Genomic DNA, 48031 nt, shown 5'->3' on the forward strand with positions numbered 1-48031 from the left:
ACGCGTCGATGCAGATTGCGTTGCGCGAGACCTTCGACGAGCGTCCCGACGCCTGACCCGGCCACGGCCGCGCCAGCAAGCGGCACGCCCCGCACGCCTGTTTGAGCCGCCCATTGTGTGACGGGATGTGAGCAATTGTGTGCGGGGGTGGCGGCGGAGTGCCGCGCGACGGATAATCGAACCTTGTTCATTCGTTCGCGCGCCGCGCGCCTGACCCCACGTCATGAGCGATAACAAATCAGAGCATCCCGCAGACCATCCCGAGGTCCCTGACGGCGCAAGCCGCCCAGCCGATGCCGGGCCTGCCGGCACTCCCTCGTCTTCTCCGTCCGCCGCTTCTGCTGGTCCCGCTGGTTCTTCCTCTGCACCGCCGTCCGCTTTTTCGTCCGCTTCTTCGACCGCTTCTTCGACCGCTTCTCCGTCTGCGTCCACTTCGCCCTCCGGGGAAGCCGCGCAACGGGCTTCGACCGATGCGCCCGAAAGCGCTTCGACTGTCACGCCGGGCATGGGCGCCGGGGCGCCGGCTGGCGCGACCGCGCCGGACGAGTTGCCGAAGCACGCGCCCGTCGGGGGCGCCCCGAATATTCCGATCGGCAAAATGGCCGAGGCCGGCAAGTCCGCGCCCGCTGTCCCTGGCGAACCGGCCAGCGCCAGCGAGGCGGCGGCGTCCGCCGCGCCGCAACGCCCCGGTGCCGCGCCCGCAGGCTTCGGCCAGGCGCCCGACTTCACGGCGCATCATCCGCCGCCGCCCGGCGCCATTCCGCCGGAGCCGCCGCGCTATCTACGCCCGAGCGATTCGGCGTGGGCGGTCTTCGGGCGCATTGTCGCGGCGCGTGCGCGGCAACTGTTCGACCGCGCCGGTCAGCGCATCACGCAGCGCACGTTGCGCATTGGCGTCTCGGCGCGCATTTTCCACCCGGAACCGGGCGGACAAGGGCTGCGCGGCAAGACGCTGCAATACCTGGAGGAGTCGATTGCCCACTGGGTGATGTCGCGCGACGTCATCGTGTTCATGATCCCGACGGTCGGCCACCAGGGCATGCTGCACCCGAGCAATATCCGCCTGCGCGATTACGCGAAGCATCTCGATGGCCTGTTGCTCCAGGGCGGCGCGGACGTCTCGCCGCAAACTTATGCCGAGATTTCGCCGCGCCCCGAATGGCCGGGCGATCGCGTGCGCGACATGTACGAACTCGAACTGCTGCATGAATTCGTCGAATCGGGCAAGCCGGTGCTGGGCGTGTGCCGCGGCTGCCAGCTCATCAACGTGGCATTCGGCGGCACGCTTTATCAGGACATCGCTTCGGACGTGCCGACGGCCGACGTGCACGTGAGCGAGCATTACGACCAGCATCGCCATGCGATCACGTTCCCGGAAGGCTCGACGTTCGCGAGCATGTTTCCCGGGCGGCGCGAGGCGATCGTCAACTCGATTCACCATCAGGCCGTGAGGAACCTTGGGCGCGACCTGACCGTCGAGGCGGTTTCGGCGAGCGACGGGCTCATCGAGGCGGTGCGTTACCGGCGCTCGCCGTTCGTCGTCGGCGTGCAGTGGCACCCCGAGTTCCACCGCGCGGGCGGCCCCGAACTGCTCGATTGCACGCCGCTGCTGGACACCTTCCTGCGATCCGCGCGCGAGACGCGTTTTTGATTGCGGACCACGGGTAAAGCGCAACGCGTCGCAGCGCATTGCAGAAACCCATCCCGGCCGCGCGCAAATCTGCGCGCGGTTTTCGTTTCCGTCTCCTTCCGCAGGGCCTACGTGCCTTGCGTTCTTTCCGTTCTTGATCGGCGTGCTTCCTACGTAAGACTCGTCCTAATCTTTCGAATCCACTGCTTATCCAAATTTAAACGTCGTTTTTGAGATTTCACGGCGGCGATAATGAAGGGTTACTGAGAATCCTGAATGGAATAGGCAGGTATGAAGCACTCAATCACGTTGCGTCGTGCGATGCTCAGCGCCGCGGCACTCATGGTGCTCCAGCAGGGCACGGCGGCATGGGCTGGCATGCCGGCCGCCGCCATGGATGCGGCCGGCATGTCCGGCGCGGCTGGGGAGCGTGTGCCGCTGGCGGGCAGCCGCCCGTCGCTTGACAGCCTGACGCCGCAGCCGGCAGGCGCGTTACCCGCTTCGGGCACCGTGGCCAGCGCGGACGAGCAGGCCAGCGCCGGCGCCGCGCAAGGCGACGTCGCGACGCTCATGCAACTGATTCACGACTCCCAACTCGTCGAACTGCGTACGACCTATAACGCGAGCTATGGCGCGAGTCTTTTTTTCTACCCGCCAGAGATGACGTACTACGTCGTGCTGTTTCAGGACAAGCACTTCTGGCGCGTGATCCGTTCGCAGGACGAAACACGTTCCGAGGCGATCTACGCAGACTTCGCGCGGCAAACGGAGCAGCTTTCGCAAATCGAAATACGCCGTACGGAACTCGAAGCGCAAAAGACGTTCATCGAACGTGTGATTGCGATGTCGGAAGAACGCGCGCGCCGCCTCCAGGCCGACCTTACCATCGCTCGCACGCAGCAGGCGCGAGTCGACGACTATCAGCGTCAGGCGCAGGGCGACGCTGCCGCGCTCAACGCTCAGAAGGCGCAGGCACAGGCGCAACTGCGCGAACTGCAGAGGCAGGTGGACGCGCTGCAGCGTGCGACGGAGGCGGGCCTGCCCGGGGCGGGGCGTTAAGCGTCGCGGGGCGGCTTCTCGCCGCCTGCGCAACGCCCTGCTGCAAATACGCAAGAGCCCGGCAAATGCCGGGCTCTCTTTTATGGTGCGACGGGGGTGGGGCCTGCGCGTTACTTTGCGAATCGGTCCGGCACCTCGGTGATGCGACGTTGCGAAACGTGATTGACCCATTCCGTGCTGTCGGCCGGCATGGCAGGCGAATTCGATGCCCGTGCCGGGGCGTAGGTTTTCGCGTAGGAAAGAATGGACGCGTATTCGTCGGCGGGATTCGCGCCGGTTTGCCGCGGCGAATAGCCTTGCGCTTCCGAGTAGGCGCCCAGCGCGCGATGCGACGTCACCGGACCCGCTTCGCGGTACGGCGCGAATGTGCGGACGTCGCGATGCACAGTCGTGCCGCGATCCGCCACGCGCTGACCGCTACCGCGCTTGGCCGCGCGCTCGCTGCCGTTGCCGTGCGCTTCGCGCTGGACCAGTCTCGCCGCCGACGCAGGCTGTGCGTGTGCACGCGCGCTGAAATCGGGTTTCGCCTGCGCTGATACCACGGCCTGCGACGGCTTGCGGGTATCGACGATGGTCTTTTGCGGTGCTTGAGCGGGTGCTGCCAAAGGCGCTTGCACCGGCTTTGCCACCGTGCGCGACGACACCACGGCAGGCGCGGACGCCGGGGTGCTGAGCCGTGCCGTGGCGCCGGTGGCGACGTTTTCGTGCTGCGCGCGCGCGTTAGCGAGGCGCTGCGAGTTGTCTTGACCCGCGTCTTGACCCGCGTTCGCATTGGGGCGTGAGGGTGCGCTGGCGGCTGCGCCAGGCGTATCGTGCGGCGCGTGACTCGCGAGGATCCATGCGAGCAGCGCGGCGCCGCCAATCGCGACCGCGCCGCCCGTGAGCTTGCGTTGCGCGAATGGCGGGAGTTGCGTTGGCGATGCGTCGGGCGTGTTGCGCGCGTGTGCGGCGCGCCCGGCTGACAGCCTGGCGGCCGATTCCCGCGCAACGGTCTCCATGGAGGCAGCGGGCGCGACAGGCGCGGCAACGGGCCTGGGCGGCTGCGGGGCAGGGAGGTGATCTTTGCCCCAGCCCACTGCCGCGCGAAACGCTTCCGCGCTCAGGCAGACCGTGCGCATGATGGCGGCATAGAGCGCACGCAGTTCGGTGCGCAGGCTGAAATGGGGGGGCGTGAGCGCCCATTCCCGGCCAAACGACGCGGGCAAACGGGCAAGCGGCCGAATGTGGGGCAACGCGAGCGCACCTTCGACCTGAACGAACGGAAATGTTGACATCGATCTCTCGCAACTCCGGCTTGGCGACGGCGCGCCGGGTGGCAATGTCATCGGCGGCGGATGGGTCGCCTGCGGCGCATGTAATTAAAAGGGATGGCAGCGATCATGACCGTCCCCATTTCGCCGTTCTATCAGAAATGTCCGAAAAGCTTGGGCGCTTTGCGCTGCGTCGGGGCGGCCGTCACTCGCCGTCGAGCCGATACACGTAACGCAGCGCGGTGATGTCGATGCCGCCCATGCGGTCGGGCTCCGAGCCCGAATAGGTCCAGCCCTGGCGTTCGTAGAACGCAATCGCGGGCGTGTTGCCGTCGAGCACGTACAGATAAAGCTGTGTCTCTCCCTGCGCGCGCGCCCAGTCCTGCGCCGCACGCATGAGTCGCTTGCCGACGCCAATACCCTGATGCGCCGGCAGCGCATGGAGATTGTCGAGCAGCACGCCCCAAGGGGAGCCCGGCTGGCGCTCGACGCATACGAACCCCACGGCCGCACCCGGCCCAAGCTCCGCGATCAGAACGAGACGCCGTTCGCCGCCCGGGGCCTCCATGCGCGCACGCCAGTAGGCCGAGCGTTCGGCGTCGACTTCGCTATCGAGAAACGCGGCGGGCAGCAGCGCGCGATACGTGGCCTGCCAGCTTGCGGCGTGCATGGCGGCGAGCAAGGGCGCATCGGCGGCGGTGGCCGGGCGCAGCGTGAGAGCGGGAATTTCGGTCATGCGGATGGAGGACGTTTGGGCGTCCCGATCAAGGCGCGCGTCGGGGGCCGCGCGCCGAGCCCTGCTGCGAAGTATTGTGCCCCATTCGAGGTCGCCCGCGGCGGCCGCGCCGAGTGTGAAAGCACGGCGAATTAATAAAGTAATAAATATGAAAGAAACTGCCGATACTGGCGCTTTTTGCTAGCCTCTTTTAAGGAAATGTCCGAATATCTGTCTCCCGGCGCGTACCGCAAAATAAAATGCCCGTGCGTGCGCGTCCGCGCGACCCTCGCTTCACCGCGGGTGATTGTTTTTCACTGTCCCGCGAGCCGAACCGGCTTTCCGGACAGTCTCTTCAAGAGAGTGTCATGTCTACCGCGTCCCACGCATCCCCGAGCGAATCAAAATTCCGGACCGTTTTCCGCGTCGTCAGCGGCAACTTCCTGGAAATGTACGATTTCATGGTCTACGGCTACTACGCTTCGGCGATCGCCCGGACCTACTTCCCGAGTAACAACCCGTTCGCTTCGCTGATGCTCACGCTGTCCGTGTTCGGCGCGGGCTTCCTCATGCGGCCGGTCGGCGCCATCATCCTCGGCGCGTACATCGACCATCACGGCCGCCGCAAGGGCCTCATGCTCACGCTCGGCCTGATGGCGTTCGGCACGCTCGCGGTCGCCGTCGTGCCGGGCTACGCGACCATCGGCATACTCGCGCCGGTGCTCGTGCTGATCGGGCGCCTGCTGCAAGGCTTCTCGGCGGGCGTGGAGCTGGGCGGCGTCTCGGTCTATCTCTCCGAGATCGCGACCAAGGGCAACAAGGGCTTCTACGTTTCGTGGCAGTCGGGCAGCCAGCAGGTCGCCGTGGTGTTCGCCGCGCTGCTGGGCGTGGTGCTGCATCGCCTGCTGCCCGTCGAGCACATGACGAACTGGGGCTGGCGCGTGCCGTTCCTCATCGGCTGCCTGATCGTGCCGTTCCTCTTCATCATTCGCCGCTCGCTCCAGGAAACGGAGGAGTTCGCGAAGAAGAAGCATCGGCCGTCGATGGGCGAAATCATGGCGTCGATGGCGCAGAACTGGGTCATCGTGATCGCCGGTATGGGCATGGTCATCATGACCACCGTGTCGTTCTATCTCATCACCGCGTATACGCCGACCTTCGGCAAGGAAGTGCTCCGGTTGAGCGAACTCGACACGCTGATCGTGACCGTCTGCATCGGCTTGTCGAATCTGTTCTGGCTGCCGGTTTCCGGCGCGGTCTCCGACCGTGTGGGCCGCCGCCCGATGTTGATCACCTTCACCGTGCTCACGATCCTCACCGCGTATCCGACTGTGCAGTGGCTCGTGGCCGAGCCGTCGTTCGGCCGCCTGCTCACGGTCGAACTCTGGCTGTCGTTCCTCTACGCCTGCTACAACGGCGCGATGGTCGTGGCCCTCACCGAAGTCATGCCCGCAGACGTGCGCACCGCCGGTTTCTCGCTCGCCTACAGCCTCGCGACGACGATTGGCGGTTTCACGCCGGCGATCTCGACGTTCCTCATCCACGTGAGCGGCAACAAGGCTGCGCCGGGCGCGTGGATGGGCGTGGCGGGCGTGTGCGGCCTCATCGCGACGCTAGTGCTGTATCGCACGCCGGAAGCGCGTAATCAGTACAAGGCGGCTTGATCGATCGATCCGCTAATCGCTGGCAGAAGGAACGGGGCGCTCAGTTGAACTGGGGCGCCCCGTTTTTTTCTTTGTGCCGCTCACGCGTCGCGCAGTTCGCGCGCGACCGTTTCCACGACTTGCGCCCATGCGTGCGGGCGCGGTTGACGCACGAGCCGCGCGCGCGGATACCAGGGGCTTTCGTCGGTGCCCGCGAACCAGCGCCAGTCCGCGGCGAACGGCAGCATGACCCAGAGCTTCGCGCCAAGCGCGCCCGCGAGGTGGGCGATCGAGGTATCGATCGACACGACGCCATCCAGGCGCTCGATCACGGCTGCGGTATCCGCGAAATCCTGGAGCTTGCCGCCCAGGCGGTGGATCGAGCGCGCGCGCGGATGCGCGTCGAGCGCCGCATGTTCAGCGGCGCTGAGGTCGGGTTGCAGCACGATCCAGTCGATACCGTCGAGCGCGAAGAGCGGTTCGAGCGCGGCCAGCGCAATTGCGCGGTTCTCGTGCTTCTGGATGCGTCCGGACCACGCGAGCCCGATCTTGCGGCGCGCCTGGCCGCCCAGCGAACCGCGCCATTTGCGCCCATAGGCCGCGCTGGCCTGGAGGTAGGGCGTGCGCGCGGGCAGCGTGTCGAAGGTCGTGCCGAGCGCGAGCGGCAGCGAGAGAAGGGGGCAATGCAGGTCGGCGACGGGGCGCGGGGCGCCTTGCTCGACGAGCGTGACGTGCCAGGCTTGCGCCGCAGGCGCTAGGAGCGGCACGAGCGCGCGCTGCACTTCGAGCACGACGCGCGCGTTGCCCGAGTGCGCCGCGGCTGCGGCAACGAGCGGCACGAAGCGCACGAACTGGAGCGTGTCGCCGAAACCCTGCTCGGCTTCGATCAGCAGCGTGCGGCCGTTCAGCGGTTCGCCGTGCCAGCGCGGCAGCGGGCCTTGCGTCGGGTGCGGCGCAACGGCTGCAAGCGGCGCGTAGCCCGCGCCACGCGGCGCGTTGGCGTGGGCTTCGTCGCGCGCAGCCGGATCGAGCCGCCATTCGTACTCGGGCAGTCCGCGCCGGAAGTCGCCGAGCGTGAGCCACGTGAGCGCGCGATTCAGATGCGCGGCGGCCAGATCGGGGCGCACGCGCAGCGCTTCGTCGAAGGCGCGCAGCGCGGCCGCATGCCGTCCGAGCGCGTGATGCGCCGCGCCGAGCGCGAGCCACGCGAGCGCGAACTTCGGATCGAGGCCGATCGCGCGCTCGTAGGGTCCGATCGCTTCGTCGTGACGGCCGAGCGCGGCAAGCGCGTTGCCGAGTCCGAAAAGGGCCGGCGCAAAGTGCGGCTGCAGCGCGAGGGCCGTTTGAAAAGCGGCCACGGCCTCCTGATGATGGCCGGTCGCATCGAGCGTATTCGCGAAGTTGAAATGCGCGGCGACGAAGCGCGGCTGCGCGCGCAGCGCCTTCTGGAAATGCTCGACCGCGCTCGCGCTGTCGCCCAGTGCGTTGAGCGACATGCCGAGGTTGTTGTGCGCGCCCGCGTGGCCCGGGCGGATCCTGAGCGCGCGGCGAAACGAGTCGGCGGCTTCGGCATGGCGGCCGAGCGCGTGCAGCGCGTTGCCGAGATTGTTGTGCGACGAGGCATCGCCGGGCTGCAGGCGCACGGCCTGGCTGAACGCGTACATCGCGTCTTCGTGGCGGCCGATCGCCGCGTAGGCGTTGCCGAGGTTGTAATGCGCGAGCGCAAAGGCGGGCGCGAGCGTGAGCGCGTTGCGAAAGCGCTCGATCGCGCCTTCCAGCTCGCCGAGCGCCTTGAGCGCGTTGCCGAGGTTCAGTTGGAGCGCGGCGTCGTCGGGGCGCAACGCGACCGCGCGGCGCACGAGGTCCGCGGCTTCGGCGTGCTGGCCTCGCTGATGCCGCAGCACGCCGAGCAGATGCAGCGCATCGACGTGCACGGGATCGGCGGCGAGCGTCGCGCGGTAGTCGCGCTCGGCGTCGTCCAGCCGACCGTCGCGATGTGCGGCGTACGCGCGGACAAAAAGCTGTTCCATGACTGAAGAAGCAAAACGATCAAGACACAAAGGCGGCATTTTCCCACACTCGCGGACCCGCTCCCGAGTTGACCTGGAATCCGTTGCTGAACTAACATATGAACATCTATTCATATGTAGCGTATCGATCATGACCCCGGTTTCCGATGACGAGCGTGTCGTACCGCTCGCCGACCTCTTCCGTTTGCTCGGTGACGCGACGCGCCTGCGCATCGTGCTCGCGTGTGTTCAGGACAGAATCGCGGTGGGCGCGATTGCCGACGCGCTCGGTTTGTCGCCTTCGCTCGTGAGCCACCATCTGCGGCTGCTGCGCGCCGCGCGCATCGTGCGCGCCGAGCGCGAGGGCAAGCAGGTGTTCTATGCCGCCGCGGACGCCCATATCAGCGCGATGATCGCCGCCATGCTCGAGCACGTGGCCGAGCCCCCGGCGCAATGGCAGGAGGGGGCATGAGCGGCGCCGATCACCACCACGACCACGCGCACGACCACGCCGACGCCCATGCGTCCCACGGCCACGCGCACGCACACGGCCACCATCACCATCACCATCATCATGCGCCGGCCGCGGGGCATGGCCGTGCGTTCGCGATCGCGGTCGCGCTGAACGTATTCATCGTCGTCGTGCAAACGGTGTACGGCGTGCTCGCCCACTCAACAGCGCTGCTCGCCGACGCCGGCCACAATCTCTCCGACGTGCTCGGTCTGCTGCTCGCCTGGGGCGCCGCATGGCTCGCGACGCGCCGTCCCTCCGCGCGTTTCACGTTCGGATTCGGCAGCTCGTCGATCCTCGCCTCGCTCGCCAACGCGGCGCTTCTCCTGCTCGCGTGCGGCGCGATCCTCGCGCAAGCGCTTGGGCGCCTGTTTCATCCGACGCCGGTCGCGGGCTTCGACGTGTTCGTCGTGGCGACCATCGGCATGGTGGTCAACGGTTTTTCAGCGTGGCTTTTCATGCGCGGGCAAAAGGACGACCTGAACATTCGCGGCGCCTTCCTGCACATGGCCGCCGACGCCGGCGTGTCCGCGGCCGTGGCCGTGAGCGGTCTGCTGATTCTCGCGACCGGCCGGAGCTGGATCGATCCGCTCATGTCCATCGCGGTCGTGCTCGTGATCCTGTACGGCACCTGGGGGCTGTTGCGCGAGTCGGTGCGCCTCGCGCTCGCCGCAGTGCCCGCGAACGTCGACATCGTGCGCGTGCGCAGCTTCCTTTCGCAGCAGGAAGGCGTAGTCGACGTGCATGATCTGCACGTCTGGGCGCTTTCGACCACGGGCTGTGCGCTTAGCGCGCATCTCGTGATGCCGGCGGGGCACCCGGGCGACGCCGCGCTCGATCGTATGGTCGAGTCGCTCGAAGTGCGCTTCGGCATGCGGCACGTCACGCTGCAGGTGGATCTCGGCACGAGCGAGCATCGCTGCGCGCTGGATATGCCGGACGGCGCGCATCGGCACGCACACTGATGCGCGGCAATTTGCGCCGCGACCTGGCGAGCCATTCGCGCGGCTTTTGATGCGCTGCCGCGCGACCGCTTAAAGCGCCAGCGATACACTACGTATCGTGTCGAGCGCATGGAGGTTTTGCATGGCCGTGGCTTCTTCTCTCGCGCCCGTTCTCATCGTGGGCGCGGGACCCACCGGGCTCGCTGCCGCGATGAGTCTTGCGCGCGCGCATATCCCCGTGCGGCTGATCGATCGCGCGCCGCAGCCGGGCCGCCACTCGCGGGCAATCGGCATCCAGGCGCGCACGCTCGAACTGTTCGAGCAGCATCGCATCGTCGAGCCGTTTCTCGAACTCGGCCACCGCGCGCATATCGCGAATCTCTATTCGAACGGCCAGCGTCGCGCGCGGCTCGACTTCGATCCGCTCTTCACGCGTTATCCGTATCTGCTCTTCATCGAACAGACCGTCACCGAGCGCATTCTCACGGCGCATCTCGCAACGCTCGGCGTGGAGATCGAGCGCGGCTGCGAGTTGCTGGAGTACACGCAGGGCTCGGCTGGCGCGAGCGCGGAAGTGCGCCGCCCCGACGGGCGTCTGGAATCGCTGCGCTGCGCTTACGTGATCGCCGCCGACGGCGCGCATAGCACCGTGCGTCATCGCCTCGACATGAAGTTCGACGGCGAGACGATGACGCAATCGTTCCTGCTCGCCGACCTGAGCGCGACCACGCCCTGGCCCGACGACGAGTTTCATATTTTCGCTTCGGGCGATGGCCTCGCCGCGCTCTTTCCGTTCGGCCACGGCCGCTATCGCCTGATCGCCGATCACAAGGCCATGTTGCCCGCCGCACCCGAAGGCACGACTCCCGTGCCGACGCTGGAAGAATGCCGCGACATCGTTCTGCAGCGCATGCATCACCCGGTATCGGTTTCGGACATGAGCTGGGCTTCGTACTTCAGCGTGAACAGCCGCATGGTGCGGCAACTGCGAGTGGAGCGCACGTTCTTTGCCGGCGACGCCGCGCACGTGCACAGCCCAGCAGGCGCGCAGGGCATGAACACGGGCATTCAGGAAGCCTTCAATCTGGGCTGGAAGATCGCGCGCGTGCATGCGCGCGGCGCGCCCGAGCGCCTGCTCGACACCTATCACGCGGAGCGTTATCCGATCGAGCGTCTGGTGCTGCAGCAGACGAGCTTCATGACGCAACTGGTGGAGGCCGATCACGGTCCGCTCAAGCTGCTGCGCGAGCGCGTGATGCCGGCGCTCGTCGCGCTCGGGCCGCTGCGCGATGCGGCGCGCCAGGCGGTGAGCGAGCTGTCGATCCAGTATCGCCGCAGCCCGCTCACGCTCGAACGTGTGCTGGACGGCGGCCCGCGCGCGGGCGAGCGCGCCCCGGACGCATTGGTGCGCGTGGTGGACGGTCCGCTAGGCAAGGCGCCGGGAAAGGGGCGCATTTTCGATCTGCACGATCCGGCGTGTTTTTCGCTGTTTCTGCTGGTGGAAGGCGATACCGATCCCGCTGGCGCCGCTGCAAGGAATCACGCTGAAGTGAGCGCCACGCTCGGGCGATTCGCCGAAGCCGTCGAGCGGCTCTTTCCGCAGGCGCTAAGGGTCTGGTGGATCGCCGATCTCGTCAACGGCGAGACGCCGCTGGCGGGCGAGGGCGCGGCCTCGCTGAGCGAATCGTACGGGCGCACGCGGCCCGGTTTCTATCTGGTGCGGCCCGATGGCTATATCGGCGCGCGGGGTCGTCCCGCATCGGACCTCAATGCGCTGCTGCGCCACTGCGAGACGTGGTACGCGGCAGCGGGATTCGCGCAGGCGCCGCCGGCCTGAGCCGTGCGGCGCCGTGCATTTCGTATGACGGGCCGGCCTGGGGCGCCTCAAGCCGCCGCAGGCAGCAACGTCTCTCGATGCTTCGTGAGCGACGCGAGCACGATCTCCGTGAAGCCCGCCTGCTCGCCTTCGCCATCGAGCGCCGCGAGCAGCGTGCGGCGCATGCGCGGCTCCCAGAACTTGCGGATGTGCTCCGCGATGCCCGTGAGCGCTTCTTCGCGATCGGGTAGCGAGTCGAAGAACATGCCTATCTGGTTCGCCATTTCGATCAAGTGGTCAGCTTTCATCGCCTTATTTCCCAGAGGTTGTAAGCGGTTCGCGCTTGCTCAGCAGTTCGAGCTGGGTCGTGTTGAAGCGCGAATATTCGCGCTGCCACTCCGAAGGCTGCTGCACGTGGCTGACCTGCACGGCCGTCACCTTGTACTCGGGGCAGTTCGTGGCCCAGTCGGACGCGTCCGTGGTGATGACGTTCGCGCCCGATTCGGGGAAGTGGAACGTCGTGTAGACCACGCCCGGCTGCATGCGCGTGCTGACCTTCGCGCGCAGCACCGTGTGCCCCGCGCGCGATTCGATGCCCACCCAGTCGCCGTCGCGAATGCCGCGGTCTTCGGCGTCCACCGGATGAATCTCCAGGCGGTCCTCTTCGTGCCAGCGCGAGTTCTCGGTGCGGCGCGTTTGCGCGCCCACGTTGTACTGCGAGAGGATGCGGCCCGTCGTGAGCAGCAGCGGGAAACGGCGCGTGACCTTTTCCGGCGAGGCGATGAACTTCGTGATCACGAACTTGCCCTTGCCGCGCACGAATTCGTCGATGTGCATGATCGGTGTGCCGTCGGGCGCTTCGTCGTTGCACGGCCACTGGATGCTGCCCATCTCGTCGATCCTCCTGTACGAGACGCCGTGGAACGTGGGCGTGAGGCGCGCGATCTCGTCCATGATCTGCGACGGATGCGTGTAGTCCATCTCGTAGCCGAGCGCGCGAGAAAGCAGGATCGTCACTTCCCAGTCCGAATAGCCGGCGATCGGCGGCATGACCTTGCGCACGCGCGAGATGCGGCGCTCGGCGTTGGTGAACGTGCCGTCCTTTTCGAGGAACGACGAGCCCGGCAGCAGGACGTGCGCATACTTCGCCGTTTCGTTCAGGAAGATGTCCTGCACGACGATGCATTCCATCGACGACAACGCGGCCGCCACGTGCTGCGTGTTCGGGTCGGACTGGACGATGTCCTCGCCCTGGCAGTAGAGGCCCATGAAGGTGCCGTCGAGCGCCGCTTCGAACATGTTGGGAATGCGCAGGCCCGGCTCGCTTTGCAGCGCGACGCTCCAGGCGTCTTCGAAGAGCGCGCGCGTCGTGGCGTCGCCCACGTGGCGGTAGCCCGGCAGTTCGTGCGGGAAGGAGCCCATGTCGCACGAACCCTGCACGTTGTTCTGGCCGCGCAGCGGATTCACGCCCACGCCTTCGCGGCCGATGTTGCCCGTGGCCATCGCGAGATTCGCGATGCCCATCACCATCGTCGAGCCTTGCGCGTGTTCCGTGACGCCGAGACCGTAGTAGATCGCGGAATTGCCCTGGCGCGCGTAGAGACGCGCGGCGGCGCGGACCTGCTCGGGCGGCACGCCGGTCACTTCGGCCATCGCTTCGGGCGAGTTTTCCGGCAGCGAGACGAAATCGCGCCATTGCTCGAAGGCGCGCGTTTCGCAGCGTTCGGCCACGAACGCTTCGCTCACGAGCCCTTCGGTAACGATCACGTGCGCGAGCGAGTTGATCATCGCGACGTTGGTGCCCGGGCGCAGTTGCAGATGATGCTCGGCTTTCACGTGCGCGGTGTCGACGATATCGATGGCGCGCGGATCGACCACGATCAGTTGCGCGCCCTGGCGCACGCGGCGCTTCAGGCGCGAGCCGAACACAGGGTGGCCGTCGGTCGGATTCGCGCCGATCACCATGATGACGTCGGCGTGATCGACGGAAGCGAAGGTTTGCGTGCCCGCCGATTCGCCGAGCGTCGTCTTGAGCCCGTAGCCGGTGGGCGAGTGGCATACGCGTGCGCAGGTGTCGACGTTGTTGTTGCCGAACGCGGCGCGCACGAGCTTCTGCACGAGATACGTTTCTTCGTTCGTGCAGCGCGACGACGTGATGCCGCCAATCGAATCGCGCCCGTGCTTCGCCTGGATGCGGCGGAACTCGCTCGCGGCATAGGCAATCGCTTCTTCCCAGCTCACTTCGCGCCAGGGGTCCGTGATCTTCGCGCGGATCATCGGCTTCTTGATGCGGTCCTTGTGCGTGGCGTAGCCCCACGCGAAGCGGCCCTTCACGCAGGCGTGGCCTTCGTTTGCCTGGCCGTTCTTGTGCGGGACCATGCGCACGACTTCGTTGCCCTTCATCTCGGCCTTGAACGAGCAGCCCACGCCGCAATACGCGCAGGTCGTCACGACCGAGTGCTCGGCCTGGCCCAGCATCACGACAGTCTTTTCCTGCAGCGTCGCGGTCGGGCACGCGGCCACGCAGGCGCCGCACGAGACGCACTCGGAGTCCATGAACGCTTCGCTCGCGCCCGCGGCGACGCGCGATTCGAAACCGCGCCCGGCGATGGTCAGCGCGAACGTGCCTTGCGTCTCTTCACACGCGCGCACACAGCGATTGCAAACGATGCACTTGGAAGGGTCGTAGGTGAAGTACGGATTCGACTCGTCCTTCTTGTCCTTCAGGTGATTTGCGCCGTCAAAGCCGTAGCGCACTTCGCGCAGGCCCGTGACGCCCGCCATGTCCTGCAGTTCGCAGTCGCCGTTGGCGGGGCAGGTGAGGCAGTCGAGCGGGTGATCGGAGATGTACAGCTCCATCACGTTGCGGCGCAGCTTTTGCAACTGATTGCTTTGCGTGCGCACCTTCATGCCCGCTTCGACGGGCGTCGTGCACGAAGCGGGATAGCCGCGGCGGCCTTCGATTTCGACGAGACACAGGCGGCATGAGCCGAACGGTTCGAGCGAATCGGTGGCGCAGAGCTTGGGCACGTTGATGCCGGCCTCGATGGATGCGCGCATCACCGACGTGCCGGCCGGGACCGTGACGGACTGGCCGTCGATTTCGAGTGTGACGTCGATATCGGCGTGGACGAGCGGCGTGCCGTAATCGGTGTCGTCGAGGGGCGAGCGCTGCTTCATCGCAGCGGACTTGCAGGCGCAATTGCCGGAACCGCAACCACCGGCTTGGGACATGAGCGTGTCGGACATGGTGGTTCCTCGTTCAGGCGTTCGCCGCGGGCTGCGCGACAGATTCGAGACCGAAATCTTCAGGGAAATGGTTGAGTGCGGAGATCACAGGGTAGGGCGTCATGCCGCCCATCGCGCAGAGCGAGCCGGACACCATCGTCTCGCACAGGTCGCGCAGCAGCGTGACCTGCTTTTCCGACGTGTCGCCCTTGCGGATCTTCGCGATCACCTCGACGCCGCGCGTCGAGCCGATGCGGCAGGGCGTGCACTTGCCGCACGATTCGAGCGTGCAGAACTCCATGGCGTACTGCGCGAGTTCGGCGAGATTGGACGTGTCGTCGTGCACGACGAGGCCGCCGTGGCCCACGACCGCGCCCACTGCAGCATACGCTTCGTAGTCCATGGGAATGTCCCACTGGCTTTCGGGCAGATAGGTGCCGAGCGGTCCGCCCACCTGCACGGCGCGCGCCGGACGGCCGCTCGCGGTGCCGCCGCCGTAATCGACCATCAGCTCGCGCAGCGTCACGCCGAACGCAAGCTCTACGAGGCCGCCGCGCGCGATGTTGCCCGCGAGCTGGAACGGCAGCGTGCCGCGCGAGCGGCCCATGCCGAAGTCCTTGTAGAACGCCGCGCCCTTCGCGAAGATGATCGGCACCGTGGCGAGCGTGATGACGTTGTTGATGACCGTGGGCTTGCCGTAGAGACCGGAGAGCGCGGGCAGCGGCGGCTTCGCGCGCACGATGCCGCGCTTGCCTTCGAGCGATTCGAGCAGCGCCGTTTCCTCGCCGCACACATAAGCGCCCGCGCCCTTGGCCACGAACAGCTCGAAGCGCTTGCCGCTGCCTAGCACGTCGTCGCCGAGCCAGCCTGCTGCGCGTGCGCGGCGAATGGCTTCTTCGAGCGCTTCGATCGAATGCGGATATTCGCTGCGCACATAAATATGGCCGACGGTGGCGCCCACCGCGATGCCCGCGATCGTCATGCCTTCGATCAGCACGTACGGATCGCTTTCCATGACGAGGCGGTCGGAGAAGGTGCCCGAATCGCCTTCGTCGGCATTGCAGACGATGTACTTCTGGTCGGCTTGCGCATTCGCGACCGTGCGCCACTTGATGCCGGCCGGGAACGCCGCGCCGCCACGGCCGCGCAGGCCCGACTCGACGAGCGCTTCGCAGATCGCGGCGCCGGTCATCGTCAACGCATTGCGCAAACCTTCGAGGCCGCCGTGGGCGACGTAATCGTCGGTCGACAGCGGATCCGTGATGCCGATGCGCGCGAACGTGAGGCGCTGTTGCTTGCGCAGATACGGAATCTGCTCGACGAGCCCGACGCCGCGCGCATGCTGGCCGCCTTGCAGGAAGCCGGCATCGAATAGCGCGCCGACTTCTTCGGCTTCGACGTTCGCATAGCCGACGCGGCCATCGGCCGTTTCGACTTCGACGAGCGGTTCGAGATAGAGCAGGCCGCGCGAGCCGTTGCGCACGAGTTCGATGCTCGCGCCGCGCGCCGCGGCTTCGCGTTCGATGGCTTGGGCGACGGCATCCGCGCCGAGCGCGAGGGCCGAGGAGTCACGGGGAACGTAGACGCGTGTCATGCGGCCTCCTCGGTGCGTACGGTGGCGAGCGCGGCGGCGTAGAGCTTGTCGAACTTTTGCGGGGTCACTTTTGCGTGCAACGTGCCGTTAATCATCATGGCGGGCGAGAGCGCGCATTGGCCAAGGCAATAGACGGACTCCAGCGCGAGCGGACCTTCATGCGTATGCGCGTGTTCGGCGTCGTGGCCGTGCTGACCGAACCGGCAGCCGGTATGCGCCTCGACGTGCTGCGCGAGCGCCTCGCTGCCCATGCTGCGGCACGCCTCGGCGCGGCACAGTTGGACCGTGACCGGCGCGGGCGGCGCGGTGCGGAAGTGATGGTAGTAGGTGATCACGCCGTGGACTTCGGCGCGCGAAAGATTGAGCGCCTTCGAGAGCGGCACGACCGTGGCCGGCGGTACGAAACCGACTTCGTCCTGGATCGCATGCAGGATCGCAAGCAGCGTGCGGCCTGGTTGCGCGTGACGCTGGACGAGGTCGCCCGGCGCGCTAACGGTTGTCTCTTCCATCATGGGGCATCTCCTGGGCATATATGCACTTGTTATTCATAAAGTGTGCATCTATGCTGCGGTTGTCTTGTTGTCTGACCGAACAATAGGCCCATGGAAAGGCGGACGCAATAGGAAGGAAAATTTCATAATGATCAAGGTCGAGTGCCACGCGCAGCTAGTCGTGCGCGACGCGGAAGGCCGCGAGGCAAGCCTGACGGACGTTGTGCCGTTGCTTGCGCTTGTCGCCGAAGAAGGAAGCATTGCGCAGGCTGCGCAGCGTAAGGGTTTGTCCTATCGCCATGCGTGGGGCGTTTTGCGTGAAGTGGAGGAGCGCCTGGGCGGCGCGTTGATCGCGAAGGCACGCGGCCGCGGCTCCGTGCTCTCTGAACTGGGCGAGGCTGTGCTGCGCTCGCAGCGCCTGTGCGGGGAACGGCTGCAGGGCAACCTGGAGGCGCTGGCGAGCGAGCTGGCGAGCGACCTGAACCGCTGGCTCGCGCCCGCCGCCCAGGATTTGCGCATTCATGCTTCGCACGGTTACGCGGTGGCGGCGCTCGTGACGGCGCTCGTCGCCGACCAGGTGCCCGTGGAGATCAAGTACCGCGATAGCGTCGATGCGATTACGGCGCTCGCGCGCGGCGAATGCGATCTCGCGGGCTTTCATTTGCCGCGCGGCGACTTCCGCGCCGCCTGTGCCAACGCTTACCGTAGCTGGCTCGACCCGCAACGGCACGTGCTCATCCATCTCACGCAACGCAAACAGGGGCTCTTCGTCGGGCGCGGCAACCCGAAGCACGTCACGGGCCTCGCCGACCTCGCGCGCGGCGATATCCGCTTTGTGAACCGGCAGCCCGGCTCGGGAACGCGCATGCTGATCGATCTGCTGCTCACGCGCATCGGCGTCGATCCTGAGCGCGTGAACGGCTACGCATCGTCGGAACTTACGCATTCGGCGATCGCGGCATTCGTGGCGAGCGGCATGGCCGACGTGGGGTTCGGCGTCGAACCGGCGGCGCACCATTTCGGGCTCGATTTCATCGAAATCGCGGACGAAGACTACTACTTCGCGTGCGATCGCGGTCATCTCGCGCATGGGCCGCTGGCGACGGTCCTGTCGTTGCTGCGCGGCGCCGGGTTCCGGGCTTCGGTGGCGCAGCTCGAAGGCTACGATCCGGCGGCGTGCGGCGACGTCGTGGAACTGGAGGCAGCGTGGGGCGGACCGCGCGAGGGCGAGCCGTCCGCGTTGTAATAGAAGGCAATGCGTTCGCCGGGCTGCAGCCCCAACTACGCTGCAGACTGACGCGCTTTTTGTGATACTTTCAGTTTCTATTCGCTCTCACGTTTCAGATGCGCGCCCGTCGCGCCGATCGACCATGAAATTTGCCCTCAAAATAGGTGCTGCGGCCGCTACGGCTGCAGTGTTGCTGGCTACGTTCAATCTTGCCTTTGCGCAGAATTCCCCCGGTTTGCCGGGCGGCATCCTCGACGATCAGTTCAAGTTCAACGAACATCCGCAAATGCAGTTCGCCGCTTCGGCGCCGTCAGGCAAGTATCAACATGGCAAGCCGACGGCCGCACGCAAGCGTGGCGATCTGGGCGACCCGAATGGCTGTAACTTGCAGTGTCCGCAGGACAATTGATGAGGTAGGGCGGCGGGATTAGTGGCGCTGCTGCCTGCGGGATAAAAACTCGCGAGAGCCGAACCGGCTGTCGCGAGTTTTTTTGTGTGTGCGTAGGGTGCGGAAAAGCAAAAAGCCCCGACGGCCTTGCGGCGCCGGGGCTTGAGTCCGCTCGTCGTGGACGAGGGAAGATGTCTGGTGGAGCCGGCGGGAATCGAACCCGCGTCCAGAAGCAGTCCATAACCAGTTCTACATGCGTAGTTCTGTCATTTGATTTAACCGGAGCGACGCGGACGAACACGCTGCGCTACGGCGATTCACTAGATTTTCGACCTTGGCGTCGTGACGCCACCAAGGCTTAACTGACGTAAATGACCTCTGGCGGTATTGCTACCGGTCTTGCGACACTAGCCCGTCAGTGAGCCAGGCAGAGGACGGCGGCCCTTAGGCTGCCAGTGCGAACGTTTCGTCGTTTGCAGTTACGTTTTTCCCATTGATTAACGAGGTGACGGGTCCTCGGCATGCCCTGATTACTTCATAACCCCTGTCGAAACCAGGTCGGCCCCAGAGGAAGGAACAATTATCACATAGTTCGCCATATGAGGCGAACCTCGCCCGGTTCAAGGGCGCGCGGCGCCTGCTCGCGGACAAAAGCCGCTTCTGCCTCGCCTCAGACCGGCTTGCCGATATGCCGAAGCAGGGCAAACAGCGCCGCCGTCGTGTCCGCGAGATATTGCGCATTCCACTGCGAAGGCGGCGCGTCGTTGCCGCAGTAGCCGTAGGCGGCGGCGATCGTCGCCATGCCCGCGGCGGCGCCCGCCTGCACGTCCCGCAGATCGTCGCCGACATACACCACGCGTTGCGGCGCCACGCCCAGCGCCTGCGCGGCGTGCAGCAACGGCGCCGGATGCGGCTTGGAATACGGCGTGGTATCGCCGCTCACTACGCAGCTCGCGCGCGTGTCGAGATGCATCAGCTTCACGAGCGGCTCGGTGAGGCGCGCGACCTTGTTCGTCACGATGCCCCAGCGCACGCCGCGCGCGTCGAGGTCGTCGAGCACCGCGTCGATCCCGGCGAAGAGCACCGTTTCCACGCGCAGATTCGCCGCGTAGTTGGCGAGAAACTCCTCGCGCATGGAGGCGAACTCGCGATCGTCGGGGCCAATTCCGAATGCGCCGCCAATCAGGCCGCGCGCGCCTGCCGAAGCGAGCGGGCGCAGCTTCTCCAGCGGCGCGGGCGCGAGGCCGCGCGCGTGGCGCATCTGGTTGACTGCGGCGGCGAGGTCGGGGGCCGTATCGGCGAGCGTTCCGTCGAAGTCGAACAGTACGGCGTCGCAGGCGGCAAGCGCTGCGCCGCTGTCCGCGGTAGAAGGGGCGTTTATCTGTGAATTCATGTCGGGAAACGGTGGCGCGGCGCGCCGTCAGGCAGGAAACAGGCAGGAAATGCCGCCGGAGCAGGGGACCCGGCGGCGACGATCGCGCGAAACGCCGTCAGGCTTCGCGCCGGCAGGCGATCATGTAATTGACGCTGGAATCGTTCGAAAGCGCGAAATGCCGCGTGAGCGGGTTGTACGTAATGCCCTTGATTTCGGCGACGCTCATTCCGGCATCGCGCACGAACGCCGCAAGTTCAGACGGGCGGATGAAGCGCGCGTAGTCGTGCGTGCCCTTGGGCAGCATCTGCGCAATATATTCCGCGCCGATCACGGCGAGAAGATACGACTTCACGTTGCGATTGAGCGTGGAAAAGAACACCCAGCCGCCCGGCTTCACGAGCGTGGCGCAGGCCTTCACGACCTCGGCGGGCTCCGGCACGTGCTCGAGCATTTCCATGCAGGTCACAACGTCGAACGACGCGGGTTCGCGTGCGGCGATCGCTTCGGCGGCGATCAGTTCGTAGTCCACCGTCACGCCGCTCTCCAGGCTGTGCAGATCGGCTACGCCGAGCGCCTCGCGCGAAAGGTCGATGCCCTTCACGTTCGCGCCAAGTCCCGCCATCGATTCCGAGAGGATGCCACCCCCGCAGCCGATGTCGAGCACCCGCCTGGACGACAGATGCGCATGGCTGTCTATCCAGCTCAGGCGAATGGGGTTGAGTTCGTGCAGCGGCTTGAATTCAGCGTTCGGGTCCCACCAGCGATGAGCGAGATCGCTGAATTTCTGCAGCTCGTGGGGATCGGCATTCGTCATGTCGTGGCAGCCTGAAGCGCGGTGCGGGTCGGAAAGAATAAACCCCGAGTATATAGGCGGGTGCACAGGGCGGCAAAATGCCACGCAGCGCCGTCAACCTTTCCGGGACCTTGAAACCGCGCGAAGACAGGCGAAATGAAAGAGGGGAGAAGGATCGTGCGCGGGATAAAAAAAGCCCCGCCGAAGCGGGGCTTTTGAGACTTGCGGTCGAAAGCTCGCGATTACTGCTTTTGCGTGCCGACGACTTCGACTTCCACGCGACGGTCCGGTGCGAGGCAGGCGATGAGAGCCTTGCGGTTCTTCTGGTTGCAGCCCGTCGTAACCGGGTTGCGCTTGCCCTTGCCTTCCGTGTAGATACGCTCTGCCGGAACGCCCTTGCTGACCAGGTACGACTTGACGGCTTGCGCGCGGCGCAGCGACAGACGGTCGTTGTAGGCAACCGAGCCGATACGGTCGGTGTAGCCCGTCGCGACGACGACTTCGAGGTTCAGAGCCTGGATCTTGCTTGCCAGATCGTCCAGCTTTTCCTTGCCAGCCGGCTTCAGGATAGCCTTGTCGAAGTCGAACAGGGCGTCAGCCTGGTACGTGATCTTCTGGCTGGTGATGGCCGGAGCGACCGGAGCGACCGGCGGCGTCGGTGCCTGGGCGACCAGGGCGCCATCGCACTTGGCGTTGGCGGTGGCCGGCGTCCAGAATGCATCGCGCCAGCAAAGCTCGTTCGTGCCGTTCATCCACACGTATTCGCCGGTACCATTCACCCAGTTGTCATTGACGGCTTGTCGCGACGCCGGCACCGATTGTGCCTGAGCGGATGCAGCCACAACTGCGGTAGCTGCAATGAACGCGAGCTTTGAAAGTTTATTCATATTTCTCCTCTCGAAATTGAGATTACCGCAGGTTTACTGCGAGCCATATGACGAAGACAAGTCATACATTGCTCGAAGTATAACATTGGCAAGTTGTGGGGAACGCTTTGCGTTGTGTAGACTTCGAGCAGTGTCTAACTTTGTGCGTTGGCATTTTGCCATATCGTTCCCGTCCTACGATAAAAAAAATCCGCCCCTTTCACTGCGGCTGGCCGAACGTGGTACGCCCGCAACAAAAAAGTTCCCGTTATTTTACCTGGTAGTGCGCCTGGGTAGGCGGTCTGCAACACATTGTCATCCAAATCGTTGGCGATGCATCTAATTCCGGTTCGCACTGCGGCATTTGCGCCACGCTCAAGCGGCTTTTGAGCGCTTCGGCGTCACCCCTCTAATAGGTATACGCAGGCGCCGGGCGAGACTGTCGTGCATGGTAGAATCGCGTGATGCGCTGCGTCCGCGGCGTCCATGCGACAGATGGGCGTTTCACGGTGACACCGGCGACCTCTACCCGCTCCGTTGGGCGAGGCGCTAGCACACCGCGTGCCCAATTAAGACATCGATAATGGATCAATTCGCCAAAGAGACTCTGCCAATCTCCCTCGAGGAGGAAATGCGCCGCTCGTATCTCGATTACGCGATGAGCGTAATCGTCGGGCGAGCACTTCCGGATGTTCGTGACGGCCTCAAGCCTGTCCACCGGCGCGTGCTCTACGCGATGCACGAGCTGAACAACGACTGGAACCGCGCTTACAAGAAGTCGGCGCGTATCGTCGGCGACGTCATCGGTAAGTACCACCCTCACGGCGACACGGCCGTCTACGACACCATCGTGCGGATGGCGCAGAACTTCTCGCTGCGCTACATGCTGGTCGACGGTCAGGGCAACTTCGGCTCCATCGACGGCGACAACGCCGCCGCCATGCGATACACCGAAATCCGCATGGCGAAGATCGGCCACGAACTGCTGGCCGACATCGACAAGGAAACGGTCGACTTCGGGCCGAACTACGACGGCAGCGAAAGCGAGCCGCAAATTCTGCCCGCGCGCATTCCGAACCTGCTGATCAACGGGTCGTCGGGTATCGCGGTCGGCATGGCCACGAACATTCCGCCGCACAATCTCAACGAAGTTGTCGACGCTTGCCAGCACCTTCTGAAGAGCCCCGAAGCAACGATCGACGAGCTGATCGAGATCATCCCCGCGCCCGATTTCCCGACCGCCGGCATTATTTATGGCGTCGCCGGCGTGCGCGACGGCTATCGCACCGGCCGCGGCCGCGTCGTGATGCGCGCGGCCACGCACTTCGAGGAAATCGATCGCGGTCAGCGCATGGCGATCATCGTCGACGAACTGCCGTATCAGGTGAACAAGCGTTCGCTGCTCGAACGTATTGCCGAACTGGTCAACGAGAAGAAGCTCGAAGGCATTTCCGATATTCGCGACGAGTCCGACAAGAGCGGCATGCGTGTCGTGATCGAACTCAAGCGCGGTGAAGTGCCCGAGGTCATCCTCAACAATCTTTACAAGGCGACGCAGCTTCAGGACACCTTCGGCATGAACATGGTCGCGCTGGTGGACAACCAGCCGAAGCTGCTGAACCTGAAGGAAATGCTCGAGCATTTCCTCTCGCATCGCCGCGAAGTGCTCACGCGCCGCACGGTGTACGAACTGCGCAAGGCGCGCGAACGCGGCCACGTGCTCGAAGGTCTCGCCGTTGCGCTCGCGAACATCGACGATTTCATCGAACTCATCAAGGCCGCGCCCACGCCGCCTATCGCGAAGCAGGAGTTGATGAACCGCTCGTGGGATTCGTCGCTCGTGCGCGAGATGCTCACGCGCGCGGAGCAGGACAACGCGGCGGCGGGCGGGCGCGAAGCTTACCGTCCGGAAGGGCTGAACCCGCAATATGGTATGCAGGCCGACGGCCTCTACCGTCTGTCCGACACGCAGGCGCAGGAAATCCTGCAAATGCGCCTCCAGCGCCTGACGGGCCTGGAGCAAGACAAGATCATCGGCGAGTACCGCGAAGTCATGGCGCAGATCGCCGACCTGCTCGACATTCTTGCGCGCCCCGAGCGCGTAACGACCATGATCTCCGACGAACTCACGTCGATCAAGAGCGAATTCGGCGATGCCCGCCGCTCGAAGATCGAAATGAACGCGACGGAGCTGAACACCGAAGATCTGATCACGCCGCAGGACATGGTCGTGACCATGTCGCACGCCGGTTATGTGAAATCGCAGCCGTTGTCGGAATATCGCGCCCAGAAGCGGGGAGGTCGCGGCAAACAGGCGACTTCGATGAAGGACGACGACTGGATCGACACGCTCTTCATCGCCAATACGCACGACCACATCCTGTGCTTCTCGAATCGCGGCCGCGTGTACTGGGTGAAGGTGTATGAAGTGCCGCAGGGCTCGCGCAATTCGCGCGGCCGCCCGATCGTCAATATGTTCCCGCTGCAGGACGGCGAGAAGATCACGGTGGTGCTGCCGGTCAAGGAATTCTCGGCCGACAAGTTCGTTTTCATGGCCACTGCCCTGGGCACGGTCAAGAAGACGCCGCTCGAAGCCTTTAGCCGTCCGCTGCGCAAGGGTATTATTGCGGTCGGCCTCGACGACGGCGACTACCTGATCGGCGCCGCGATCACCGACGGCGAGCACGACGTGATGCTGTTCTCGGACGCCGGCAAGGCCGTGCGCTTCGACGAAAACGACGTTCGCCCGATGGGCCGCGAAGCGCGCGGCGTACGCGGCATGCAGCTCGAGGACAACCAGCAGGTCATCGCGCTCCTCGTGGCGGGCGACGAGCAGCAGTCGGTGCTCACCGCGACCGAGAACGGCTACGGCAAGCGCACGCCTATTACGGAGTACACGCGCCACGGCCGCGGCACGAAGGGCATGATCGCGATCCAGACTTCGGAGCGCAACGGCAAGGTGGTTGCGGCCACACTCGTCGACTCCGAAGCGCAGATCATGCTGATCACCACTACGGGCGTTTTGATTCGCACGCGCGTGTCGGAAATTCGCGAAATGGGCCGTGCAACGCAAGGTGTTACACTCATCAGCCTTGACGAAGGTACGAAGCTCTCCGGGCTGCAGCAGGTTGCCGAAGCGGACGCAGAGGCGGACGCCGAAGGTGAGGGCGAACCGGCCGAAGGCGAAGAGTGAGGCGTCATCCGGGCCCGCAGAAGTGCGTTTAATCAATGCGCTTACGCGGGCTTTAAGGTGGGTTTCAGCGAACCTTGTTAGTGTCAGCTAAATGAATGGTGTGCCGGGCGGACCGGCCGGCGGGCGCATCACGCAATGCAGCGCCCCGCAGTCCGCGCGGCAGCGCAAACCGATTAATTTCTCAAAGGGAGTAATGATGCAAAAACGATTCAAGCAGGTGATGTTGCTGGCCGCTCTCGTGCCGACGTTTGCGATGGCGCAGGCGCTCCAGAACCAGGCGCCCGCCCAGGCACCGGCAGCGGCCGCAGCACCCGTCGATCCGGCCAAGCAAGCCGCGATCAAGGACCTGCTCGACGCGATCGACGCACAGAAGCTCGTCGGCGCAATCGGCAACAGCGCCCAGATGCAAGCCAAGCAGCTCGTCCCGGCAATCCTGTCGGACGCGCTCTCGGAAAACAAGACGATGACGGACAAGCAGAAGCAAGCCGCCGTTCCGTCGCTGCAGAAGAACGCCGTGCCGAAGCTGGTTGACTCGGCGGGTCAGGTCTTCGCGACCGACTCGTTCAAGCAGGACGCCATGCAAGCTCAGTACGACGCCTACGCGAAGTACTACAGCACGCAGGAAATCAAGGACCTGACCACGTTCTACCGCAGCCCGACTGGCCGCAAGTTCATTCAGGTTCAAGACCAGGTTGGCCGCGACGTCGTGAACAGCCTGATGCAGAAGTACATGCCGCAGTCGATCAAGGCAACGCGCGACCAGGCAGACAGGGAAGTCGCTTCGGTGAAGGGCAAGTAAGCGAGTAATGGAGCCCGCGGGCTCGACGTAGCCTCCGGTCCGCAACCATGACTTACCGGTAGCGGGGCCGCATAGGCTGCGTAGGCCGGAAACCCTCCGCCGCGCCGCGCGTGGCGGGTTCCCGGCGACAATGCGATAATGGCCGTTTGCGCGATAAGCGCAAGCGGCCATTTTCTTTTTCTGGCGTGTTTCCGGCGGTTTTTGCCGCTTTTTGCCGCAGCGCCTGCCTCGGGGATCTTTTTACGATGCGCGTCTACAACTTTTCAGCCGGGCCGGCAGCGTTGCCAGAAGAAGTCCTGCGTCAGGCCGCCGACGAAATGCTCGACTGGCACGGCAGCGGCATGGGCGTGATGGAAATGAGCCATCGCGGTCCGGAATTCATGCAGATCCACGCCGAGGCGCTGCTCGATCTGCGCGAGCTGATGCGGGTGCCCGCAAGCCACCAGATCCTGTTCCTGCAGGGCGGCGGCATCGGCGAGAACGCGATCGTGCCGCTCAACCTGTTCGGCTCGAAGCCGCGCGCCGACTTCGTCATTACCGGGTCGTGGTCGCAGAAGTCGCAGAAGGAAGCGCTCAAGTATGGCGAAGCGCATATCGCCGCGACGGGCCACACCGAAGCCGGTTTCACGCATTCGCCGCCCAGGAGCGAATGGAAGCTCTCCGACGATCCCGCCTACGTGCACCTGTGCACGAATGAGACGATCGACGGCGTCGAGACCTTCGAGATCCCCGACCTCGGCGACACTCCGCTCGTGGCCGACGCTTCCTCGCACATCCTGTCGCGCCCGATGGACATCGCCAAGTACGGCGTGCTCTACGGCGGCGCGCAGAAGAACATCGGCATGGCGGGCGTAACCGTCGTGATCGTGCGCGAGGATCTGCTCGACCGCGCGATGCCGGTTTGCCCTTCGGCGTTCGAATGGAAGACCGTGGCCGCGAACAATTCGATGTTCAACACGCCGCCCACTTACGCCATCTACATCGCGGGGCTCGTATTCAAGTGGCTCAAGCGCCAGGGCGGTCTTGAAGTCATCGAGGCGCGCAATGTGGAAAAAGCGAAGCTGCTCTACGACACGATCGATGCGAGCAGCTTCTACAACAACCAGGTCGAGCGCCGCGCGCGCTCGCGGATGAACGTGCCGTTCTTCCTCGCCGACGAAACACGTAACGCGGATTTCCTCGCCGGCGCCAAAGCGCGCGGGCTGTTGCAGCTGAAGGGCCACAAGTCCGTCGGCGGCATGCGGGCATCGATTTACAACGCGGTGCCGCTCGAAGCAGTGAAGGCGCTGGTCGAGTACATGAAGGAATTCGAGGCGAAGCACGCCTGAATCACGCCTGGCGTGCATCCTTTCCAATTGCCGGTTTCACGCATGGACGACGAACTCAACTCCCAACTCAAGCCGCTGCGCGAACGCATCGATGCGATCGACGCGCAACTCATTGCCCTCCTGAACCAGCGCGCGTCAGTCGCGCTCGAAGTAGGCGAGGTCAAGAAGCATTTCAACGCGCCAGTGTTTCGCCCGGAGCGCGAGCTTCAGGTGATCGAACGCCTGCAGAACATGAGCGACGGTCCGCTCGGCAACGATCACATCAGCGCGATCTGGCGCGAGATCATGGCCGCGAGCCGTTCGCTCGAAAAGACGATCTCGGCTGCGTTTCTCGGCCCCGTCGGCACGTATAGCGAACAGGCGATGTACCAGTACTTCGGTCAGTCGATCGAAGGGCTGCCGTGTCCGTCGATCGACGAGGTGTTCCGCGCGGTCGAAGCGGGCGCCGCCGAATTCGGCGTGGTGCCGGTCGAGAACTCGACCGAGGGCGCCGTTTCGCGCACGCTCGACCTGTTCCTCGAAACGCAGCTCGTCATCGGCGGCGAAATCGCGTTGCCGATTCAGCATAACCTGATGACACAAAGCGGCGCCCTGAACGGCGTGACGCGCGTGTGCGCACATCCGCAGGCGCTCGCGCAGTGCCAGCATTGGCTGACCGCGAACGCGCCGCAACTCGAGCGTCAGCCCGTATCGAGCAATGCGGAGGCCGCGCGCCTCGCCGCCGCCGATCCGACGATTGCCGCGATTGCCGGCGATCGCGCCGCCACGCATTACGGTCTTCTGATCGCGAATGCGCTGATTCAGGACGATCCGCACAACCGCACGCGCTTCGTCATGATCGGCAAGCAGCCGGCGGGCGCGACGGGCCGCGACCAGACCTCGATGATCGTATCGGTGAAGAACGAGCCCGGCGCGGTGTACAAGCTGCTCGAACCGCTCGCGCGCCACAGCGTGTCGATGACGCGTTTCGAGTCGCGTCCGGCGCGCCTCGGCAGCACGTGGGAGTACTACTTCTACATCGACTTCGAAGGTCATCGCGACGAACCCGCCGTGGCCGCCGCGCTCGACGAACTCAGCAAGAAGGCCGCGTTTCTGAAGGTCCTCGGCTCGTATCCGCGCGCGCGTTAATGCGCGGAAGGTGCGGGCGGCGCGCCGCTGCCCGGCGCCGGCGGCCGCCCGCCGCACGAGGACGCCGGGCGCGCCTTTCTCCAACGGTGCCCATGAGCGCGCCTCGCGCGCGCAACCTTTACTTTTTTCGGTGACGTCGTGAGTGCGTTTTCGTTTAACAAACTGGTGATTTTCGGCGTGGGTCTGATCGGCGGGTCGCTCGCGCTCGCGTTGCGCGAGCGCGCATCGTCAGAACGCGAAGGCGCGCAGATCATCGGCGTGGGCCGCAGCGCAAAGTCGGTGTCGCGCGCGCTCGAACTCGGCGTGATCGACGCCGCCGCGACGCTCGACGACGAAGCCGCGCTCGCCGCCGCGCTCGATGGCGCCGATATCGTGCTGATCGCGGCGCCCGTCGCGCAAACCCAGGCGCTGCTCGAACGCATCGCGCCGCACCTGGGCCGCGAGACGATCGTCACCGACGCGGGCAGCACCAAGAGCGACGTGATCGCCGCGGCCCGCGCCGCGCTCGGTGCGCGCATCGCCCAGTTCGTGCCGGGGCATCCCATCGCCGGACGCGAGTCGAGCGGCGTCGATGCCGCATTGCCCGATCTGTACGTGGGCCGCAACGTCGTGCTGTGCCCGCTCGACGAAAACGCGCCGGCAGCGGTCGAGCGTATTGCCGCGATGTGGCGCGCCACGGGCGCCGTGATCGGCGAGATGCCGGCCGCACAGCACGATCGCGTGTTCGCCTCGGTGAGTCATCTTCCGCATGTGCTGTCGTTTGCACTCGTCGATCAGATTCTCGCTTCGAGCGACGCCGAACTGAAGTTTTCGTTCGCCGCGGGCGGTTTCCGCGACTTCACGCGCATTGCCGCGTCGAGCCCCGAAATGTGGCGCGACGTGTGCCTCGCGAACCGCGCCGCGCTGCTCGCCGAACTCGACGGCTACACTGAAGTGCTGGCGAAGCTGCGCGCCGCCATCGACGCCGGCGACGGCGCCGCGCTCGAAACCGTGTTCGCGCGTTCGCGCGCGGCGCGCGAGGCGTGGCAGGAGCGTGGCGGCAAGGGTGCGACGGCGGCCATCCAGCCCCCGTCAGGCAAATAAGCAGGCGAACAAGCAAACAAGCAGGCAGGACCCGGCCCGACGGCGCGGGCGCCGCAAAAACAGGCTGCAACCCAAGGCATTCTCAGGACACGCTCATGGAACACCTCGATCTCGGACCGTTCACCCGTGCGTCCGGCACGATCCGTCTGCCCGGCTCGAAGAGCATTTCGAACCGCGTGCTGCTGCTCGCGGCGCTGGCCGAGGGCGAAACGACCATCACGAACCTGCTCGATTCCGACGACACGCGCGTGATGCTCGATGCGCTCGAAAAGCTCGGCGTGAAGCTGAAGCGCGAGGACGACATCTGCGTCGTGCAGGGCACGCGCGGCGCGTTCCAGGCGGTGCGCGCGGATCTCTTTCTCGGCAACGCGGGCACGGCGGTGCGTCCGCTCACGGCCGCGCTCGCGGTGAACGGCGGCGATTACCGCATTCACGGCGTGCCGCGCATGCACGAGCGGCCCATCGGCGACCTCGTGGACGGCCTGCGCCAGATCGGCGCGAAGATCGACTACGAAGAGAATGAGGGCTTTCCGCCGCTGCGCATCCGTCCCGCGCCGATTTCGGTCGAGGCGCCCATCCGCGTGCGCGGCGACGTGTCGAGCCAGTTCCTTACCGCGCTGCTCATGACGCTGCCGCTCGTGCGCGCCAAGGACGGCGTGACGATCGTCGAGGTGGACGGCGAGCTGATCTCGAAGCCCTACATCGAGATCACGATCAAGCTGATGGAGCGCTTCGGCGTAAAGGTCGAGCGCCACGGCTGGCATCGCTTCGAGATTCCCGCGGGCGTGCGCTACCAGTCGCCCGGCAAGATCATGGTGGAGGGCGATGCGTCGTCGGCGTCGTACTTTCTCGCCGCGGGCGCGATCGGCGGCGGCCCGCTGCGCGTGGAAGGCGTGGGGCGCTCCAGCATCCAGGGCGACGTTGCGTTTGCCGCCGCGCTCATGCGCATGGGCGCGAACGTCACGGTCGCCGACGACTGGATCGAGGTGCGCGGCATCGGCAACGACCATGGCAAGCTCGACCCCATCGACATGGACTTCAACCTCATTCCCGACGCGGCCATGACGATCGCAGTGGCCGCGTTGTTCGCCGACGGCGCGACCACGCTGCGCAACATCGCGAGCTGGCGCGTGAAGGAAACCGACCGCATCGCCGCGATGGCCACGGAACTGCGCAAGGTGGGCGCGAACGTCGAGGAGGGCCCCGATTACCTGATCGTGCGGCCACCGGCAAAGCTCACGCCGAACGCAGCCATCGACACCTACGACGACCACCGCATGGCCATGTGCTTCTCGCTCGTGAGCCTCGGCGGCGTGCCGGTGCGCATCAACGACCCGAAGTGCGTCGGCAAGACGTTTCCCGATTATTTCGAGCGCTTCCTGGCGCTCGCGCAACCTTGATTCACACGAAGCCGAGTACCTTTGCCGCATGAAATCGACCCGTCCCTTTTACCCGACGCCCGTCATCACGATCGACGGCCCGACCGCCTCCGGCAAAGGCACGGTGGCTGCCCTCGTCGCCGCGCATCTCGGCTTTCACCTGCTCGACAGCGGCGCGCTCTATCGGCTCGCGGCGCTGGCAAGCGTACGCTACGCCGTTGCCCCCGACGACGCGGAGAACCTTGCGAAGCTGATCGACGATCTCCACATCACGTTCCGCGAGGGGCTTGCGCAACTCGACGGCGTTGACGTTTCGAACGAAATTCGCGCCGAAGAGGTGGGCAACCGCGCCTCGATGATCGCCGCGCATTCGGCCGTGCGTGCGGCGCTCGTGGCGCGTCAGCGGGCGTTTCGCAAGCTTCCCGGGCTCGTCGCGGACGGTCGCGACATGGGCACGATGATCTTCCCGGACGCTGTCCTGAAGGTGTTTTTGACGGCCAGCGCGGAGGCCCGCGCGGCGCGCCGGCATAAGCAATTGATCCAAAAAGGTTTTTCTGCTAATATGGATGACTTGCTTCGGGATTTGCGTGAACGCGACGCGCGCGACAGTAACCGCGCGGCCGCGCCGCTCAAGCCCGCGGCGGATGCGCAGCTTCTCGATACCTCGGCGCTTTCCATCGACCAGGCGGTCGAACAGGTGGTGCAGTGGTACCAGGAGTCGAGCCAACTGCGACCCGTGCGGTAACGTGCGGTAACTTACGCTCGCGGTACTCGAAGAACGCAGTAGTAGCAGTGCCTGTTGGTGCCCTGGCAAGAATCAGGGCGTATGTTAAACCCCTCAACCCCGTGTGGCTTTTGCATCTGTGCCGCGAACGTAAGCGCTCCGGCCTCAACGCCCGACCGGTCAAAACTGGCTGGCGGTGCAGCGAAAACCATGCAAATCCAGATTTTTATGTCCGACCTGCAAACCTCCAACCCGAATACCGAATCTTTTGCGGCTCTGTTCGAAGAGTCGCTGACCAAGCAAGACATGCGCGCCGGCGAAGTGATCTCCGCCGAAGTCGTGCGTGTCGACCACAACTTCGTGGTCGTCAACGCTGGTCTCAAGTCCGAAGCCTACATTCCGCTCGAAGAATTCCTGAACGACGCGGGCGAGGTTGAAGTGCAGGCGGGCGATTTCGTTTCCGTCGCGATCGACGCGCTGGAAAACGGCTACGGCGACACGATCCTGTCGCGCGACAAGGCGAAGCGTCTGGCTTCGTGGCTGTCGCTGGAAAAGGCCCTCGACAACAACGAACTCGTGACCGGCACGATCACGGGCAAGGTCAAGGGCGGCATGACCGTCATGGTCAACGGCATCCGCGCGTTCCTCCCGGGTTCGCTCGTCGACACGCGTCCGGTCAAGGACACGACGCCGTACGAAGGCAAGACCCTCGAATTCCGCGTCATCAAGCTCGACCGCAAGCGTAACAACGTCGTGCTGTCGCGCCGCGCAGTGATCGAAGCCACGCAAGGCGAAGAGCGCGCAAAGCTGCTCGAAACGCTGAAGGAAGGCGCGATCGTCAACGGCGTGGTCAAGAACATCACCGACTACGGCGCGTTCGTGGACCTCGGCGGCATCGACGGCCTGCTGCACATCACCGACATCGCATGGCGTCGCGTGCGTCACCCGTCGGAAGTGCTGTCGGTCGGCCAGGAAGTCACGGCCAAGATCCTCAAGTTCGACCAGGAAAAGAACCGCGTTTCGCTCGGTATCAAGCAACTGGGCGACGATCCTTGGGAAGGCATCTCGCGCCGCTACCCGTCGGGCACGCGCCTGTTCGGCAAGGTCACGAACATCACCGACTACGGCGCGTTCGTCGAAGTCGAGTCGGGTATCGAAGGCCTGGTTCACGTCTCGGAAATGGACTGGACCAACAAGAACGTTGCACCGTCGAAGGTTGTGCAACTGGGCGACGAAGTCGAAGTCATGGTCCTCGAGATCGACGAAGACCGCCGCCGCATCTCGCTCGGCATGAAGCAGTGCAAGCCGAATCCGTGGGATGACTTCAGCCGCAACTTCAAGAAGGGCGACAAGCTCCAGGGCGCGATCAAGTCGATCACCGACTTCGGCGTGTTTATCGGTCTGCCTGGCGGCATCGACGGTCTGGTTCACCTTTCGGACCTGTCGTGGTCGGAAGCTGGCGAAGAAGCCGTTCGCAAGTACAAGAAGGGCGACGAAGTCGAAGCCGTGGTTCTGGGCATCGACGTCGAGAAGGAACGCATCTCGCTCGGCATCAAGCAGCTCGAAGGCGACCCGTTCAGCAACTTCGTTGCTGTCAACGACAAGGGTTCGATCGTCGACGGCGTGGTCAAGTCGGTTGACGCCAAGGGCGCAGTCGTTACGCTGAACGCCGACGTCGAAGGCTACCTGCGTGCTTCGGAAATCGCGCAAGATCGCGTGGAAGACGCTCGCAACGTGCTGAAGGAAGGCGACAAGGTCAACGCGATGATCATCAACATCGATCGCAAGTCGCGTGGCATCAACCTGTCGATCAAGGCCAAGGATTCGGCCGAGACGCAGGAAGCGCTGCGCAGCATGTCGTCGGACTCGGGTCAGGCTGCCACCGGCACGACCAACCTGGGCGCGCTGCTGAAGGCCAAGCTCGACGGCCAGAACCAGTAAAGCCTCAAACGGGGGCAAGCTGAAGTATGACCAAATCTGAATTGGTCGCGCAGCTGGCTACGCGATTTCCGCAACTTGTTCTCAAGGACGCGGATTTCGCGGTCAAAACGATGCTCGATGCGATGTCCGAGGCGCTTGCCAAGGGCCATCGCATCGAAATTCGTGGCTTTGGCAGCTTCGGCCTGAATCGTCGGCCGTCGCGCGTGGGTCGCAATCCCAAGTCGGGTGAAAAGGTGCTGGTGCCGGAGAAGTTCGTGCCGCACTTCAAGCCGGGCAAGGAACTGCGTGAGCGCGTGGACCGCAATTCGGGCGAGCCGCTGAAGGCGGACGAGCCGGACGACGACCTGTAACCGCTGGATCGTTTTTCGATCGGGCGATTGCGGTGGTCGGCGGTCAATGCCAGATGGCCAGAATGCATGGACCGGTAAAGAAGCGCTGGGGTGAACAACCCTGGCGCTTTTTTTTCGTCTGCGCCTTTTCGACGCTGTTTGCGCTGACGCCCCGAGTTGAGCCGGCTCTGCGCTCGCTCGCACGTGCCGGCGCACGAGCCGTTCAATTACAATACGGGACACTTCGCGGGACACTTCGGCGCGGCTTGTGCTGCAACGCAGCATGTCCGCCAGGCCTGCCCCGCATGTGCCGCTGGTGCCCGCTGGTGCCTTTCTCAACTGCCAAGAGAATCCTTCAATGAGATTGATCGCCTGGGTGATCCGTGTGCTGGTGTTCGTGCTGCTGCTCGTACTCGCGCTCGCCAACACGCAAACCGCGACGCTGAACTTTCTGGCCGGATATTCGTGGCAGGCTCCGCTGATCCTGATCGGCCTCGCGTTTTTTGTGGTCGGGCTGCTGGCGGGGCTGCTTTCCGCGCTGCCCGGCGTGTTCCGGCTGCGCATGGAAAACGGGCGCCTCAAACGCGACCTGCGTGTGGCGCGCGAAACGCCCACGCCGATCGTCGAGCCGCCGCTGCCGCCGCTTATCTGATTTGTATTACCGTGCCGCGCGCCTGAATGCGCGCGGCTGATTTTCCGCTCATACCATCGCTCGCATGGATCTCGATTTTTGGTGGCTCCTCGTCATTCCCGTCGCGTTTGCGCTCGGCTGGATGGCGTCGCGCTACGACCTGAAGGCTCTTCTTTCCGAAAGCGCCAATCTGCCGCGTTCGTACTTCCGCGGCCTGAATTTCCTGCTCAACGAGCAGCCCGACAAGGCCATCGACGCGTTTATCGAGGTCGCCAAGCTCGACCCCGAGACCGTCGAACTGCACTTCGCGCTTGGCAATCTGTTTCGCCGCCGCGGCGAGACCGACCGGGCGATCCGCGTGCATCAGAATCTGCTTTCGCGCTCCGATCTGCCCGTGAACGAGCGCGACCACGCGCTTTACGAACTCGGCCAGGATTTCCTGAAGGCCGGCATGCTCGACCGCGCCGAGGAAACCTTCGGCAAGCTTAAGTCGGGCGATTTTGCGCTCGGCGCACAGCGCGCGCTGCTCGCGATTTACGAGATCGAGAAGGACTGGAACCGCTGCATCGACACCGCGCGTCATCTCGAAACGATGGGCGCAGCGTCGCTCGACCTTGAGATCGCGCAGTTCCATTGCGAACTCGCGCAGGAAGCGCTCCAGCAGAAGAAGCCCGAAGAAGCGCGCCGCCAGCTCGCTCTGGCGCTCAAGGCCAACCCGCAGAACGTGCGCGCGACGATCCTCGCGGGCGACGTCGACGCGGCCAGCGGCGATTGCGAGACGGCGCTTGGCCACTGGCGCGAAGTCGAGGCGCAGAATCCCGCTTATCTGCCGCTCGTCGCCGAAAAGGTCATGAAGGCCTACGAGACGCTCGGCCGCGCCGAAGAGGGCGCGCACTTGCTCACGACGTGGGTCGACGCGTATCCGACGAACGATCTGCTCGACGTCGCCTACAAGCACGTCGCCGCGCTGCGCGGCGCCGATGCGGCGCACGCGCTCGCCCGCGCGCAGATGCAGAAGTCGCCGAATCTGGCCGGCATGGCGCGTCTGCTCGAAGCGCAGCAGGCGAGCGCCGAGGAGCCGCGCCGCAGCGAACTCGAACTGATGCGCAAGCTGCTCCAGCAGCGCACCAAGAACCTGCCACGCTATACCTGCCAGAACTGCGGCTTCCGGGCGCGCCTCTTCTACTGGCAGTGTCCGGGCTGCAGCGGCTGGGAAACCTATGCGCCGCGCCGCGTCGAGCCGGTTCCCGCGTCGAGCTGAGCCCGCGGGCACGCCCGCCGCCCGGCTCCGGGGCCGCACCTCACCGGCCGCGAGTCGCCGGCCGCAACCTCGGCGGCCCTGCACCCAGTCACCACATCATCAGCATCTGTCACCGGAGCGCCTATGAAGATCACCATTGTCGGTACCGGCTATGTCGGCCTCGTCACCGGTGCGTGTCTTGCCGAAATCGGCCACGACGTGTTTTGCCTCGATGTCGATCCGCGCAAGATCGATATCCTGAATGGCGGCGGCGTGCCGATTCACGAGCCGGGGCTGCTCGAACTCATCGCGCGTAATCGCGCGGCCGGGCGCATTACCTTTTCCACCGACGTCGCCGCGAGCGTCGAGCACGGCGAGGTCCAGTTCATCGCTGTGGGCACGCCGCCCGACGAGGATGGCTCGGCCGACCTCCAGTACGTGCTCGAGGCGGCGCGCAGCATCGGCCGCCACATGAACGGCTTCAAGGTAGTTGTCGACAAATCGACGGTGCCCGTCGGCACGGCGCAGCGCGTGCACGGCGTGCTGGCCGATGAACTGGCGAAGCGCGGCCTTTCGCAGAGCGACGGCCATCGCTTTTCGGTCGTCTCGAATCCCGAGTTCCTGAAAGAGGGCGCGGCCGTGGACGACTTCATGCGTCCGGACCGCATCATCATCGGTCTGGACGAGGACGAAAACGGCAACGCCGCGCGCGAGAAGATGAAGCGCCTCTACGCGCCGTTCAACCGCAATCACGAACGCACGATCTACATGGACGTGCGCTCCGCGGAATTCACGAAATACGCGGCCAATGCCATGCTCGCCACGCGCATTTCGTTCATGAACGAGATGGCGAATCTCGCCGACCGCGTGGGCGCCGACATCGAATCGGTGCGCCGCGGCATTGGCTCCGATCCGCGTATCGGCTATCACTTCCTGTATGCGGGCTGCGGCTATGGCGGCTCGTGTTTCCCGAAGGACGTACAGGCGCTGATCCGCACGGCCGCGGAATCGGGCCAGAACCTGCGCGTGCTCGAAGCGGTCGAGGCGGTCAATCACGGCCAGAAGGAAGTGCTCGTGAAGAAGATCGTCAGGGCGTGCGGCGAAGACCTCACCGGCAAGCACTTCGCCGTTTGGGGCCTCGCGTTCAAGCCGAACACCGACGACATGCGCGAAGCGCCGAGCCGCCGTCTGATCGCCGACCTGCTGGCGCGCGGCGCGACGGTGGCCGCGTGGGACCCGGTCGCGGCGGAGGAAGCGCGGCGCGTGTTCGCGCTCGATCTCGCGCACGCGCCGCAGCAGCACGCGCGCCTTACGTTCGCGTCGAGCCAGGACGACGCGCTCACGGGTGCGGACGCGCTCGTGATCGTGACCGAATGGACCGCGTTCAAGGCGCCCGATTTCGCGCATCTAAAGAAGGTGCTCAAGGCACCGCGTATCTTCGACGGACGCAACCTCTACGAGCCCGACGCCATGGCGGAGCTGGGCATTGACTATCACTCGATTGGGCGGCCCCATGTCAACCTCGCAAACTCCCCAGCCTGAAGCCACGCCTGGCGCCGCGCTAGCCACGGCTATCGCGCCCGAAGTGCGCGTCGTGCCGCGCGAAAAGCTCGCCACCTCGCGCGTGCTCGTGGTCGGCGACGTCATGCTCGACCGCTACTGGTTCGGCGACGTCAACCGCATCTCGCCGGAAGCGCCGGTGCCGGTCGTGCACGTGCAGCGCAAGGAAGACCGCCTGGGCGGCGCCGCGAACGTCGCGCGCAACGCGGCGGCGCTCGGCGCCCATGCGGGCCTGCTGTGCGTGGTGGGCCACGATGAACCCGGCGAGCGTATCGTCGAGCTGCTCGACGAAAGCAACGTGAACGCGTATCTCGAACGCGATCCCGCATTGCCGACCACCATCAAGCTGCGCGTCCTTTCGCGCCAGCAGCAGCTTCTGCGCGTGGACTTCGAGAACACGCCCGCGCACGAGATCCTGCTCGCGGGCCTCGCGCGTTTCGACGCACTGCTGCCCACGCACGACGTGATTCTGCTCTCCGACTACGCGAAGGGCGGCCTCACGCATGTCACGCAGATGATCGCGAAAGCGCGCGCGGCGGGCAAGGCGGTGCTGGTCGACCCCAAGGGCGACGACTGGGAACGCTATCGCGGCGCGAGCCTCATCACGCCGAACCGCGCGGAGTTGCGCGAAGTGGTGGGCACGTGGAAGTCGGAGGAAGACCTTCACGCACGCGTGACGAAGCTGCGCCGCGAACTGCAGTTCGACGCGCTGCTGCTCACGCGCTCGGAAGAGGGTATGACGCTCTTTTCCGAGGACGGCGCGCTGCACGCGGCGGCCGATGCGCGCGAAGTGTATGATGTGTCGGGCGCCGGCGACACGGTGATCGCGACTGTCGCGGTCATGCTGGGCGCGGGTTTGCCGCTCGTCGAGGGCGTCGCGCTCGCGAACCGCGCGGCCGGCATCGTGGTCGGCAAGCTCGGCACGGCCACCGTCGATTACGACGAACTCTTTCAATAACGTTCCGCACGCGCTCGCGCAGCGCTCGCACCCCCGGCCGGGATTTCCGGAGAGTTTTCCCGGCCAAGGGTCAACCTTGTATCAACCTCGCGTGAACCGCGTCACCGCAGACCTATCATGACCCTCATCGTCACCGGCGCGGCCGGTTTCATCGGCAGCAATATCGTCAAGGCGCTGAACGAACGCGGCGAAGACCGCATCATCGCCGTCGACAATCTCACCCGCGCGGACAAGTTCAGGAATCTCGTCGATTGCGAGATCGACGACTACATCGACAAGACCGAGTTCGTCGAGCGCTTCGCGCGCGGCGATTTCGGCGACGTGCGCGCGGTGTTCCACGAAGGCGCCTGTTCGGACACGATGGAAACCGACGGCCGCTACATGATGGACAACAACTTCCGCTACAGCCGCGCGCTGCTCGACGCGTGCCTCGCGCAGCGCGTGCAGTTTCTGTATGCGTCGTCGGCGGCGATCTATGGCGGCTCGACGCGCTTTGTCGAAGAGCGCGAAGTGGAAGCGCCGCTGAACGTGTACGGCTATTCGAAGTTTCTGTTCGACCAGGTGATCCGCCGCGCGCTGCCCACGGCGCAAAGCCAGATTGCGGGCTTTCGCTATTTCAACGTGTATGGGCCGCGCGAGACGCACAAGGCGCGCATGGCGTCGGTAGCGTTCCACAACTTCAACCAGTTCCGCGCCGAAGGCCGCGTGAAGCTGTTCGGCGAGTACAACGGCTATGCGCCAGGCGAACAGACGCGCGATTTCGTTTCGGTCGAGGACGTGGTGAAGGTCAACCTGTTCTTCTTCGATCATCCGGAGAAGACGGGCATCTTCAATCTGGGCAGCGGCCGCGCGCAGCCGTTCAACGACATCGCCACGACCGTGGTGAACACGATGCGGGCGATGGAAGGCAAGCCTGCCCTCTCGCTCGCGAAGCAGGTCGAGGAAGGGCTGATCGAGTACATTCCGTTTCCCGATGCGCTGCGCGGCAAGTACCAGTGCTTCACGCAGGCGGATCAGTCCAAGCTGCGCGCAGCGGGCTACGACGCGCCGTTCCTGACGGTGCAGGAAGGGGTGGATCGTTACGTACGTTGGCTTTCTGGCCAGGTGTAACGCGAAGCCCTGACTCCCTACACTGGACTCTCCTCGCCGGCGATGGTCGCCGGCGTTTTCAGGGAGATCCAGCATGTTCCGAAAAATCCTTGCGGCGGCCGCGCTTCTGGCCGTATTCAGCCACGCCTTCGCGGCCGTGGACGTCAACACGGCCAACGAAGACGCGCTTCGCGGCATCAAGGGCATTGGGCCCGCGCGCGCCAAGGCCATTCTCGACGAGCGCGGCGCGCACGGCCCGTACAAGGATGCCGCTGACCTCGGCAAGCGCGTGAAGGGCATGGGCGGCCATACCGTCGAACGTTTGCAGGCCGAAGGATTGTCGGTCGGCCCCGCGAATGCCCAGGCTGCGCAGTCGAAGGTTGCACAGGCAACGCCCGCGAAGGCGGGGGCGCCGCAACCGGCCACGGTGGCGGTCAAGAAGTAGGCGCCGTCGTCCGTTTTGCCCCGCGCGTCGTGCATTACGCTCGCGGGGTTGCAGTCTCCTTCAGGTGTCGCTCAGGTGAGGTTGACCCGCGACGTTGACCCGCGGCTCGCGCCGCGGGCTTTTTGCCATGCGTCGAGGTTGGGTGCCAGCCCTGCGTCCCTACGACCGTTATGGGTCAAAGCGGGGTGCCCTGCGGTCGCTGCCCGCGTGGTTTAGAATCGCTGGATCACGTCATCGCGCCTTACTGTCCTCCCCATGCCATACAAGACCATTGAAGACACGATCGGCAATACGCCTCTCGTGCAGCTCGTCCGCCTGCCTGACGACGATATTCGCGCCCGCAATAACGTCGTGCTGGCCAAGCTCGAAGGCAACAACCCGGCCGGTTCGGTGAAGGACCGCCCGGCGCTCTCGATGATCCGCAAAGCCGAAGAGCGCGGCCGCATCAAGCCTGGCGACACGCTCATCGAAGCGACGAGCGGCAATACGGGCATTGCGCTCGCCATGGCGGCGGCGATCCGCGGCTACAAGATGGTGCTCATCATGCCCGAGGACCTTTCGGTCGAGCGCCGCCAGAGCATGGCCGCCTATGGCGCCGAAATCACGCTCACGCCGGTCAAGGGCGGCATGGAGTATGCCCGCGACCTCGCCGAGCAAATGCAGCGCGACGGCAAGGGCATCATCCTCGACCAGTTCGCCAATCCCGACAATCCGCTCGCGCATTACGAGACCACGGGTCCGGAAATCTGGCGCGATACGGAAGGGCGCGTCACGCACTTCGTTTCGTCGATGGGGACGACCGGCACGATCATGGGCACGTCCCAGTTCCTGAAAGAAAAGAATCAGGCCATCGAGATCGTCGGCGCGCAGCCGGAAGAGGGCTCGCGCATTCCGGGCATCCGCAAGTGGCCCGAAGCGTATTTGCCGAAGATTTTCGACCGCAGCCGCGTGGATCGCGTGGAGAACGTCAGCCAGGCCGCCGCCGAAAACATGGCGCGTCGTCTTGCCTCGGTCGAAGGCATTTTTGCGGGCATCTCGTCGGGCGGTGCATGCGAAGTGGCGCTGCGTCTTGCGCGTCAGCTCGAAAACGCGACGATCGTGTTCATCGTCTGCGACCGGGGCGACCGCTATCTTTCCACGGGTGTGTTTCCCGCTTGACCCACCTCATCCCGCTTGATTGACGCGTTGACGCGTCGATGCGAAAACGGCCTTCGGTATGTTCCGAAGGCCGTTTTGTTTGCACCGCCGCGCAATCTAGTCTTGCTGTGCTGGCGGCGTCGTGCCCGTGCCGTTCGGCGCGCCGTTCACGCCGTTGTCATTTCCGTTGCCGCCGCCGTTGCCGTTCTGCGGGCCCACGCCCACGCCCGGTTGCGTGGCCAGCATCCGCGCCTTCACGCGCATGCCGAGTTGATACACCGCGAGCGCGTAGAAGAAGCTGCGGTTATAGCGCGTGAGCACATAGAAGTTCTTGAGCCCGAGCTTGTACTCGGTGCCGCGTCCAGGCGAGGGCAGATCGATCACCGTGACGGGCGTGCCCGCCTCGGCGTCGACGTCCACGTCCGGCTGGTCGAGCACGAGCCCCGAGTGCAGCAACTGGCTGAGCGGCCAGCGCGGTTCCGGCTTGCCGTCCGCGGCGGCCTGCGCGATGCCGAGGCTGCCCGCGTCGGTGGCGATATTCCACACCACGGGCCGGCCCGATTCCCAGCCGTTCTGCCGCAGATAGTTCGCCACGCTACCGATCGCGTCGGCCGTGCTGGCGCGCAGGTCGATGTGATGGTTGCCCTCGTAGTCCACCGCGTACTGCACGATGCTGCTCGGCAGGAACTGCGGAATGCCGATCGCGCCCGTGTACGAGCCGAGCACCGACGACGGATCGATCTGCGCGTCGCGCGTCCACACGAGGTAGTCTTCGAGATTCTTGCGGAACGTTGCCATGCGATCGGCACGGTTTGGCGTGTCCGGATAGTCGAAGGCGAGCGTGGTGAGCGCGTCAAGCACGCGGAAGTTGCCCATGTAGCGGCCGTAGATCGTCTCCACGCCGATAATGCCGACGATCACCTCGGGCGGTACGCCAAACTCCTCCGATGCGCGTTGCAGCGTAGCCTGGTTCGCGCGCCAGAAGCGCACGCCCGCATTGATGCGTACCGGGTCGAGGAAACGCGCTTGATACGCGCGCCAGTTCTTCACGCCGGGAACGGGCGAGGGCGTGACGAGCTTCACGGCCGTGGCCGAATAATTCGCGCTCGCGAAGAGCGCGTGCAGCGCCGCGGGATCGAAGTCGTAACGCGCCACCATGTCGTTGATGAAGCCGTCGACGTCCGGATTATTCGCGTAGCGCTGCGGGACGATTTCCTCTTCGAACGTCTGGCCCTGCGTCGGCGTTTGCGGCTGTGCCTGCGCAAGCTTGAGTGGCGTCTGTCGCGATTTCGGCGCGGCGGTTTGCGCGCGCGCCGCGCCGGTGCACAACGTCGCCGCGACGCAAAGCGCGAGTGCGAGGGTCGTGCGACGTGAGCGGCGCGAGGCGGACAGAGCGGTCTTGAGCGTCATGAGTAAGAGGGGGAGAGCGGTCCAGGAAGATCCCGGGCAGTATAACCGAGCGCCTTATGGGAATTGGGCCGTTGCGCGCCGGCGTGGCGCGTGAGCACCAGGTCGCTGTGGTAACGTTTGTCTGTTCGCGCGCCGGTCGGCGCGCAGCCAGACACAAGACAGAAGGAGACCCGCGGTCGCGCCCCTGAGCGAAGGCCGCGGCCAGTGCGACTCATGACGACCGGTTTCTTCTCTCATCCCGATTTTCTGCTGCACGAAATGGGCGAATGGCATCCTGAATGCCCCGCGCGCCTGCAGGCCATCGAAGACCAACTGATCGCGAGCCGTATCGACGCGCTGATCGAGCGCGACGAATCGGCGCCACTCGCTACCGACGCGGACCTTCTGCGCGTGCATACGCAGGCGCAAATCGACTTCATCCGCAACACGGCGCCCAGGGAAGGCTACGCGAGCATCGACCCCGACACGCTGATGAATCCGCACACGTGGCAGGCGGCCCTGCGCGCGGCGGGCGCGGCGATCGCGGCCACCGACGCCGTGCTCGCAGGGCGCTACGAGAACGCATTCTGCAGCGTGCGCCCGCCTGGCCATCACGCGGAGCCCGCGCGTGCGATGGGCTTTTGCTTCTTCAACAACATCGCGATCGCGGCGCGTCATGCGCTCGAAGTCCACGGCCTCCAACGCGTGGCGATCGTCGATTTCGACGTGCATCACGGCAACGGCACCGAAGCGGCATTCGCGGGCGATTCGCGCGTGCTGATGTGCAGCTTCTTCCAGCATCCGTTCTATCCGTACACGGGCGCGGAAAATCCGGCGCCGAACATGGTCAACCTGCCGATCGCGGCGCGCACGAAAGGCATGGAAGTGCGCGAGGCCATCGACATCATGTGGCTGCCGCGCCTGCACGAATTCAAGCCGGAGATGGTGTTCATCTCGGCGGGCTTCGACGCGCATCGCGAGGACGACCTCGGCAACATGGGGCTCGTCGAGGACGACTTCGCGTGGATCACGGAACAGATTCGCGAGATTGCGGGCCGCTACGCGAAGGGGCGCATCGTGAGCAGCCTGGAAGGCGGCTATAACCTTTCGGCGCTCGGCCGCAGTGTGGTGGCGCATCTGCGCGTGCTCGCGGATATCTAGGCGACCCGCACCGCCCCTATTCGAACGATGGAGACACGCATCATGAGTGCCAATCCCAGCGCTTCGGCATCGCTCGTCGAACTCACGCGCGACGCGTACGGCGTGCCAGGCGTCGTGCGCCTGACGCTCAATCGCCCGGATGCGTTCAACGCGCTTTCCGAAGCGCTCATCGACGCATTGCAAACGGAACTCGCCGCGCTGGCGAAATCCGACGCGCGCGCGATCGTCATCGCCGCCGCGGGGCGTGCGTTCTGCGCGGGCCACGATCTCAGGGAAATGCGCGCGGCGCCCTCGCACGAGTACTACGCGAAACTGTTCGAGCGCTGCTCGAAGATGATGCTCGCCATTCAAAAGATGCCGCAGCCCGTGATCGCGCGCGTGCAGGGCGTGGCGACGGCGGCGGGTTGCCAGCTCGTCGCGATGTGCGATCTGGCCGTGGCGGCGGATACGGCGCGCTTTGCCGTGTCGGGCATCAATCTCGGGCTCTTTTGCTCGACGCCGGCCGTGCCGCTCTCGCGCAACGTTTCGCGCAAGGCGGCCTTCGAGATGCTGATGACGGGCGAATTCATCGACGCGCACAAGGCGCTGCGCGAAGGCCTCGTGAACCGCGTGGTCCCCGCCGACGAACTCGACGCCGCCGTGACGGCGCTCGCCGCGAGCATCTGCGCGAAGCCGCGCGAGGCGGTCGAGGCAGGCAAGGCGCTCTTCTACCGGCAGCTCGAAATGGGCATCGAAGCCGCGTATCAAGTGGCCGGGCAGACCATGGCGTGCAACATGATGACCGACCCCGCGCTCGACGGCGTGCAGGCATTCATCGAGAAACGCGGCGCGAAGTAATGCGCGTGCGCACGTTCAGGAGTGCAGACCGATCCAGTCGAGCAGCGCGCCGATCACGCGTTCGCGATCGAGGTCGTTGAGCGTCTCGTGGTAGCTGCCTTCATACAGCGTGAGCGTGCGGTCGGGCGATCCCACGTTCGCGCCGAACGCGCGGCTGCCTTCGGGCTCGGTGAGCTTGTCCCCGGTGCCATGCCAGATCAGCACGGGTAGCCGGAGTTGCGCGCGGCCCGCTTCGATGCGCTTCATCGCTCCCAGCAATTGCGCCCCCGTGCGCGCGGGAATCGCGCCGTGATGCACGAGCGGATCGGCGCGATTGGCTTCGACCACGGCGTTATCGCGCGCGAGCAGCGCGGCCTCGATCTTCATGGCCGGAAAGGTCGGCCAGATCGCGCTGATCACGCGGCTCGCCGCGATCATCCACGCGGGCACGTCGCGGCCCGGCGCCAGCGCCGCGCTGGAAAGCAGCAGGCCCGCGAGCGGCACGCGCGATTGCGGTAAGCGTTCGACGGCGTAGAGCGCGGCGATCGCGCCGCCCATGCTGTGGCCCATCAGAAAGAGCGGCGTGCCACCTGCGGCGCATTGCGCGCTCGCGTGGGCAATAAGCGCCTCGGCGTCGTCGAGGTATTCGTCGAAGCGCGCGACCCACGTGCGCCGGCCCGGCGCATGCCCGTGACCGCGCAGATCGATTGCGTAGACATCGATGCCCGCCGCGTTCAGGCGCGCGGCGAGCGCCGCATAGCGGCCCGCGTGTTCCGCGAGGCCGTGAACGAGCGCGATGGCCGCGCGCGGCGGCGCGCTCGCGCGCCAGACGTAGAGCGGCAGTTCGACGCCGTCGCGCGTGCGTAGCGTCGAGCGCAGGGCTTCGGTCTCGCCGGTTTTCTGACTGGTCTCCATCTCGCTCCCTGGTTGGGCGGGTCGTTGTCGGTATCTCTGTGTCCGCAGCAGTGTAGCGGCCCGGCGGACCACGGCGCGCCGCCACCGCCCTCTAATGCAATCCCGTTATGAAAGTATCGAAATTGATTATTAAAAGGAATTTGGCGTACCAGGGTAAAATGGCGAGCTAAATCCAGTCCATCAAACGGCGGCTGTCTGCCGGCGCGACGCGTTTTCCGAACTCCGAAAGGTACGGTCAATGCGAGCGGCGCGCGGCACACCCGCCGTTTTGCTTTTCTCCATGATCGAAATTCGAAACGTGTCCCAGCGCTTCGCCGGCCCACAAGGCTGGATCGAGGCGCTGCACAACGTCAATCTGACGATTCCGCCGGGCGAAGTGTTCGGCATCATTGGGCGCAGCGGCGCAGGCAAGAGCACGCTCGTGCGCACCATCAACCTGCTCACGCGGCCCACGGAAGGCGACATCGTCGTGAACGGGCGCACGCTCACGTCGCTCTCGTCCGCCGACTTGCGCGAAGCGCGCCGCGAGATCGGCATGATCTTTCAGCACTTCAATCTGCTCTCGTCGCGCACGGTGTTCGACAACGTCGCGTTGCCGCTTGAACTCGCGGGCGTGAAGCGCGCCGAGATCGAAGCCACGGTGCTGCCGCTGCTCGAACTCGTCGGCCTCACCGCGCAAAAGGATCGCTATCCGTCGCAGATCAGCGGCGGCCAGAAGCAGCGCGTGGGCATTGCGCGCGCGCTCGCGAGCAAGCCGAAGGTGCTGCTCTCGGACGAAGCCACCTCCGCGCTCGACCCTGAAACCACGCGCGCGATTCTCGACCTGCTGCGCAAGATCAATCGCGAGCTGAACCTGACCATCGTGATGATCACGCACCAGATGGAAGTGATCAAACAGGTGTGCGACCGCGTGGCCGTGCTCGACGCGGGTCGCGTAGTGGAAAGCGGGCCCGTGATCGACGTGTTCCTGCAACCGCGCCACGAAGTCACGCGCGCGCTGCTCGGCGACGTGATCGCGCAGGAACTGCCGCCCGCGCTCAAGGCGCGCGTGGCCGAGCGTCTCGCGAAGGGCAGCGGCCATTTGCTGCGCCTTGCGTTCACGGGTACGGGCGTCGACCAGCCGGTGCTCTCGGAAACGATTCGCCGCTTCGAACTCGATTTCAACATCCTGCACGGCCAGATCGACGAGATCCAGGGGCAGGCGTTCGGCTCGCTCGCGGTGCTTGCGGGCGGCGATCCGGTGAAGGTGGCGCAGGCCATGACGTGGCTGCGCGAGCAAGGCGTGGTGGTGGAGGAGCTGTCCCATGTGGAGTGAAATGTTCGACATGTTCGTCCAGTCGTTCTGGGAAACGCTCGTCATGGTGGGCATCTCGGGACTCGTGGGCGCGGCCGTGGGCCTGCCGCTCGGCGTGCTGCTCTATCTCACCGACCGCAACGGCGTGCTGCAAAACGTCGCCGCGAATCGCGTGATGGGCGTGATCGTCAACGCGGTGCGCTCGACGCCGTTCATCATCCTGCTCGTCGCAGTGATTCCGTTCACGCGCCTCGTGGTCGGTTCGTCGATCGGCACGGCCGCGGCCATCGTGCCGCTCACCATTGCCGCGGCGCCGTTCATCGCGCGTCTCGTGGAAACGGCGCTGCGCGAAGTCGATCGCGGCCTGATCGAAGCGGCCCAGGCCATGGGCGCGAGCACGAGCCAGATCGTTTTCAAGGTGCTGCTGCCCGAATCGCTGCCGGGCGTGGTAGCGGGGCTCACCATCACGTTCATCTCGCTCGTCGGCTATTCGGCGATGGCGGGCGCGATCGGCGGCGGAGGTCTTGGCGACCTCGGCATCCGCTACGGTTATCAGCGCTTCGAGCCCGAAGTCATGCTGATCGTCGTCGTGATCCTGATCGTGTTCGTGCAGCTCGTGCAGTCGTTCGGCGACTGGCTCGTGCGGCGTCTCAGCCACAAATGAGCCATAAACAAGCCTGAAACAGGCCGTTTTTCGATCAACACAACTACACAAGACAAAGGTTTGGTATGCAACGTCGTTTCATGATCCGGCTCGCGCTAGCGCTTGGCACGGCTTCGCTGATTGCCCCCTTCGCTGCCCACGCGGACGAAACCATCAAGGTGGGCGTAACGGGCGGCCCGCACGAGCAGGTGATGGAAGTCGTGAAGAGCGTGGCCGCGAAGAACGGCCTGAACATCAAGATCGTCGAGTTCTCCGACTACGTGCAGCCGAATGCGGCGCTCGCGGGCGGCGACCTCGACGCCAACAGCTACCAGCACGGGCCGTATCTCGACGCGCAGGTGAAGGATCGCGGCTACAAGCTCATCAAGATCGCGGACACGGTCACGTTCCCGATGGGCATTTATTCGAAAAAGATCAAGTCGCTCGCCGAACTGAAGCCGGGCGCTCGCATCGCGGTGCCCAACGACCCGACGAATGGCGGCCGCGCGTTGCTGCTGCTTCAAAGCCAGGGCCTCATCAAGTTGCGCGCCGGAGCCGGTTTGAAGGCGACGCCGCTCGATATCGTGGAAAACCCCAGGAAGCTGAAGATCGTCGAACTGGACGCCGCGCAGATTCCGCGCTCGCTCGACGACGTGGACGCCGCCGCGATCAACACGAACTTCGCGATGGAAGCGGGCCTGAAGCCGAAGCAGGATGCGATCGCGATCGAGGACCCGAAGGGGCCTTACGTGAACATCCTCGCGATCCGCGAAGCCGACCGCAACAAGCCCTGGGTCGCGAAACTGGTGGCCGCGTACCACTCGCCGGAAGTGAAGCAGTACATCGACACGAAGTTCGGCGGGGCGGTCATCACGGCGTGGTAAGCCTGCGCGAGGCCGTGAAATTAGAGATATTTTTCGGCGCCCGGGCTTGATGCCCGGGTTTTTTCCACCGTAAAATCGCACGATCGTTCGCTACTGATGGCCGGAGTGAAGCAGGGGGGTGCGGCAGCGGTGGTTCGTGAAAATTGCTGGTGGCAGATCGGCCCGACAGGGCTATCGCTATAATGTCCGCCAGGTTGACGTATTCGTAACTTCGGAGCATGTGAATGAAAGTCCTTGTGCCAGTCAAACGCGTAGTCGATTACAACGTGAAGGTTCGTGTGAAGTCGGACGGCACGGGCGTCGATATCGCGAACGTGAAGATGTCGATGAACCCGTTCGACGAAATCGCCGTGGAAGAAGCGGTGCGCCTGAAGGAAGCCGGCGTGGCGACGGAAGTCATCGCCGTTTCGGCGGGCGTGACGCAA

General features: G+C 65.1%; 43 protein-coding genes and 1 other RNA gene (1 of these 44 running past the window's edge). 31 read left to right on the forward strand and 13 right to left on the reverse strand.

From position 1 onward, the window contains the following. The 3 genes from U5768_RS27310 to U5768_RS27320 all read left to right on the forward strand — a co-directional run. A protein-coding gene (locus U5768_RS27310) for a cation:proton antiporter (protein ID WP_322033485.1) crosses the window boundary here: on the forward strand, positions 1-56 show its final stretch. 1702 nt of this gene lie to the left of the window's left edge; the window shows 56 of its 1758 coding nt (coding positions 1703-1758); the start codon falls outside the window, past its left edge; it ends in the stop codon at positions 54-56. A gap of 167 nt (positions 57-223) precedes the next feature. Then, positions 224-1651 carry a type 1 glutamine amidotransferase gene (locus U5768_RS27315; protein ID WP_322033486.1) on the forward strand — a complete coding sequence of 476 codons (1428 nt, stop codon included), beginning with the start codon at positions 224-226 and terminating at the stop codon, positions 1649-1651. Between the two features lie 270 nt (positions 1652-1921). Further along, positions 1922-2689 (forward strand): DUF2968 domain-containing protein, encoded by a 768-nt coding sequence (locus U5768_RS27320; RefSeq protein ID WP_322033487.1) that lies wholly within the window; start codon positions 1922-1924, stop codon positions 2687-2689. Positions 2690-2799: 110 nt separating this feature from the next. Here U5768_RS27320 and U5768_RS27325 read toward each other — a convergent pair whose 3' ends face one another. Both U5768_RS27325 and U5768_RS27330 read right to left on the reverse strand, forming a co-directional pair. Then, positions 2800-3963: a hypothetical protein gene (locus tag U5768_RS27325; RefSeq protein ID WP_322033488.1), complete on the reverse strand. Its 1164-nt coding sequence runs from the start codon at positions 3961-3963 to the stop codon at positions 2800-2802. A gap of 181 nt (positions 3964-4144) precedes the next feature. Next, positions 4145-4675 carry a GNAT family N-acetyltransferase gene (locus tag U5768_RS27330; protein ID WP_322033489.1) on the reverse strand — a complete coding sequence of 177 codons (531 nt, stop codon included), beginning with the start codon at positions 4673-4675 and terminating at the stop codon, positions 4145-4147. Positions 4676-5022: 347 nt separating this feature from the next. Here U5768_RS27330 and U5768_RS27335 point away from each other — a divergent pair, with 347 nt between their 5' ends. After that, the gene (locus U5768_RS27335; protein ID WP_322033490.1) at positions 5023-6318 is read left to right on the forward strand and encodes an MFS transporter; all 1296 of its coding nucleotides are present in this window, start codon (positions 5023-5025) and stop codon (positions 6316-6318) included. 80 nt (positions 6319-6398) lie between these two features. Here U5768_RS27335 and U5768_RS27340 read toward each other — a convergent pair whose 3' ends face one another. Continuing rightward, on the reverse strand, positions 6399-8327 hold the full coding sequence (locus U5768_RS27340) for a tetratricopeptide repeat protein (RefSeq protein WP_322033491.1): 1929 nt from the start codon (positions 8325-8327) through the stop codon (positions 6399-6401). Positions 8328-8457: 130 nt separating this feature from the next. Between U5768_RS27340 and U5768_RS27345 the strand changes: the two genes are divergently transcribed. The 3 genes from U5768_RS27345 (at position 8458) to U5768_RS27355 (ending at position 11598) form a co-directional block, all read left to right on the forward strand. Then, positions 8458-8778, forward strand: a complete 321-nt coding sequence (locus U5768_RS27345; RefSeq protein ID WP_322033492.1) for a metalloregulator ArsR/SmtB family transcription factor — start codon at positions 8458-8460, stop codon at positions 8776-8778. Next, positions 8760-9782, forward strand: a complete 1023-nt coding sequence (locus U5768_RS27350; RefSeq protein ID WP_415913978.1) for a cation diffusion facilitator family transporter — start codon at positions 8760-8762, stop codon at positions 9780-9782. Before U5768_RS27345 ends, U5768_RS27350 begins: the two co-directional genes overlap by 19 nt. A gap of 121 nt (positions 9783-9903) precedes the next feature. Further along, positions 9904-11598: an FAD-dependent monooxygenase gene (locus U5768_RS27355; protein ID WP_322033494.1), complete on the forward strand. Its 1695-nt coding sequence runs from the start codon at positions 9904-9906 to the stop codon at positions 11596-11598. Between the two features lie 47 nt (positions 11599-11645). Here the strand turns inward: U5768_RS27355 and U5768_RS27360 are convergent, their stop codons facing one another. The 4 genes from U5768_RS27360 to U5768_RS27375 are packed head-to-tail and all read right to left on the reverse strand — an operon-like array spanning position 11646 to position 16908. Next, a complete protein-coding gene (locus U5768_RS27360; protein ID WP_322033495.1) occupies positions 11646-11885 on the reverse strand; it encodes a formate dehydrogenase subunit delta in 240 nt (79 codons plus the stop codon). 4 nt (positions 11886-11889) lie between these two features. Next, the gene (fdhF, locus tag U5768_RS27365) at positions 11890-14826 is read right to left on the reverse strand and encodes a formate dehydrogenase subunit alpha (RefSeq protein ID WP_322033496.1); all 2937 of its coding nucleotides are present in this window, start codon (positions 14824-14826) and stop codon (positions 11890-11892) included. A gap of 13 nt (positions 14827-14839) precedes the next feature. Further along, on the reverse strand, positions 14840-16399 hold the full coding sequence (locus U5768_RS27370) for a formate dehydrogenase beta subunit (RefSeq protein WP_322033497.1): 1560 nt from the start codon (positions 16397-16399) through the stop codon (positions 14840-14842). After that, the gene (locus tag U5768_RS27375) at positions 16396-16908 is read right to left on the reverse strand and encodes an NAD(P)H-dependent oxidoreductase subunit E (RefSeq protein ID WP_322033526.1); all 513 of its coding nucleotides are present in this window, start codon (positions 16906-16908) and stop codon (positions 16396-16398) included. Before U5768_RS27375 ends, U5768_RS27370 begins: the two co-directional genes overlap by 4 nt. Positions 16909-17038: 130 nt before the next feature. On the opposite strand from U5768_RS27375, the gene U5768_RS27380 reads away from it, so the two are divergent. Both U5768_RS27380 and U5768_RS27385 read left to right on the forward strand, forming a co-directional pair. Next, positions 17039-18136, forward strand: coding sequence for a substrate-binding domain-containing protein (locus tag U5768_RS27380; RefSeq protein WP_322033498.1), 1098 nt, complete (start codon positions 17039-17041; stop codon positions 18134-18136). A 124-nt stretch (positions 18137-18260) separates the two neighbouring features. After that, positions 18261-18527, forward strand: coding sequence for a hypothetical protein (locus U5768_RS27385; protein WP_322033499.1), 267 nt, complete (start codon positions 18261-18263; stop codon positions 18525-18527). Positions 18528-18702: 175 nt separating this feature from the next. Here the strand turns inward: U5768_RS27385 and ssrA are convergent. From ssrA to ompA, 4 genes are all read right to left on the reverse strand, one after another. After that, positions 18703-19072, reverse strand: a transfer-messenger RNA (tmRNA) gene (gene ssrA, locus U5768_RS27390). A 104-nt stretch (positions 19073-19176) separates the two neighbouring features. Continuing rightward, positions 19177-19899, reverse strand: coding sequence for a phosphoglycolate phosphatase (gene gph, locus U5768_RS27395; protein ID WP_322033500.1), 723 nt, complete (start codon positions 19897-19899; stop codon positions 19177-19179). 97 nt (positions 19900-19996) lie between these two features. Further along, the gene (ubiG, locus tag U5768_RS27400; RefSeq protein WP_322033501.1) at positions 19997-20695 is read right to left on the reverse strand and encodes a bifunctional 2-polyprenyl-6-hydroxyphenol methylase/3-demethylubiquinol 3-O-methyltransferase UbiG; all 699 of its coding nucleotides are present in this window, start codon (positions 20693-20695) and stop codon (positions 19997-19999) included. A 221-nt stretch (positions 20696-20916) separates the two neighbouring features. Beyond that, positions 20917-21561 carry an outer membrane protein OmpA gene (gene ompA, locus U5768_RS27405; RefSeq protein WP_322033502.1) on the reverse strand — a complete coding sequence of 215 codons (645 nt, stop codon included), beginning with the start codon at positions 21559-21561 and terminating at the stop codon, positions 20917-20919. Positions 21562-22123: 562 nt separating this feature from the next. On the opposite strand from ompA, the gene gyrA reads away from it, so the two are divergent. The 16 genes from gyrA (at position 22124) to cysM (ending at position 40525) form a co-directional block, all read left to right on the forward strand. After that, entirely contained in the window at positions 22124-24733 is a 2610-nt protein-coding gene (gyrA, locus tag U5768_RS27410) for a DNA gyrase subunit A (RefSeq protein WP_322033503.1), read from the forward strand. 196 nt (positions 24734-24929) lie between these two features. After that, positions 24930-25532, forward strand: a complete 603-nt coding sequence (locus U5768_RS27415; protein WP_322033504.1) for a DUF2059 domain-containing protein — start codon at positions 24930-24932, stop codon at positions 25530-25532. A gap of 245 nt (positions 25533-25777) precedes the next feature. Then, positions 25778-26860 (forward strand): 3-phosphoserine/phosphohydroxythreonine transaminase, encoded by a 1083-nt coding sequence (gene serC, locus U5768_RS27420; RefSeq protein ID WP_322033505.1) that lies wholly within the window; start codon positions 25778-25780, stop codon positions 26858-26860. Positions 26861-26902: 42 nt separating this feature from the next. Beyond that, a complete protein-coding gene (gene pheA, locus U5768_RS27425; protein WP_322033506.1) occupies positions 26903-27988 on the forward strand; it encodes a prephenate dehydratase in 1086 nt (361 codons plus the stop codon). A gap of 138 nt (positions 27989-28126) precedes the next feature. Next, a complete protein-coding gene (locus U5768_RS27430; RefSeq protein ID WP_322033507.1) occupies positions 28127-29071 on the forward strand; it encodes a prephenate dehydrogenase in 945 nt (314 codons plus the stop codon). Between the two features lie 95 nt (positions 29072-29166). Then, positions 29167-30471: a 3-phosphoshikimate 1-carboxyvinyltransferase gene (gene aroA / locus U5768_RS27435; RefSeq protein WP_322033508.1), complete on the forward strand. Its 1305-nt coding sequence runs from the start codon at positions 29167-29169 to the stop codon at positions 30469-30471. A gap of 28 nt (positions 30472-30499) precedes the next feature. Then, positions 30500-31195, forward strand: coding sequence for a (d)CMP kinase (gene cmk / locus U5768_RS27440; RefSeq protein ID WP_322033509.1), 696 nt, complete (start codon positions 30500-30502; stop codon positions 31193-31195). A 189-nt stretch (positions 31196-31384) separates the two neighbouring features. Continuing rightward, positions 31385-33115: a 30S ribosomal protein S1 gene (gene rpsA, locus U5768_RS27445; protein WP_322033510.1), complete on the forward strand. Its 1731-nt coding sequence runs from the start codon at positions 31385-31387 to the stop codon at positions 33113-33115. Positions 33116-33141: 26 nt separating this feature from the next. Then, complete coding sequence (locus U5768_RS27450) at positions 33142-33465, forward strand: integration host factor subunit beta (RefSeq protein ID WP_027817382.1); 324 nt, start codon at positions 33142-33144, stop codon at positions 33463-33465. Between the two features lie 337 nt (positions 33466-33802). Continuing rightward, the gene (locus tag U5768_RS27455; RefSeq protein WP_322033511.1) at positions 33803-34096 is read left to right on the forward strand and encodes a LapA family protein; all 294 of its coding nucleotides are present in this window, start codon (positions 33803-33805) and stop codon (positions 34094-34096) included. Positions 34097-34160: 64 nt separating this feature from the next. Further along, entirely contained in the window at positions 34161-35336 is a 1176-nt protein-coding gene (gene lapB / locus U5768_RS27460) for a lipopolysaccharide assembly protein LapB (RefSeq protein WP_322033512.1), read from the forward strand. A 123-nt stretch (positions 35337-35459) separates the two neighbouring features. Next, complete coding sequence (locus U5768_RS27465) at positions 35460-36857, forward strand: UDP-glucose/GDP-mannose dehydrogenase family protein (protein WP_322033513.1); 1398 nt, start codon at positions 35460-35462, stop codon at positions 36855-36857. After that, positions 36829-37833 carry a D-glycero-beta-D-manno-heptose-7-phosphate kinase gene (gene rfaE1 / locus U5768_RS27470; RefSeq protein ID WP_322033514.1) on the forward strand — a complete coding sequence of 335 codons (1005 nt, stop codon included), beginning with the start codon at positions 36829-36831 and terminating at the stop codon, positions 37831-37833. The genes U5768_RS27465 and rfaE1 overlap by 29 nt, the downstream gene beginning before the upstream one ends. Positions 37834-37950: 117 nt before the next feature. Then, the gene (rfaD, locus tag U5768_RS27475; protein WP_322033515.1) at positions 37951-38943 is read left to right on the forward strand and encodes an ADP-glyceromanno-heptose 6-epimerase; all 993 of its coding nucleotides are present in this window, start codon (positions 37951-37953) and stop codon (positions 38941-38943) included. A gap of 73 nt (positions 38944-39016) precedes the next feature. Beyond that, positions 39017-39367 carry a ComEA family DNA-binding protein gene (locus tag U5768_RS27480; RefSeq protein WP_322033516.1) on the forward strand — a complete coding sequence of 117 codons (351 nt, stop codon included), beginning with the start codon at positions 39017-39019 and terminating at the stop codon, positions 39365-39367. 255 nt (positions 39368-39622) lie between these two features. Next, positions 39623-40525 carry a cysteine synthase CysM gene (gene cysM, locus U5768_RS27485; RefSeq protein ID WP_322033517.1) on the forward strand — a complete coding sequence of 301 codons (903 nt, stop codon included), beginning with the start codon at positions 39623-39625 and terminating at the stop codon, positions 40523-40525. A gap of 96 nt (positions 40526-40621) precedes the next feature. Here the strand turns inward: cysM and mltB are convergent, their stop codons facing one another. After that, positions 40622-41914: a lytic murein transglycosylase B gene (gene mltB, locus U5768_RS27490; protein WP_322033518.1), complete on the reverse strand. Its 1293-nt coding sequence runs from the start codon at positions 41912-41914 to the stop codon at positions 40622-40624. A gap of 213 nt (positions 41915-42127) precedes the next feature. Here mltB and U5768_RS27495 point away from each other — a divergent pair, with 213 nt between their 5' ends. Then, positions 42128-43054 carry a histone deacetylase family protein gene (locus U5768_RS27495; RefSeq protein ID WP_322033519.1) on the forward strand — a complete coding sequence of 309 codons (927 nt, stop codon included), beginning with the start codon at positions 42128-42130 and terminating at the stop codon, positions 43052-43054. A 42-nt stretch (positions 43055-43096) separates the two neighbouring features. Beyond that, positions 43097-43891, forward strand: coding sequence for an enoyl-CoA hydratase (locus tag U5768_RS27500; RefSeq protein ID WP_322033520.1), 795 nt, complete (start codon positions 43097-43099; stop codon positions 43889-43891). 15 nt (positions 43892-43906) lie between these two features. On the opposite strand, the gene U5768_RS27505 is transcribed toward U5768_RS27500, so the two are convergent. After that, positions 43907-44785 (reverse strand): alpha/beta hydrolase, encoded by an 879-nt coding sequence (locus U5768_RS27505; RefSeq protein ID WP_322033521.1) that lies wholly within the window; start codon positions 44783-44785, stop codon positions 43907-43909. Positions 44786-45065: 280 nt separating this feature from the next. Between U5768_RS27505 and U5768_RS27510 the strand changes: the two genes are divergently transcribed. The 4 genes from U5768_RS27510 to U5768_RS27525 all read left to right on the forward strand — a co-directional run. Then, on the forward strand, positions 45066-46100 hold the full coding sequence (locus U5768_RS27510) for a methionine ABC transporter ATP-binding protein (protein WP_322033522.1): 1035 nt from the start codon (positions 45066-45068) through the stop codon (positions 46098-46100). Beyond that, positions 46090-46743: a methionine ABC transporter permease gene (locus U5768_RS27515; protein ID WP_322033523.1), complete on the forward strand. Its 654-nt coding sequence runs from the start codon at positions 46090-46092 to the stop codon at positions 46741-46743. Before U5768_RS27510 ends, U5768_RS27515 begins: the two co-directional genes overlap by 11 nt. 65 nt (positions 46744-46808) lie before the next feature. After that, positions 46809-47606, forward strand: a complete 798-nt coding sequence (locus tag U5768_RS27520; RefSeq protein ID WP_322033524.1) for a MetQ/NlpA family ABC transporter substrate-binding protein — start codon at positions 46809-46811, stop codon at positions 47604-47606. 224 nt (positions 47607-47830) lie between these two features. After that, positions 47831-48031: electron transfer flavoprotein subunit beta/FixA family protein (locus U5768_RS27525; RefSeq protein WP_415913979.1), on the forward strand; the 201-nt coding region annotated here is incomplete at its 3' end.

This window comes from Paraburkholderia sp. J76 (assembly GCF_905220295.1).
In the GTDB taxonomy this organism is placed as follows: Bacteria; Pseudomonadota; Gammaproteobacteria; order Burkholderiales; family Burkholderiaceae; genus Paraburkholderia.

Coding starts and splice junctions, on each gene's coding strand:
- ompA (WP_322033502.1), bottom strand. CDS start 21,561: ATGAATAAACTTTCAAAGCTCGCGTTCATTGCAGCTACCGCAGTTGTG.
- U5768_RS27335 (WP_322033490.1), top strand. CDS start 5,023: ATGTCTACCGCGTCCCACGCATCCCCGAGCGAATCAAAATTCCGGACC.
- gph (WP_322033500.1), bottom strand. CDS start 19,899: ATGAATTCACAGATAAACGCCCCTTCTACCGCGGACAGCGGCGCAGCG.
- U5768_RS27385 (WP_322033499.1), top strand. CDS start 18,261: ATGAAATTTGCCCTCAAAATAGGTGCTGCGGCCGCTACGGCTGCAGTG.
- U5768_RS27320 (WP_322033487.1), top strand. CDS start 1,922: ATGAAGCACTCAATCACGTTGCGTCGTGCGATGCTCAGCGCCGCGGCA.
- U5768_RS27330 (WP_322033489.1), bottom strand. CDS start 4,675: ATGACCGAAATTCCCGCTCTCACGCTGCGCCCGGCCACCGCCGCCGAT.
- U5768_RS27355 (WP_322033494.1), top strand. CDS start 9,904: ATGGCCGTGGCTTCTTCTCTCGCGCCCGTTCTCATCGTGGGCGCGGGA.
- serC (WP_322033505.1), top strand. CDS start 25,778: ATGCGCGTCTACAACTTTTCAGCCGGGCCGGCAGCGTTGCCAGAAGAA.
- U5768_RS27325 (WP_322033488.1), bottom strand. CDS start 3,963: ATGTCAACATTTCCGTTCGTTCAGGTCGAAGGTGCGCTCGCGTTGCCC.
- U5768_RS27315 (WP_322033486.1), top strand. CDS start 224: ATGAGCGATAACAAATCAGAGCATCCCGCAGACCATCCCGAGGTCCCT.
- U5768_RS27520 (WP_322033524.1), top strand. CDS start 46,809: ATGCAACGTCGTTTCATGATCCGGCTCGCGCTAGCGCTTGGCACGGCT.
- U5768_RS27455 (WP_322033511.1), top strand. CDS start 33,803: ATGAGATTGATCGCCTGGGTGATCCGTGTGCTGGTGTTCGTGCTGCTG.
- U5768_RS27450 (WP_027817382.1), top strand. CDS start 33,142: ATGACCAAATCTGAATTGGTCGCGCAGCTGGCTACGCGATTTCCGCAA.
- U5768_RS27375 (WP_322033526.1), bottom strand. CDS start 16,908: ATGGAAGAGACAACCGTTAGCGCGCCGGGCGACCTCGTCCAGCGTCAC.
- U5768_RS27500 (WP_322033520.1), top strand. CDS start 43,097: ATGAGTGCCAATCCCAGCGCTTCGGCATCGCTCGTCGAACTCACGCGC.
- U5768_RS27370 (WP_322033497.1), bottom strand. CDS start 16,399: ATGACACGCGTCTACGTTCCCCGTGACTCCTCGGCCCTCGCGCTCGGC.
- U5768_RS27480 (WP_322033516.1), top strand. CDS start 39,017: ATGTTCCGAAAAATCCTTGCGGCGGCCGCGCTTCTGGCCGTATTCAGC.
- U5768_RS27415 (WP_322033504.1), top strand. CDS start 24,930: ATGCAAAAACGATTCAAGCAGGTGATGTTGCTGGCCGCTCTCGTGCCG.
- U5768_RS27360 (WP_322033495.1), bottom strand. CDS start 11,885: ATGAAAGCTGACCACTTGATCGAAATGGCGAACCAGATAGGCATGTTC.
- rfaE1 (WP_322033514.1), top strand. CDS start 36,829: ATGTCAACCTCGCAAACTCCCCAGCCTGAAGCCACGCCTGGCGCCGCG.
- lapB (WP_322033512.1), top strand. CDS start 34,161: ATGGATCTCGATTTTTGGTGGCTCCTCGTCATTCCCGTCGCGTTTGCG.
- gyrA (WP_322033503.1), top strand. CDS start 22,124: ATGGATCAATTCGCCAAAGAGACTCTGCCAATCTCCCTCGAGGAGGAA.
- rpsA (WP_322033510.1), top strand. CDS start 31,385: ATGCAAATCCAGATTTTTATGTCCGACCTGCAAACCTCCAACCCGAAT.
- mltB (WP_322033518.1), bottom strand. CDS start 41,914: ATGACGCTCAAGACCGCTCTGTCCGCCTCGCGCCGCTCACGTCGCACG.
- cmk (WP_322033509.1), top strand. CDS start 30,500: ATGAAATCGACCCGTCCCTTTTACCCGACGCCCGTCATCACGATCGAC.
- U5768_RS27340 (WP_322033491.1), bottom strand. CDS start 8,327: ATGGAACAGCTTTTTGTCCGCGCGTACGCCGCACATCGCGACGGTCGG.
- U5768_RS27350 (WP_415913978.1), top strand. CDS start 8,760: ATGGCAGGAGGGGGCATGAGCGGCGCCGATCACCACCACGACCACGCG.
- U5768_RS27510 (WP_322033522.1), top strand. CDS start 45,066: ATGATCGAAATTCGAAACGTGTCCCAGCGCTTCGCCGGCCCACAAGGC.
- U5768_RS27345 (WP_322033492.1), top strand. CDS start 8,458: ATGACCCCGGTTTCCGATGACGAGCGTGTCGTACCGCTCGCCGACCTC.
- U5768_RS27380 (WP_322033498.1), top strand. CDS start 17,039: ATGATCAAGGTCGAGTGCCACGCGCAGCTAGTCGTGCGCGACGCGGAA.
- U5768_RS27505 (WP_322033521.1), bottom strand. CDS start 44,785: ATGGAGACCAGTCAGAAAACCGGCGAGACCGAAGCCCTGCGCTCGACG.
- U5768_RS27465 (WP_322033513.1), top strand. CDS start 35,460: ATGAAGATCACCATTGTCGGTACCGGCTATGTCGGCCTCGTCACCGGT.
- rfaD (WP_322033515.1), top strand. CDS start 37,951: ATGACCCTCATCGTCACCGGCGCGGCCGGTTTCATCGGCAGCAATATC.
- pheA (WP_322033506.1), top strand. CDS start 26,903: ATGGACGACGAACTCAACTCCCAACTCAAGCCGCTGCGCGAACGCATC.
- U5768_RS27515 (WP_322033523.1), top strand. CDS start 46,090: ATGTGGAGTGAAATGTTCGACATGTTCGTCCAGTCGTTCTGGGAAACG.
- fdhF (WP_322033496.1), bottom strand. CDS start 14,826: ATGTCCGACACGCTCATGTCCCAAGCCGGTGGTTGCGGTTCCGGCAAT.
- U5768_RS27495 (WP_322033519.1), top strand. CDS start 42,128: ATGACGACCGGTTTCTTCTCTCATCCCGATTTTCTGCTGCACGAAATG.
- aroA (WP_322033508.1), top strand. CDS start 29,167: ATGGAACACCTCGATCTCGGACCGTTCACCCGTGCGTCCGGCACGATC.
- ubiG (WP_322033501.1), bottom strand. CDS start 20,695: ATGACGAATGCCGATCCCCACGAGCTGCAGAAATTCAGCGATCTCGCT.
- cysM (WP_322033517.1), top strand. CDS start 39,623: ATGCCATACAAGACCATTGAAGACACGATCGGCAATACGCCTCTCGTG.